The following is a 56,387-nucleotide window of genomic DNA, read 5'->3' as shown; positions in this document are numbered from 1 at the left end:
GAGGACGCCGGTACGGGCGCGAGCCCCACCCCCGCCGACCCCGCCCCCGCGAGCGCGCCCGCCCCCGAGGACGTACCGGCCGGGGCCGGGCCCGAAAGCCCGGGTGCGGAGGGGCAGTTGCCCGCTCCCCGGGCGCGGGCCGACGAGGTCATCGCGGTCCGCAGGGGGATGTTCGGCGGCTCGCCGGGCGGGGACACGAGCGGCTACGGCGGGCTCGTGCGGACCGTACGGATGCCGGGAGCTTCGAACCGCCCGTACGGCGGCTGGTTCGACGAGGTCGCCGACGAGCTGGAAGGGGCCCTGGAGGAACAGGGCCTCGTCCCCGAGCACGCGCTGTGGAAGACCGTCGTCGACCGCGGCGAGCTGACCTTCCACGTCGAGCGCGAGCACCTCGTACAGGTCGCGCGGACGCTGCGCGACGACCCGGCGCTGCGCTTCGAGCTGTGCACGGGCGTGAGCGGGGTGCACTACCCGGGCGACAAGGGGCGGGAGCTGCACGCCGTCTACCACCTGCGGTCGATCACCCACAACCGGCTGATCCGGATCGAGGTGAGCGTCCCCGACGCCGACCGGCACCTGCCCTCGCTCGTCGCGCTCTACCCGACCAACGACTGGCACGAGCGCGAGACCTACGACTTCTTCGGGCTGATCTTCGACGGCCACCCGGCCCTCACGCGGATCATGATGCCCGACGACTGGCAGGGCTTCCCGCAGCGCAAGGACTACCCCCTGGGCGGCATCCCCGTGGAGTACAAGGGCGCCCAGATCCCGGCTCCCGACCAGCGGAGGTCGTACACATGAGCAGCACCACCACGCCGGGGTCCCGCAGGACCACCGAGGGCACGGTCTACACCGTCACCGGCGGCGACTGGGACGAGGTCGTCGAGGCCGCGGCCAAGGCCGACGACGAGCGCATCATCGTCAACATGGGCCCGCAACACCCGTCCACGCACGGGGTGTTGCGGCTCATCCTGGAGATCGACGGTGAGACGGTCACCGAGGCCCGCTGCGGCATCGGCTACCTGCACACGGGCATCGAGAAGAACCTGGAGTTCCGCACCTGGACCCAGGGCACGACGTTCGTGACGCGGATGGACTACCTCACGCCGTTCTTCAACGAGACCGCGTACTGCCTCGGCGTCGAGCGCCTGCTCGGCATCGAGGAGGACGTGCCGGAGCGCGCCAGCATCGTCCGCGTCCTGCTCATGGAGCTCAACCGCATCTCCTCGCACCTCGTCGCCATTGCGACGGGCGGCATGGAACTGGGCTCCACGACGATCATGATCTACGGCTTCCGTGACCGCGAACTGTGCCTCGACCTCTTCGAGTTGTTCACCGGTCTCCGCATGAACCACGCGTTCATCAGGCCCGGCGGCCTCGCGCAGGACCTCCCGCCCGGCTCGCTCGACGCACTCGCCGAGTTCGTCAAGACGATGCGGCACAACCTCACCGAGTACGACAAGCTCGCCACCGGGAACCCGATCTTCCGCGCCCGCATGAAGGACGTCGGCCACCTCGACCTCACCGGCTGCATGGCCCTCGGCGCGACCGGGCCCATCCTGCGCTCGGCCGGGCTCCCGCACGACCTGCGCAAGGCGCAGCCGTACTGCGGCTACGAGACGTACGACTTCGACATCCCGACCGACGACGGCTGCGACTCCTACGGGCGCTTCCTCGTCCGCATGGCCGAGATGCGCGAGTCGCTGCGCGTCATCGAGCAGTGCGCGGAGCGCCTGCGGCAGCCGGGCCCGGTCATGGTCGCGGACAAGAAGATCGCCTGGCCCGCCCAACTCGCCCAGGGGCCCGACGGGATCGGCAACTCGCTCGACCACATCAGGGAGATCATGGGCACCTCGATGGAGGCCCTGATCCACCACTTCAAGCTCGTCACCGAGGGCTTCAGGGTCCCGCCAGGCCAGGCGTACGCGGCGGTCGAGTCCGCGAAGGGCGAACTCGGCGCGCACGTCGTCTCGGACGGCGGCACCCGCCCCTTCCGGGTCCACTTCCGCGACCCGTCCTTCACCAACCTTCAGGCCATGGCCGCGATGTGCGAGGGCGGCCAGGTCGCCGACGTCATCGTGGCCGTCGCCTCCATCGACCCCGTGATGGGAGGAGTCGACCGGTGACCGACGTCAGTCTGGGGATGCCGCAACTCCCCGCGCCCGACTACCCGCCCGAGGTCCGCGCGCGCCTGGAGGCGGACGCGGCCGAGATCATCTCCCGCTACCCGGGGGCCCGTTCGGCGCTCCTTCCGCTGCTGCACCTCGTGCAGTCCGAGGAAGGGCACGTCACCCGGACCGGAATGGCCTTCTGCGCACAGCAGTTGGGGCTCACCACCGCCGAGGTGAACGCGGTCGCGACCTTCTACACGATGTACCGGCGCAAGCCCTCAGGCGATTACCAGGTCGGGGTCTGCACCAACACGCTGTGCGCGGTGATGGGCGGGGACGCGATCTTCGAGACGCTCCAGGAGCACCTGGCCCTCGGCAACGACGAGACGACCGAGGACGGCAAGGTCACGCTGGAGCACATCGAGTGCAACGCGGCCTGCGACTTCGCGCCCGTCGTGATGGTGAACTGGGAGTTCTTCGACAACCAGACGCCGGAGTCCGCGATCCGGCTCGTCGACGACCTGCGCGCCGGGCGCGAGGTCGAGCCGACCCGGGGCGCGCCGCTGTGCACCTTCAAGGAGACCGCGCGCATCCTCGCCGGCTTCCCCGACCAGCGCGAGGGCGCGGTCGCCGCGAGCGGCGGCGCGGGAGCCGCCTCGCTCGTCGGGCTGCGGTACGCGAAGGGCGAGAACCCCCAGCCGCGCGTCGTCCACCCGCGCCCGGTGAGCGCGCAGCCGCAGGACGCGGAGCCGCGCACGGCGGACGAGGCCGCGCCTCGTACCCCCGGCGAGCAGCCGCCGAGCACCCACCCCAGTTCGCACGACGCGCCGCAGGAGACCTCGGCGTCCGATCCCGCCCACCCGGCGGGACCCACCGCAGAGGAGGGGGAGTGATGACCGTGGCAGCCGAAGACGCGGACAACGCGGGCGACGCGGGGAGCAAGGGGAGCGCCCCGGGCGACTTCCTCGCCCCCGTCCTCTCCGCCTCCTGGGACCAGCCCGAGTCCTGGACGCTCGACACGTACCGCCGTTGCGACGACGGCTACGAGGGCCTCAAGAAGGCGCTCGCCATGAGCCCCGACGACCTCATCGCCTACGTCAAGGACGCGGGGCTGCGGGGCAGGGGCGGTGCCGGGTTCCCGACCGGGATGAAGTGGCAGTTCATCCCGCAGGGCGACGGCAAGCCGCACTACCTCGTCGTCAACGCGGACGAGTCGGAGCCCGGGACGTGCAAGGACATCCCGCTCCTCTTCGCCAATCCGCACGCCCTCATCGAGGGCATCGTCATCGCCTGCTACGCCATCCGCTCCTCGCACGCCTTCATCTACCTCCGCGGTGAGGTCGTCCCCGTGCTGCGGCGCCTGCACGAGGCCGTGCGCGAGGCGTACGCCGCCGGGTACCTCGGCGAGAACATCCTCGGCAGCGGCATCGACCTGGAGCTGACCGTGCACGCGGGCGCGGGCGCGTACATCTGCGGCGAGGAGACCGCGCTGCTCGACTCCCTCGAAGGCAGGCGCGGCCAGCCCCGGCTGCGGCCGCCCTTCCCGGCCGTCGAGGGCCTGTACGCCTGCCCCACTGTCGTGAACAACGTCGAGTCCATCGCCTCGGTTCCCGCGATCCTGAACCGGGGCAAGGAGTGGTTCCGCTCGATGGGCAGCGAGAAGTCCCCGGGCTTCACGCTGTACTCGCTCAGCGGGCACGTCGCGAGCCCGGGCCAGTACGAGGCCCCGCTCGGCATCACGCTGCGCCAGCTCCTCGACCTCAGTGGCGGGATGCGCCCCGGGCACCGGCTCAAGTTCTGGACCCCGGGCGGCAGTTCGACGCCGATGTTCACCGAGGAGCACCTCGACGTCCCCCTCGACTACGAGGGGGTCGGCGCCGCCGGGTCCATGCTCGGCACCAAGGCGCTCCAGTGCTTCGACGAGACGACCTGCGTCGTGCGCGCCGTGACGCGCTGGACCGAGTTCTACGCGCACGAGTCCTGCGGCAAGTGCACACCGTGTCGCGAAGGCACCTACTGGCTCGTGCAGTTGCTCCGCGACATCGAGGCGGGCAAGGGTCGCGCCGACGACCTCGACAAGCTCCTCGACATCGCCGACAACATCAACGGCAAGTCCTTCTGCGCCCTCGGCGACGGCGCCGCCTCGCCCATCGCGTCCTCGCTCAAGTACTTCCGCGAGGAGTACGAGGCGCACCTCGACGGCAAGGGCTGCCCCTTCGACCCCGCCAAGTCCACGCTCTGGGCGGACAAGCGCGACACACACCTGGAGGTGACCGCATGACCGTGACGACAGGCGCGCCCGCTTCGGGTGCCCCCGCCGCGCCCCCGCCCGAGGACCTGGTCACCCTGACCATCGACGGCGCCGAGATCTCCGTGCCCAAGGGCACCCTCGTCATCCGCGCCGCCGAGGAACTCGGCATCGAGATCCCCCGCTTCTGCGACCACCCGCTGCTCGACCCCGCCGGGGCCTGCCGCCAGTGCATCGTCGAAGTGGAGGGCCAGCGCAAGCCGATGGCCTCGTGCACCATCACGTGCACCGAGGGCATGGTCGTCAAGACGCAGCTCACCTCGCCCGTCGCCACCAAGGCGCAGCACGGCGTGATGGAACTGCTCCTGATCAACCACCCCCTCGACTGCCCCGTGTGCGACAAGGGCGGCGAGTGCCCGCTCCAGAACCAGGCGCTCTCGCACGGCAACGCGGAATCCCGTTTCGAGGGCAAGAAGCGCACGTACGAGAAGCCCGTGCCCATCTCCGCGCAGGTCCTCCTGGACCGCGAGCGGTGCGTGCTGTGCGCGCGGTGCACACGGTTCTCGAACCAGATCGCCGGGGACCCGATGATCGAGCTGATCGAGCGCGGCGCGCTCCAGCAGGTCGGCACCGGTGAGGGCGACCCCTTCGAGTCGTACTTCTCGGGCAACACCATCCAGATCTGCCCCGTCGGCGCGCTCACCTCGGCCGCCTACCGCTTCCGCTCCCGGCCCTTCGACCTCACCTCCAGCCCGAGCGTGTGCGAGCACTGCGCGGGCGGCTGCGCGACCCGTACCGACCACCGGCGCGGCAAGGTCATGCGCCGCCTCGCCGCGAACGACCCCGAGGTCAACGAGGAGTGGCTGTGCGACAAGGGCCGCTTCGGCTTCCGCTACGCGCAGCAGACCGACCGCCTCACCAACCCGCTCGTGCGCGACCCGGAATCGGGTGAACTGCGCGTCGTCTCCTGGCCGGAGGCCCTCGAAGCCGCCGCCGCCGGGCTCGCGGGCGCGCGCGGGCGGGCCGGGGTCCTCACCGGGGGCCGGCTCACCGTCGAGGACGCGTACGCCTACAGCAAGTTCGCGCGCGTCGCGCTCGGCACCAACGACATCGACTTCCGCGCCCGCGCGCACAGCGCGGAAGAGGCCGACTTCCTCGCCGCGCACGTCGCGGGGCGCGGCGCCGACCTCGACGGCACGGGCGTCACGTACCGCCTCCTCGAAGAGGCGCCCGCCGTGCTGCTCGCCGGGATCGAGGCCGAGGAGGAGGCCGCCGGGGTCTTCCTGCGGCTCCGCAAAGCCTGGCGCAAGCACGGCCAGCGCGTCTTCTCGCTCGCCACGCACGCCACGCGCGGGCTCACCAAGGCGGGCGGCACCCTCCTGCCCGCCGCGCCCGGCACCGAGACCGAGTGGCTCGACGCGCTCGCGGGCGGCGTCGGCCTCGAGGACCTCGGCCGCGAAGCGCTCGACGCGCTGCGCGCCGAAGGCTCCGTGATCATCGTCGGCGAACGCCTCGCGACCGTCCCCGGCGCGCTGACCGCCGCCGTACGGACCGCCGCGGCGACCGGCGCCGACCTCGTGTGGATTCCGCGCAGGGCCGGGGAGCGCGGCGCCCTGGAGGCCGGGGCGCTGCCCTCGCTCCTTCCCGGCGGCCGCCCCGCGACCGACCCGCGCGCCCGCTCCGAAGTCGCGCGCGTCTGGGGGCTCGCCGAACTGCCCTCGCGGTACGGGCGCGACACCGCGCAGATCCTGCGCGCGGCCAGGGACGGCGAACTCGGCGCCCTGCTCGTCGCGGGCGTCGAACCCGGCGACCTGCCCGAGCCCCTGCTGGCCCAGGAGGCCCTGGACCGCGTCGGTTTCGTCGTGAGCCTGGAGCAGCGCCCCAGCGACGTGACGCGCCGCGCCGATGTGGTGCTCCCCGTCGCCGCCGTCGCGGAGAAAGCGGGCACCTTCCTCAACTGGGAGGGCCGGGCGCGGAAGTTCGAGGCCGCGCTCAAGCCCGACCAGATGACCAGACGGCTCGCCCCGAGCGACGCGCGCGTCCTCCAGATGGTCGCGGACGTCATGGACGTCCACCTCGGCCTGCCCGACCTCGCCGCCGCGCGCCGCGAACTCGACGCGCTCGGCGCCGCCGAGATCCCGGCCAGGGCCCGCTTCGACGCCCGGCCCACCGGCACCCCCGTACCCCAGCCGCGCCCCGCCGCCGGGGAGGCCGTGCTCGCCGGGCACCGGCTCCTCCTGGACCGGGGGCGGCTCCAGGAGGGCGATCAGGCGCTCGCCGCGACGCGGCACGCCGCCGTCGCCCGGCTCTCGGCCGCGACCGCGATCGAGGCGGGCGTCGCCGACGGCGAGGTCCTGGAGGTCACGGGGCCCGAGGGGACGACCGCGCTGCCGCTCGTCGTGACCGCCGAGATGCCCGACCGGGTGGTGTGGCTGCCGCTCAACTCGGTGGGCGAGGGCGTGGCGGCCGACACGGGCGCCCAGGTCGGCTCGCTCGTACGGATCGGGCCCGCACGGCGCGTACCCGCGACGGAAGCGGAGGCCGCTTCGTGAACTGTCAGCACACCGGAGGTGCGCGCGTGAGTCAGGTGCCCGTGGTACCGCGACCCGAGTCCGGAGCGGGGGTGAGCGCATGAGCGCCGCACTCGGGGCGGCGGGCTCCGTACCGCTCACCCCGCTCGCCGCCGAGGACCTCAGCCTCTTCGGGACCGATCCGTGGTGGCTCGTGGTCGTCAAGGCGGTGTTCTGCTTCGCCTTCCTGATGATCTCGGTGCTCTTCGCGATCGTCTGGGAGCGGAAGGTCGTCGGCTGGATGCAGTTGCGCATCGGCCCGAACCGCACGGGTCCCTGGGGCATGCTCCAGTCCCTCGCGGACGGCGTGAAGCTCATGCTGAAGGAGGACCTGCTCGTCAAGCGGGCCGACAAGGCGGTCTACATCCTCGCCCCCGTCGTCGCCGCGATCCCCGCCTTCATGGCGATCGCGGTCATCCCCTTCGGCCCCGCGGGCAACGAGATCTCCGTCTTCGGCCACCGCACCGCGATGCAGCTCACCGACCTCCCGATCGCGATGCTCTACATCCTCGCGACGGCCTCGGTCGGCATCTACGGCATCGTGCTGGCGGGCTGGTCGTCCGGCTCCACGTACCCGCTCCTCGGCGGGCTGCGCTCCTGCGCGCAGATGATCTCCTACGAGATCGCCATGGGCGCCGCCTTCGCCTCGGTGTTCCTCTACTCCGGCTCGATGTCGACGTCCGCGATCGTGGACGCGCAGAACGGCCGCTGGTACATCGTGCTGCTGCCCGTCTCGTTCCTCCTCTACATCGTGACGATGGTCGGCGAGACGAACCGCGCGCCCTTCGACATGCCGGAGTCCGAGGGCGACCTCGTCGGCGGCTTCAACACCGAGTACTCCTCGATCAAGTTCGCGATGTTCATGCTCGCCGAGTACGTCAACATGGTGACGGTCTCCTCGGTCGCCGCGACGCTCTTCCTCGGCGGCTGGCGGGCCCCCTGGCCCATCAGCACCTTCTGGGAGGGCGCCAACCACGGCTGGTGGCCGCTCCTGTGGCTCGTCGTGAAGGTGCAACTCCTGTTGTTCTTCTTCATCTGGCTGCGCGGCTCGCTGCCCCGCGTCAGGTACGACCAGCTGATGAAGCTCGGCTGGAAGGTGCTCATCCCCGTCTCGGTCGTGTGGCTCATGCTCGTCGCCACCGTGCGGGTGCTGCGCAACGAGAACTACGACTACGCGCAGATCCTGCTGTGGGTCGTCGCCGCCGTCGTGGTGATCCTGCTCGTGACCTTCCTCGTGGACATGTACCGGGACCGAGGCGCGCCACCCCCCGAGCCCGAGCCGGCCGAGCCCGACGGGGCCGCCTTCGACCCGATGGCCGGCGGCTACCCCGTACCCCCGCTGCCGGGGCAGACCCTGCCCCCGGTGCCGCGCCGCAGGCCGCGCGGGGAACGGGAGCTGGTCGGCAGTGGTGGACAGCGGACGGACAGCTCGCAGACCGCAGGAAAGGAGGAGTCCGATGGCTGAGCGCAAGAAGCGGCTCGGACGCGACAAGCGCGGCGGGGACGGCGAACTCGCCGCCCGCGCGGGCGCGGAGCCCGCACGTACACAAGCACCGGAAGGCGGCGAGCACCCGGTCGCCCCGGGCTTCCAGAACCCGGTGGCCGGCTTCGGCGTGACCTTCAAGGCCATGTTCAAGAAGCGGCTCACCGAGCAGTACCCGGAGCAGCCCAAGGTCACCGCCCCCCGGTTCCACGGCCGACACCAGCTCAACCGGCACCCGGACGGCCTGGAGAAGTGCGTCGGCTGCGAGCTGTGCGCCTGGGCCTGTCCCGCCGACGCGATCTACGTCGAGGGCGCGGACAACACGGAGGAGGAGCGGTACTCGCCGGGTGAGCGCTACGGCCGCGTCTACCAGATCAACTACGCGCGCTGCATCCTGTGCGGGCTGTGCATCGAGGCGTGCCCGACCAGGGCGCTCACGATGACGAGCGAGTTCGAACTCGCCGACTCCACACGCGAGAGCCTCATCTACACGAAGGACCAGCTCCTCGCCGGGCTCACCGAGGACATGGTCGACTCGCCGCACGCGATCTTCCCGGGCATGGACGAGGGCGACTACTACCGGGGGCTCGTCACCGAGGCCGCGCCCGGGACCGTACGGCAGGTCGCCACGTCCAAGGGCGAGAAGACCGACGAGGAGCCGGTCACCGTCGAGCACACGGCGGCGGCCGTCTCCTCGGGCGCCCCGCACGAGGAGACCCCGATGGACCGGGGGGCGGCGTCATGACCGGCCTCAACACGGTTGTCGCGAACGGCCAGTTGGACACGCTCGCCGCGTACCACACCTCCACGGGCGAGGCCGTCCAGTTCTGGATCCTCGGCGTCGTCGCCGTCATCGGCGCCCTGTGCACGGTGCTCATGCCGAAGGCCGTGCACAGCGCGCTGTGCCTCGCGGGCACGATGATCGTCCTCGCGGTCTTCTACCTCGCCAACGGCGCGTACTTCCTCGGCATCGTGCAGATCGTCGTCTACACCGGCGCCGTCATGATGCTCTTCCTCTTCGTCGTGATGCTCGTCGGCGTCACCGCGGCCGACTCGCTCAAGGAGACGATCAAGGGACAGCGCTGGCTCGCCGTGCTGTGCTTCCTCGGCTTCGGCGCGCTCCTCGTCGGCGGCATCGGCAATGCCTCGGTCAGCCAGTTCCAGGGCACCGGGCGCGCCAACGCGGGCGGGAACGTGCAGGGGCTCGCGCGCGAGATCTTCACGACGTACGTCTTCGCCTTCGAGATCACCGGCGCTCTGCTCATCACCGCGACGGTCGGCGCGATGGTGCTCACGCACCGCGAGCGCACCGAACGCGCTCTGAACCAGCGCGAGATGGCCGAGAAGCGGGTCCGCGAGGGCAAGCACCTCCCGCCGCTGCCCGCCCCCGGCGTCTACGCCCGGCACAACGCGGTGGACGTCCCCGGGCTGCTCCCGGACGGCACCCCGTCCGAGCTGACGGTGAACCCGACGCTGCGGCAGCGGGGACAGATCAGGGACGTGTCGAGCGAGGCGCTGGCCGACCTGAAGGCGCTGGAACAGCGCTCGACGGAGCGGCTGGGGCGCGGGGGCGAGGCGGGCGACCCGGGGACGGGCGGCTCGTCCCGTACGGGTGGCTCCTCCCGTCCGGGTGGCGGCTCCGGTACCGGCGGCGCGGCCCGCATCGGTACGCGTGAGGAGGAGAGGACGAAGTGAACCCGGTCTACTACCTGTATCTCGCGGCGATCCTCTTCACCATCGGCGCGACCGGCGTGCTCGTCCGCCGCAACGCGATCGTCGTGTTCATGTGCGTCGAGCTCATGCTCAACGCGTGCAACCTGGCGTTCGTCGTCTTCTCCCGCATGCACGGCAACCTCGACGGGCAGATCATCGCGTTCTTCACGATGGTCGTCGCCGCCGCCGAGGTCGTGGTGGGGCTCGCGATCATCGTGTCGGTCTTCCGGGCCCGGCACTCCGCCTCGGTCGACGACGCCGACCTGATGAAGCTCTGAGGGGTCGTTGACAGTGAACAACCTGATCGCGCTGCTCATCGCGGCGCCCTTGCTCGGAGCGGTCGTGCTGCTGTGCGGCGGCCGTCTCCTCGACCGGGCCGGGCACCTGCTCGGCACGGCCCTGGCCCTCGCCTCGTTCGTCATCGGCGCCGTCCTCTTCGTCGACATGCTCGGCAAGAGTGCCGACGAACGGGGCCTGCACCAGCACCTGTTCACGTGGGTGCCGGTGGAGAGGTTCCAGGCGGACGTGGCCTTCGGTCTCGACCAGCTGTCGATGACCTTCGTGCTCCTGATCACCGGCGTGGGCACGCTCATCCACGTCTACTCGATCGGCTACATGGCGCACGACCCGCGCCGCCGCCGCTTCTTCGGCTACCTCAACCTGTTCCTCGCGGCGATGCTCCTGCTCGTCCTCGCGGACAACTACCTCCTGCTGTACGCCGGTTGGGAGGGCGTGGGGCTCGCCTCGTACCTGCTCATCGGCTTCTGGCAGGACCGGCCGAGCGCGGCGACGGCGGCGAAGAAGGCCTTCCTCGTCAACCGCGTCGGTGACGTCGGCCTCTCGATCGCCATCATGCTGATGTTCACGACCTTCGGCGGCTTCGGCTTCGGCGAGGTCTTCTCGAAGGCCGGCGACTCCGGCGTCAGCCAGGGCACGCTCAACGGGATCGCGCTCATGCTGCTCCTCGCGGCCTGTGGCAAGTCGGCCCAGGTGCCGCTCCAGTCCTGGCTGGGCGACGCGATGGAGGGCCCGACCCCGGTCTCCGCGCTCATCCACGCCGCGACGATGGTCACCGCCGGTGTGTACCTCATCGTGCGCTCCGCGAACATCTTCGACGCGGCACCGGACGCGCAACTCGTCGTCGTCATCGTCGGTGCCGTCACGCTCCTGTTCGGGGCGATCGTCGGTTGCGCGAAGGACGACATCAAGAAGGCCCTCGCGGGCTCGACGATGTCGCAGATCGGGTACATGGTCCTCGCCGCCGGGCTCGGCCCGATCGGCTACGTCTTCGCGATCATGCACCTCGTGACGCACGGCTTCTTCAAGGCCGGGCTCTTCCTCGGCGCCGGTTCGGTCATGCACGGCATGAACGACGAGGTCAACATGCGCCACTACGGGGGCCTTTGGCGGAAGATGCCGGTCACCTTCGTGACCTTCGGCCTCGGCTACCTCGCGATCATCGGCTTCCCGGGCCTGTCGGGCTTCTTCTCGAAGGACAAGATCATCGAGGCGGCGTTCGCGAAGGGCGGCACCGAGGGCTGGATTCTCGGCGCGGTGACCCTGCTCGGCGCCGCGATCACCGCGTACTACATGACGCGCGTGATGCTCATGACCTTCTTCGGCGAGAAGCGCTGGAAGCCGGACGCGCAGGGCAACGAGCCGCACCCCCACGAGTCCCCGAAGTCCATGACGATCCCCATGATCGTCCTCGCCTTCGGCTCGGTCTTCGCGGGCGGCGTCTTCGGTGTCGGAGACCGCTTCCTGCACTGGCTCGAACCGGTCACGCACCACAGCCACGGCGACTCGCCCGTCTCCGCGACCACCGTCACGGCGGCCACGATCGTGCTGCTCCTCGTCGGCGTCGGCATCGCCTGGCTCCAGTACGGCAGGCGCCCGGTCCCCGCCGCCGTGCCGCGCGGCTCGCTCCTCACCCGCGCGGCCCGCCGCGACCTGCTCCAGGACGACTTCAACCACGTCGTCCTCGTCTCGGGCGGCGAGCACCTCACCCGCTCGCTCGTCTACGTCGACCACTCCCTCGTGGACGGTGTCGTCAACGGCACCGCCGCCGCCTTCGGCGGGTTCTCGGGCAGGCTGCGCCGGGTGCAGAACGGCAAGGTCCGCAGTTACGCGTTGTCGATGTTCGGAGGTACGGCGGTGCTGATCGCCGCGACCCTACTCATGAGGGCGGTGTGACATGTCCTTCCCCCTGCTGACCGTGACGGCCGCCGTCCCCGCGGTGGGCGCCGTGCTCACCGCCGCGGTCCCGGCCGCCCGGCGCACGGCGGCGAAGTGGCTCGCGCTGCTCTTCTCGCTCGCCACGCTGGCGCTCGCGATCGCCGTGCTCGTCCGCTTCGACCCGGACGGCGGCCGGTACCAACTCACCGAGTCCCACAGCTGGATCGCCGACTTCGGGGTCCGCTACGAACTCGGCGTCGACGGCATCGGCACGGTCCTGCTCGCGCTCACCGCGCTGCTCATCCCGTTCGTCATGCTCGCCGGCTGGCACGAGCCGGACGGCCTGGAGACCAACAGCCGCCGCTGGCGCCCCACCCAGGGCTTCTTCGCGCTGATCCTCCTCGTCGAGGCGATGGTGGTGCTCTCCTTCGAGGCCACCGACGTCTTCCTCTTCTACCTCTTCTTCGAAGCGATGCTCATCCCGATGTACTTCCTCATCGGGGGGTTCGGGGACCGCGCGAGCGGCCGCGACGCACAGGAGGAGGCCACCCAACGCTCCTACGCGGCGGTGAAGTTCCTCCTGTACAACCTCGCGGGCGGACTCGTCATGCTCGCCGCGGTGATCGGCCTCTACACCGTCACGCACACGTTCTCGCTCACCGAGATCCTGAACGCCCGTGCGGACGGCTCCCTTTCGATGGCCACGTCCACCGAACGCTGGCTGTTCCTGGGCTTCTTCTTCGCCTTCGCGGTCAAGGCCCCGCTGTGGCCCGTCCACACGTGGCTGCCGAACGCGATGGGCGAGGCCTCCACGCCGGTCGCCGTGCTCATCACGGCGGTCGTCGACAAGGTCGGCACCTTCGCGATGCTTCGCTTCTGCCTCCAGCTCTTCCCCGAGGCGAGCAAGTGGGCGACGCCCGTGATCCTCGTCCTGGCGGTCATCAGCATCCTGTACGGGGCGCTGCTCGCGGTCGGTCAGCGCGACATCAAGCGCCTCATCGCGTACGCCTCGTTGTCGCACTTCGGCTTCATCATCCTGGGCATCTTCGCGATGACCTCGCAGGGCCAGTCCGGCGCGACGCTCTACATGGTCAACCACGGTATTTCCACCGCCGCGTTGATGCTCGTCGCCGGGTTCCTCATCTCCCGGCGCGGCTCGCGGCTCATCTCCGACTACGGGGGGGTGCAGAAGGTCGCCCCGGTCCTCGCCGGGACGTTCCTCGTCGGGGGCCTGGCGACGCTCTCGCTGCCCGGACTCGCCCCGTTCGTCAGTGAGTTCCTCGTCCTCGTCGGCACCTTCGAACGCCACAAGGCGCTCGGCATCATCGCGACGGTCGGCATCGTCCTCGCCGCGCTGTACGTCCTCGTGCTCTACCAGCGCACGATGACGGGCCCGGTCAAGCCCGAGGTCTCCGCGATGGGCGACCTGCGCGCGCGTGAACTCGTCGTCGCCGTACCGCTGATCGTGCTGCTCGTCGTCCTCGGCGTCTACCCGAAGCCGGTCACCGACGTGATCAACCCGGCGGTCAAGCAGACGATGTCCGACGTACACGAGAAGGACCCGCAACCGCACGTGGAGGCAGGGAAATGACAGCCACGGCCGTCCACAGCCTGTGGACATCCGGAGCGTGGACGAGCGCGGCGGGGCCGATCGACAAGATCAGCACGCCGCACATCGAGTACGCGCAGATCTCGCCCGTGCTCGTCGTGCTCGGCGCGGCGATCCTCGGCATCCTCGTCGAGGCCTTCGTCCCGCGCCGCGCCCGGCGCACGACCCAACTCCTGCTCTCCGTCGTCGCGTTGGCGGGGGCCTTCGCCGCTGTCGTGGTCCTCGCGGCGCAGGGGTACGGGACGACCAAGGCGCACATCGCGGCGATGGGCGCGCTCGCCGTCGACGGACCGGCGCTCTTCCTCCAGGGCACGATCCTGCTCGTCGGGCTCGTCGCCGTCTTCACCTTCGCCGAGCACAAGCTCGACCCTCAGACGCACGGCAAGCCCGTCGACTCCTTCGCCGCCCAGCCCGCCGCCGTACCGGGCTCGGAGTCCGAACAGGCGGCGGTGAAGGCCGGGTTCACGACGACGGAGGTCTTCCCGCTCTCCCTCTTCGCGCTCGCCGGGATGCTCGTCTTCCCGGCCGCGAACGACCTCCTGACGCTCTTCGTGGCCCTGGAGGTCCTGTCGCTGCCGCTCTACCTGCTGTGCGCCCTCGCGCGCCGCAAGCGGCTGCTCTCGCAGGAGGCGGCGGTCAAGTACTTCCTCCTCGGCGCCTTCTCCTCCGCGTTCCTCCTCTTCGGCATCGCTCTCTTGTACGGGTACGCGGGCTCGATGTCGTACGGGGTCATCGCGCGCGTCGTCGAGGGCGACCTCACCTCCATCAACCCGGCGCTCGCCGACACGATGGGCAATGACGCGCTGCTCCTCATCGGCGGCGCGCTGATCGTGATGGGCCTGCTCTTCAAGGTCGGCGCCGTCCCCTTCCACATGTGGACCCCGGACGTCTACCAGGGCGCCCCCACCCCGGTCACCGGCTTCATGGCGGCGGCGACGAAGGTCGCGGCCTTCGGGGCGCTGCTCCGGCTCCTGTACGTGGTCCTGCCGGGGCTGCGCTGGGACTGGCGCCCGGTGATGTGGGGTGTGGCGATCGTCACGATGCTGGGCGGCGCGATCATCGCGATCACGCAGACGGACATCAAGCGACTGCTCGCGTACTCCTCCGTCGCCCATGCCGGGTTCATCCTCGCGGGTGTCATCGCGACGAACCCCGACGGCGTCTCCTCCGTCCTCTTCTACCTGGGCGGCTACTCCTTCGTGACGATCGGCGCCTTCGCGGTGGTCACGCTGGTACGCGACGCGGGGGGCGAGGCCACACACCTGTCGAAGTGGGCGGGCCTCGGCCGCAGGTCCCCGCTCGTGGCCGCGGTCTTCGGGATCTTTCTCCTCGCCTTCGCCGGCATCCCGCTGACCAGCGGTTTCGCGGGCAAGTTCGCGGTGTTCAAGGCGGCGGCCGAGGGTGGCGCGATCCCGCTGGTGATCGTCGGCGTGCTCTCCTCGGCGATCGCGGCGTTCTTCTACATCCGCGTCATCGTCCTGATGTTCTTCAGCGAGCCGAAGCCGGACGGCCCGGCGGTCGCGGTGCCCTCGGTGCTGACGACGACGGCGATCGCGCTGGGGGTCGTGGTGACGGTGGTGCTCGGTGTGGCGCCGCAGTACTTCCTGGATCTGGCGGGGTCGGCGGGCGTATTTGTACGGTGACACCAGATGTAGCCCCTCCGGCGATTGAGGAGGGGGGTGTGGGGCGGAGCCCCGCAAAGCGGGTCCGGGGCGCAGCCCCGGGCCCGTTCGTCATACCGCGGAGGGTGACCTGTGGATAACTTTCCGCACCATGTCGGCCGATCTGCCTATGGTTGCTGGGACAGGTACGGACGGCACGACGGGGACACGAGCGATGGACGAGGCGAACGGTGTGGCCGAGCAGGACGACGCCTTGACGGAGGACTCCGACCTCTGGGGCGGCTGGGACACCGTCCCGGAGAGCTTCGAAGAGGACGCGCCCCCGGTGGCGGCGCCCGCCGCCACCGCCGCCCGCCCCCCGCAGGGCGACCCCGCCGAGATCCTCAAGCGCGTCTTCGGCTACGACTCCTTCCGCGGCGAGCAGAAGGCGATCATCGAGCAGGTCGTCTCCGGCGGCGACGCGGTCGTCCTCATGCCGACCGGCGGCGGCAAGTCGCTGTGCTACCAGATCCCCGCCCTCGCCCGCCCCGGCACGGGCGTCGTGATCTCCCCGCTCATCGCGCTCATGCAGGACCAGGTGGACGCCCTGCGCGCGCTCGGCGTCCGCGCGGGTTTCATCAACTCGACGCTCGACCTCGACGAGCGCCGTACCGTCGAGGCGGAGTTCCTCGCGGGCGAGCTGGACCTCCTCTACCTCGCCCCCGAGCGCCTCCGCGTCCAGGCGACCGCCGATCTCCTCGCGCGCGGCACGGTCTCGCTCTTCGCCATCGACGAGGCGCACTGCGTCGCCCAGTGGGGCCACGACTTCCGCCCCGACTACCTCAACCTGTCGGTGCTCGGCGAGCGCTGGCCCGACGTCCCGCGCATCGCGCTGACGGCGACGGCGACGCGGGCGACGCACAAGGAGATCACCGAGCGCCTCGGGATGCGGGACGCCAAGCACTTCGAGGCGAGCTTCGACCGCCCGAACATCCAGTACCGGATCGTGGCGAAGGACAGCCCGAACCGCCAGCTGCTCCGCTTCCTCACCGAGGAGCACCCGGGGGACGCGGGCATCGTGTACTGCCTCTCGCGCAACAGCGTCGAGCGCGTCGCGGCCTTCCTCAACGACAACGGCGTCAAGGCCGTCCCGTACCACGCGGGTCTCGACGGCCGTACGCGTGCGCTGCACCAGTCCAGGTTCCTGCGCGAGGACGGGCTCGTCGTCGTCGCGACGATCGCCTTCGGCATGGGCATCGACAAGCCCGACGTGCGCTTCGTGGCCCACCTGGACCTGCCGAAGTCGGTGGAGGGCTACTACCAGGAGACGGGCCGCGCGGGCCGTGACGGGCAGCCGTCCACGGCGTGGCTCGCGTACGGCATCCAGGACGTCGTGCAGCAGCGCAAGATGCTCCAGGGCGGCGAGGGCGACGAGGCGTTCCGCCGCCGCGCGGGCGCGCACCTCGACGCGATGCTCGCGCTCTGCGAGACGGTGAACTGCCGGCGCGCCCAGCTCCTCGCCTACTTCGGGCAGGAGCAGACCGGCGAGAAGTGCGGGAACTGCGACAACTGCCTGCACGGCAGCCCCGACGCCTTCGACGGCACCGTGCCAGCGCAGAAGGCCCTGTCCACCGTGATCCGCCTGCGCCGCGAGCGCGGGCAGAGCTTCGGCACGGGCCAGATCATCGACATCCTGCTCGGCAGGCGCACCGCGAAGGTCATCCGCTTCGACCACGACCAGCTCTCGGTCTTCGGGGTCGGCGAGGACCTGAGCGAGACCGAATGGCGGGGCATCATCCGGCAGTTGCTCGCCCAGCGACTCCTGGAGGTGGGCGGCGAGTACAACACGCTGTCCGTCACGGAGGAGGCGGGCGCGGTGCTGCGCGGCGAGCGGCAGGTGATGCTGCGCAAGGAGCCGAAGAAGGCGCCGCGCGCCTCCGGCGGCTCGGGCTCCTCGGGACGCGGTGGCGCCAAGAAGCCACCCGTGGACCTGCCCGAGGCCGACGTCCCGCTCTTCGAGGCGCTGCGCGCCTGGCGCGCCGAACAGGCCCGCGAACAGGCCGTCCCCGCCTACATCGTCTTCACCGACGCGACGCTGCGCGCCATCGTCGCGGCCCGCCCCGACTCGGTGGAGGGCCTGACCGGGGTGAGCGGCGTGGGCGAGAAGAAGCGGGCGACGTACGGGGAAGGGGTGGTGGCGGCGCTGAAGGCGGCGAGGGAGGGGTGAGGGGCGTGGGGGCGCCTGGCGGGCGCCCCCAGGGGGCACTGGGGGAGTGTCAGTGCCCCGGCCTTCGGCTGATCACCGTGAGGTCCAGGTCCATGTCGAAGGGCGCGGTCACCTTCATCCGCTCATGGAAGATGCCGGTACTGACGTAGGCGCCCGTCGCGGGTTCCAGCTCGAAGGCGTAGACGACGGCGTGGTTCCCCGTGTCCTCCACCCGCCAGTAGTGCGGAATGCCCGCGCGGGCGTACTTGAGCGGCTTGGTCTCCCGGTCCCGGGTCACCGATTCCCCGGAGACGACCTCGACCGCGAGGACGACGGCCGATGCGGGCAACCGGGTCGGCCCGGCCTCCTCGGCGTCCGCCACGCGGAAGACGATCACGTCCGGCTCAGGACGGTTGTGCGGATCGATGTCGATTGTGAACTCCCGTGCTGGACGCAGCCCTTCGGGCGCGCGGTCGCGGAAGTGCCCGTAAAGAAGGTCCACCGAGTCCATGTGAAACCAGGTTTGCGGGGTCATGAAGACAAGGCTCGCGTCGATCAGCTCCGTGTGCGGAGGCAGGTCCGGGAGTGTGTCGAGGTCGTCGGCGGTCCACCCGCCGCGCGGAGGCACCGGCCACGCGTTTCGCGCCGCCGGGGGCTCGATCGGGTCGATGCTCATCAGGGCTCCCATGGGCCGAAGTCTGGACGACTTTCGCCAGCGTATCGGCCGGATGCCCGGAAAGCGCTTATGAACGAGTGAACGGGGCGGTACGGGATTGACCTGCCGTGACGTTTCGCCGGTACGGGACCCGGTGGTGGGGGAGGGGCCGGGCGCCGCGTCATCGCGGGATGCGTGAAGTGAGGCTGACGGACGGAACCGTGACGTTGTCGCCCCTGCGGCCGGAGGACGTGGCGGCCCACCTCGCGGGCGAGGACGAAGCGCTCGTGCGGTGGCTCAACGGTGGGCCGGGGACGCGGGAGGGCGTCGCGGCGTACTTCCGGCATTGCCTCCGCGCGTTCGGTGTCCGGGTGGGCGGAGTGCTCGCGGGGACGGTCGATGCGCGGTTCGCCGGGGACGGGCTGGGAGCGGGGCAGGTGAACGTCGCCTACGGCCTCTATCCCGGCCTGGCGGGGGCGCGGCCTCGCCACCCGGGCGGTGCGGATCGTGTGCGGGTACGCGGCGGGGGAGGGCGGAGCGGAGGCGGTGATCCAGGTGGAGCCGGAGAACCGCGCCTCCGCGGCGGTCGCGCGCCGGGCCGGTTTCGCCCCCCGGGGGGCGGGCACCCGGCCGGGACGGCGTCTCCGTCGAGCGGTACGTCCGGGACCTCCGCCGGGGAAGCCACTGAGGCCCGGCACCTTGACGGAGGCGTACCGGAGGCGGGGGCGACGTCCGAGGCGGAGGGCGTCGCAGGAGCGGGGGCCGACCCCCGTCCGACCACCGCCCAGGCGAACCCCACGCCCCGCCTACAACCCGCCCCCGCCCTCAGCCCCCCGCCTCCGCCGTCCTCAGCCCGCCGTGTCCGCCGCCTGCGCCAGGACGCGGGCCAGCGCGGCCGGCTGGGTGAACATCGGCCAGTGGCCCGAGTCGAGGTCGGCGTAGTCGAGGTGCTTGGCGAGGGGGAGTTCGGGGATCTCCCCGGCCGCGAGCCACTCGCGGGCCTGGGCGGGAGAGAACTCGGGACAGACGAGGAGCACGGGGACGTCGTAGCGGCGGGTGTCCGTGAGGCGGACCGTGCCGCGCGCCACGCCCTCGGGCACGGGGACCGCGGCGGCGGCGAAGGCGCGGCGACCCTCCTCGCCGAGGTCGTCGGAGTCCGGCCCGGCGAAGGGCTCCCAGCCCGGGAAGGGCATCGCCCCGTCCCGTACCTCGAAGAAGGCCGCGTACGGCTTCCCGTCGGCGACCGGCGCGCCGCCGACCAGCGCGAGTTTCGCGACCTTCTCGGGCCGTCGGTCGGCGGCGAGCCAGGCGAGCCCGCACGCGGCGGAGTGCCCCACGACGAGCACCCGCCCCGCCGCCGCGTCCACGGCGGCGAGCACGGCGTCGAGCTGGTCGTCGAGGGTGGCCGCGCCGTTCCCGTCCCCCTGCCCCGGCAGCGTCACCGGTACGGCCCGGTGCCCGAGCGCCGCCAGCTCGGGCACCACCCGGTCCCACGCCCTACCGTCGAGCCACAGCCCACCGAGAAGCACCACGTCCATGCCGTTCCCCTTCGAGTAACCGACCCGGGCGACCGATCCGCTCGACCGCCCCGGGCGACCGACCCGGGCGCCGATGCGCGCGACCGAGAGCCCCCACCGTAGGCGCGGACCCGGACGATTTCGTGCCGCGATTTCCCGCCCCGCGAAACCGCCCGCCCGCCGCGTCCCCGCCCGCCCCACGACGGTCCCCGCACCCGGCTCCCCGCCCCACAGGCCCTAGCCTCCCCTCATGCCCCCCGACCTCACCCCCACCGCCCGCGCCCTGCGCACGCTCGACCTCCTGTGGGAGCGGCCCGGGATCGGGGCCGGGGAACTGGCGGGGCGGCTCGGGGTGACGGAGCGGGCGGTGCGCCGGTACGTGGGGATGCTGCGCGAGGCGGGCGTGCCCGTCGAGTCCGTGCCGGGGCCGGGCGGCGGGTACCGGCTCGGGCGGGGCGCGCGGCTCCCGCCCGTGCGGTTCACGCAGGAGGAGGCGCTCGGGCTCGTGATGGCGGTGCTCGGCGGGCGGCCCGAGCTGGTCGCGACCGCGCTCGGGAAGGTCGTGCGGGCGCTCCCGGCGGAGGTCGGGCGCCAGGCCGCGCTGCTCGGCGCCTACGCGGCGGCCGTGCCCGATCCGTACGCGACCCGCCCCGATCCCGTTCTCACCGCCGAACTCGCCGGGGCCGTCGCGGCCCGCCGCCGCGTCGCGCTCGGCTACCGCGACGACGCGGAGGTCGAGGTCGACCCCTGGGCGCTCGTCGTGCGCCAGGGCCGCTGGTACCTCCTGTGCCACTCGCACCGCGCCGCCGCCGTCCGCACGTACCGCGTCGACCGCATCCGCGCGGTCCGCGGGACGAGCGGGCGCTTCACGCCGCCCCAGGACCTCGATCCTGTCGCCGCTCTGGAGGAACACCTCGGCCTGGGCTGGGAGTTCGCCACCCGCGTCGTCTTCCGCGCGCCGCTCGCCGACGTCGCGCCCTGGCTCCGGCCGCACATGGGCCGGCTCGAAGCGCTCGACGAGCGCTCCTGCGTCCTCGTCGGGAGCACGCGCAACCCCGCCATGTACGCGGGCGAATGGCTCGCCCGGGTGCCGTTCGGCTTCCGGGTCGAGGGCGGCGAGGAATTGCGCGCGGAGGTCGCGGCCCTCGCCGAACGGTTCGCGAGGGCGGTCGAAGTACCGGGCGGGACAGCGCACTCGGGCCCCGCGAGGGACGACTGAGCGCGGGCGCGACGCCTGCTGCACATGTCGGGAGGTACGGGCCGTCGAGGCCGTCACCCGGAAGGACGAAGAACTCGCCGCGGGGACGAGGGGCCCGGACGGCCGTACGGAGGAGGCCCGTCGCCGCTCGCGTGCGCGCGGCGACGGGCTACCGCGTGGACGCCGGGGCCCTCGGGGGGCTCCTTCACCGGGCTCCCGGCGGCGGCCTCGTACGGCCCCGGCACGCGCTTCGTCCGCGGCACCGCGTACGTCCCCGTGGCCGGCCACCCACTCGCACGCCGCGCACCGGTGAGCGGCCCCACCCGGCCCGTCCGGGGCGGAGCCTCCCCGGGCCCATGCCGGTGAGCACGAGGGCCCATGCCCCCGTCACATTCGGCACGCCCCTCCCGCCACCCCCTTCCCCTCCTTATCCTTTGCCGCATGGCCGCAGCGTCCCCGTACTCCCTCGTCGCCACCGATCTGGACGGCACCCTCCTGCGGGACCAGCGGGACACGGTCACCGTGCGCACGAAAGCCGCGCTCGCGCGGGCCGGGCGCGCGGGCGCGCGGCACATCGTCGTGACGGGCCGCCCCGCCCCCCAGACCCGCACCCTCCTGCACGCGATCGGCTACCGGGGGCTCGCCGTGTGCGCCCAGGGCGCGCAGGTCTACGACGCGGACTCGGGGCGCCTCGTGCACTCCGTCCGCATGGAGCGCGAGCTGGCCGAGACGGCGCTCGGCAAGATCGAGGCGGAGCTGGGGCAGGTGTACGCGGGCGTCAACCAGGACGGCAGCGACGGCCTCATGCTCATGGAGCCCGGTTTCGTCACCCCGCCGCCGACCCTGCCCTCCGTACGGGTGCGGCGGCGCGCCGAGTTGTGGTCCCGGCCGATCTGCAAGGTGCTGCTGATGGCGGACGGCCGCACCGAGGACGCGCTCGCCGGGGTCGCGCGGGCGGTCGTCGGGGACCTCGTGAACGTCGTGATGGCGGGCCCGGGCGCCGTCGAGCTCCAGCCGCGGGGGCTCTCGAAGGCGTACGGCCTCGAACGGGCCGCCGAGCTGCTCGGCCTCACCGGCGCCGACACGATCGCCTTCGGCGACATGCCGAACGACATCCCCATGTTCGGCTGGGCGCGGCACGGCGTCGCGATGGCGAACGCGCACGCGGAGCTGCTCGCGGTCGCCGACGAGGTGACGTGCGCCAACACGGAGGACGGCGTCGCCGTGGTCCTTGAGCGCCTGTACGGGCCGTGACGCGGGGTGGGCGCGGCGAGCCCGCGCGGACGGGGGTGGGGGACCCGTACGGGGGTACGGAGGGGATGGGCCCCGGGGCGGATAGGGTCGACAGCTGTCCCTGCGCGCGGGTCCGGGCGATCCGCGTAGGCCCGCGCGGGTTTGGAACGCTTTCAGCTCATATGAGTTGATCACGAACATACCGGTGTCGGTCGCATACCGCCTGTGCTGGTCGGGCAGGCGCTCTCTGTGATCGAAAGGGGACCGGATACGCTGCCTTGAGAGGCAGCAGCGACACATCGACACACCGTGTGATCGTCAGCAGACAGGAGAACCCTTCGTGACCGTCGTCGGGCCGTTCGGGCTGAGCGTGCGGGACCAGGCTCTCGAAGCCGATGTCCAGGCCGGGTTGACGGCTGTCGAGGAAGGCTTGCTGGACGCGACCAAGAGCGGGGTGCCGTTCATCACCGAGGCGGCCCAGCACCTCGTGCTCGCCGGGGGCAAGCGGTTCCGGCCGCTCCTGGTGATGCTCGCGGCCCAGTTCGGCGACCCGGAGGCCCCGGGCATCGTCCCCTCGGCGGTCGTCGTGGAGCTGACCCATCTCGCGACGCTCTACCACGACGACGTGATGGACGAGGCGACGGTGCGGCGCGGCGTGGAGAGCGCCAACGCACGCTGGGACAACTCCGTCGCCGTCCTCACGGGCGACTTCCTCTTCTCGCGGGCCTCGCAGATCCTCGCGGGTCTCGGTCCCGAGGCGGTACGCATCCAGGCCGAGGCGTTCGAGCGGCTCGTCACCGGCCAGATCCTGGAGACCGCCGGGCCGCGGGACGGCCGCGACCCGGTCGACCACTACCTCGACGTGCTCAGCGGCAAGACCGGCTCGCTCGTCGCCGTCGCGACGCGGTACGGCGCGATGATGTCCGGCGCGGGCGAGGAGGTCGTGGAGGTCCTCGCGCAGTACGGGGAGCGCCTCGGCGTAGCCTTCCAGCTCGCCGACGACGTGCTCGACATCGCCTCGGACAGCTACGAGTCCGGCAAGACGCCCGGCACCGACCTGCGCGAGGGCATCGCGACGCTGCCCGTGCTGCGGTTGCGGGAACGGATCGCGCGGCTCGGCCTCGCGGAGGACGTCGCACTCGACACGCTGCTGCGCGGCGACCTCTCCGACGACGCGAGACTCGCGGACGCGGTGGCCCGCATGCGCGTCCACCCGGCGCTGGCGCAGGCCCGCGAGGACACGGCCCGCTACGCCCACGACGCCCGCGCCACCCTCCAGGCCCTCCCCGACACCCCGGCCCGCACCTCGCTGGCCGACCTGTGCGACGCGGTGGTCCACCGGGTGGGCTGAGCCCGCCCCGGCCCACCCCCGTCCACCCCGGCCCGCTCCGGTCCGCCTCACGTCGTACGGGACATCCCTGACGCCGTCATCCCACAGGGGTACGTCACTTTGGCCCCCCAGGCTGACGCTTTGTCGCCCCCGCTCTGGTCGGATAGGTACTGACCGCTCCTGCGGGAACCCCTACAGGGGGAGAATGGCGACGGAGGTGGCACGGATGACGGCACAGGCGGAAGAGAACCTGCCGGAGGGCAACCGGCCGGAGGACACCCGGTACCGGGCGGTACGCCGCAAGGCGGCCCGGTACGCGGTCCCGGCGGCGGTCGTGGGAGTCACCGCACTCACGGTGGGCCTCGTCCCGGCCCTCGCGGACAGCGGCGACCCCGACCTGCCCGAGCTGACGGCGCACCAGCTCGTGGCGAAGCTCGCGGGAGCCCACGAGGAGCACTTCTCCGGCACGGTACGCGTCAGCACGGACCTGGGCCTGCCCGGCCTCGACGGTGCGGCCCTCGGCGCCCTGGGCGGAGCCCGCAGGGGCGGCGGCGACGCCGACCCGCAGGCCAGGCTGACCGAGCTGGCGAGCGGCACGCACACGCTGCGCCTCGCGGCGGACGGCCCCGAGCGCCAGCGCCTCTCGATCCTGGAGGACGCGGCCGAGTACAGCATCATCCGCGACGGCGCCCGCGCCTGGGCCTACGACAGCGCGAGCGACAAGGCCGTCCGCCTGGACGTACCGGAGCGGCAGCAGCACGAGAAGCGGTCCCCCTACACCGCCCTCACCCCGCAGGAGCTGGCCGACCAGGCCCTCAAGGCGGTCGACGCGCACACCACGGTCCGCGTGGACGGCACCGCGCGCGTCGCGGGCCGCGACGCCTACCAGCTCCTCGTCGAGCCGAAGCAGTCCGGCTCCACGGTCAAGGCGGTCCGCATCCTCGTCGACGCGAAGACGGGCACCCCGCTGCGGGCGGCGCTCACCGCGCGCGACGGCGGCGAACCGGTCGTGGAGGCGGGCTTCACGAAGGTGAGCTTCACCGCCCCGGAGGCGAAGGCGTTCTCGTTCACGCCACCCAAGGGCACGGAGGTCACCGAGCCGAAGAAGCAGGCACCCACAAGCCGTTCGGCCGCGCCCGACACCGGCGCGCTCAAGGCCTTGCTCGGCGGCTCCCGTACCTACGGCGAGGGCTGGACGACCGTCGCGCGCCTGGACCTGCCGGCCGAGGCGGCCGCGGGCCTGTCCTCCGGGGACGCGGGGCAGGCCGGGAAGCTCATGGATGGCCTGGCCAAGGAGGTCAAGGGCTCCTTCGGCACCGGCCGCCTCTTCTCCACGCGCCTCGTCAACGTCCTCCTCACCGAGGACGGCCACGCCTACGCGGGCGTGGTGACGAAGGACACGCTCGTGAAGGCGGCCGAGTCCCGGAAGTGAGCGCACGACCCACCAGAGCGGGAGGGGCCGCCGTCACCCCGACGGCGGCCCTGGCCCCGGGCAAGCCCCTCGGCCCCCTAGGCCCCCTCGTCATCGAGACCGAGGGCCTGACGAAGCGGTACCCCGGCGACCGGCTCGCCGTCGACGGGCTCGGCCTGCGTGTGCCCGAAGGCAGCGTGTTCGGCTTCCTCGGGCCCAACGGCTCGGGCAAGACGACGACGATCCGGATGCTGCTCGGACTCATCGCGCCGAGCGCGGGCCGCGCGCGCGTGCTCGGCGGCGAGATGCCCGGCGCGGGACGCCGCGTGCTGCCGCACGTCGGCGCGCTCATCGAGGGCCCCGCGCTCTACGGCTTCCTCTCGGGCCGCGACAACCTGCGCCGTCTCGACGCCGCCGACCCCACCGCGTCCCGAGCCGACCGCGAGCGGCGCGTCACCGAGGCCCTGGAGCGCGTCGGGCTCGCCCCCGCCGCGCACCGCAGGGCCCGCACGTACTCGCTCGGCATGAAACAGCGCCTCGGCCTGGCCGCCGCGCTGCTCCGCCCCCGCCGCCTCCTCGTCCTCGACGAGCCGACCAACGGACTCGACCCGCAGGGCATGCGCGAGATCCGCGCGCTCGTGCGGTCCCTGGCCGCCGAGGGCACGACCGTCTTCCTCTCCTCGCACCTGCTCGACGAGATCGAGCAGGTCTGCGACCACGTCGCGGTCATGGCGGCGGGCCGCCTGCGCGCCCAGGGCCCGGTCGCCGAGCTGCTCGCGGCGCGCGCGGCCCGCGTGAGCGTGACGACGGAGGACACCGAGGAGGCGGCAAGGGTCCTCGCGGCGCACGGCGTCGCGGACGTACGCCCCGACGGCCCCGACCGGCTCAGCGGTGAGCCACCCGCCGGACTCGACCCGGCCGCGCTCAACGCGGCGCTGGTCGGCGCGGGGGTACGGGTGCGGGCCTTCGGAACAGAGGCGATCACCTTGGAGGAGAGGTTCGTGGAACTGACGGGCGAGGGCTTCGATGGCGGACGCTGAACGCGCGGGGACGAGGACGGGGACGGACGCGGCACGCGAGGGCGTCGAGCCTCCGGTGGCCGGGGGCGGGGCCGCCGGGCGCGAAGCCGCTGGGGGCGGGGCCGCTGGGGACGCGGGCGTGCCCCGTACCCGTACCTTCCCCTCCCTTCCCGGCTCCGGGCTCCTCGCCAGCGAGCTGCGCACGACCTTCCGCCGGGGCCGCACCCTCGCCCTGCTCGGAGTGCTCGCCGCGATCCCCGTGCTCATCGGGATCGCCGTGCGGATCGAGACGGGCGGCGGGGGCGGCGGTGCCGACGCGCACGGCGGCGGACCGGCGTTCGCCTCGCAGATCACCCACAACGGCCTCTTCCTCGTCTTCACCGCGCTCGCCGCGACGCTCCCCGTCTTCCTGCCGATGGCGGTCGGGGTCGTCGCGGGCGACGCGGTCGCGGGCGAGGCGAGCGCGGGAACGCTGCGGTACCTGCTCGTCGCGCCCGCCGGACGGACGAGACTCCTCCTGACGAAGTACGGGGCCGTCGCGGTGTTCTGCGCGGCGGCCACAGGCGTCGTGACCCTCGCCGCCCTCCTCACCGGGCTCGCGCTCTTCCCGGCCGGGGACCTCACGACGATCTCCGGCACGCGCATCGGCTTCGGCGAAGGGCTCTGGCGGGCGCTGCTCATCGCGCTCGTCGTGGCGGCCTCGCTGCTCGGTGTCGCCGCGCTCGGCCTCTTCGTCTCGACGCTGACGAACAGCGGCATCGCGGCGATGGCGACGACGGTCGGGCTCGTCATCACCGTCCAGATCCTCGACGTGATCCCACAACTCTCCGCGCTCCAGCCGTACTTCTTCTCGCACCACTGGCTCGCCTTCGCCGACCTCGTCCGCGACCCCCTCCTGTGGGACGACATCGTGCGGAACCTGGGACTCCAGGCGGTCTACGTGGCGCTCTTCGGCTCGCTGGCGTGGGCGCGGCTGGGCACGAAGGACATCACGACCTGAGCGAACCCCCTGCCGGACACTGTAAGTTCACCCGTCGCCCGGTTTCTCCTCACTGGGCGCTCCACAGCCACCGAAAAGGTTTCTCCCTCGGTGGCCGCACCCTGCCGCCACCCCGTGCCGCAGGAGACCCTCGCGATGACGAGCGCCCCGCCGAGACACGCCAAACCCGCCGACCCGGCGAACCCCGACCCGGCGAACCCCGAGCCGGCGACCCCCGGCCCCGTACCGGCCCCTCCCGCCGCCAAGGCCCGCGACCCCTGGTACGACAACACGCGCTTCGTCGCCGCGACGCTCATCGTGGTCCTGCACACGATCGGCAGCATCATGAGCAGCCATGGCGTGCTGCACGCCTTCAACGTGGCCGCCTGGGCGTTCCGCGTCCCCGCCTTCGTCGTGCTCGCCGGGGTCTTCAGCAGTCCGGGCCCGCTCGACCCCCGCCGCCTGCGCAACCTCCTGCGCACCATCGCGCTGCCCGCACTCGTCTTCAGCCTGCTGTTCTCGCTGGAGTCGTACGCGCTCGGCAAGCCCTTCACGCTCCACATCGCGCAGCTCCCGTGGACCCTGTGGTTCCTCATGTCGCTGTTCTGCTGGCGGCTGCTGCTGCCGCTCGTCGTGCAGTTGCGGTATCCACTGCTCATGACGACGGCGGTGTCCCTCGCACTCGGCTACTTCGACGAGTTCGGCATGATGTTCTCCGCGAGCCGCACCCTCGTCTACCTGCCGCTCTTCTACTTCGGCTGGCGGCTCGGCCAGGGCCTGGGACGAGGGTGGCTGGAGAGCCGCTGGAGCCTGCCGCTCGCGGTCGCGGGGATGCTCGGCGCGGGCCTCGCGGCGTGGCGCTGGCACCGCGACATCCCGGGCACGTGGCTGTCGATGCGGCACCCGTACACGGCGGACACGTGGCTCGGCATGGAGGGCGCCTGGCTCGTACGGCTCGCGGTCCTGGTGGTGGCGGCCTTCCTCGTCCTGTGCCTCATGCGCCTGATCCCGAAGCGCCGCCTCCCGCTGATCTCCGCGATGGGAGCGGGCGGCTTCACGGTCTACCTCCTGCACCCGCTGGTCATCATGCCGCTGCGCGAGAAGGGGCTCATCGAGCGGGCCGACACGACGGTCGAGCTGATCGCCCTCCTCCTGGCGGGCGTCGCGCTGACCACCGTCCTGGCCTCGCCCCCGGTCCGCCGCCTGGTCCGCCCCCTGACCAGCCCTTCGGCGCGGTGGCTCCTGGCGCCGGAGGGCGGCGGCCGACGGAGCCTCCAGGAGTGAGGCAGCGGATGCTGGGGCGCCCCTGAGGGGCCGTCGGGCAGATCGCCCGGTGGTCGGTGGTCCACGGGCTCACCAGGTGGGGCGGATCGGTCCCTGGGGTGTGATCCGGGCCAGGTCGGCGACGAGTTCACCGAAGCGCGCCTCGCCCAGCGCCTGCCGCCATGGTGCGATGGCAGCCCGAGCCGCCTCGTCGGCGGCACGGGTGGCGGCCCAGCCGGCCTCGGTCAGTCCCAGGAGACGTGCGCGGGCGTCGTGCGGATGCGGATGGCGTACCACGTACCCCCTGTGGACGAGCTCCTTGACCAGCTGGGCCGCCGCCTGCTTGGTCACCCCCAGGTGCTCGGCCAGGGAGGCCGTCGTGGCGTCGCCCAGGGAGATGCGGGCAAAGGCGAAGCCGTGCGCGGGCCGCAGGTCCTCGAATCCCTGCTGGGTCACGCGAGCGTGCATCTCCTGCACCAAGTGACCCGAAAGCCCCAGTACGAGTGCCGAGAGGGCCAGAGCGTCATCCATGGGCTTGACTATAACTGGCCAAGCTGCTTGTCTTCATTGGCAAGCAGCTTGTCTTTGAGGAGTTGGTATGCCCTTCGTTCGCAGTGAAGAGGTCGTCGTTCACGAGGTCCATGGCGCCCGATTCGTCTCCTACCTCCGGCCGGGCACGGGCGCCCGGGATCTCGCCGCATGGCGATGCGAGATCCCGGCGGGAACGGTGGCTCCGACCCACACGATCAGCCATGAGGAAACGTTCTACGTACTGTCCGGGCGCCTCCGGCTCACCATCGGCGGCGAAAGCGCTGAGCTCGGCGTCGGTGACGCGGCGGTGGCTCCGGCGGGCTCCGAGCTGGCTGTCGCCAACTCCGCCGACCAGACCGCGCACATGTGGGTCACTACCCGGGCAGGGCTCAGCGCCGAGCTGACCGACGGCAGCACCATCAACCCGCCGTGGAGCCACTGACCCCGCAGCCGGGGGCGGTGGCGGGGTCACGGATGAGCGCCGCCCTGGCCGGAACCGCGCCGCCCACCACCGCGCCGTCCGCCGGCTTCCGGAGACCGCTCGCCAGCTTCCGGAGACCGCTCGCCAGCTTCCGGAGGTGAAAGCCCTCAGCGCCTCGGGGGGTCGAGGGTGCTCGTCGTATTCCCGAAAGCGAGGACGAGCGCCGTGGCGGCCGGGGTGAGGAGTGGAGCGTGGCGGCGGTGCAGGAAGGAGCACGGCCGCTACGAGGGCGACGAGCGCCGCCGCGACCGCGTGGACCGCGTGGTAGGTCGCGAAGTCGCCGATCATGAAGGCGAGTACGGGGGAGCGCGCGCCGCTCGGGTCGGCGGCGAGGCGCTCGCCGACCTGGGCGAGCGTGGCGTTGTCCGCGCCGGGCATCGTCAGCAGCGAAGAGAGGGGAGCCGCCGCGCCCTGCACGTTCGCCATGAGCGCGAAGAGGCCGAGCGCCCCCGTACCTGTCGTCGCCTTCTTCGCCGCCCCCAATGCCTTCGCAATGCCTTCGCGCGCGGCACGGTGCACTTGAGCAACGTCCCGCCCACCTTCCGGAGCGGTTTCGTCGCGCACTGGAACGTCGGCGACGCGGAGCAACCGGCCGGGCTGCGCGGCACAGTGGACTTCTGGTTCCGCATCCACGTCGTCAAGGCGGGGTCCCGGCGCTGCTGCTCGCGGCGGCCGTGGCGCTCGGTGTGCTGCTGTGGTGACAGTTTAGGGCCCGGGGCGGCACTCATGCTGTCCGGTGAGCGCGGCGAGGACGCCGGGGCGGCGCGGCGCGGAGAGGGCGCGGGAGCGCGTGAGCGGACTTACGGCAGGACGGGTGGCGGGCCGCTCCAGCCAAGCGGAGCATCCCGTGCCGGGCGATGAGGCTGCCCGACGGGCCAGGGCGGGGAGAACCCCCGCGGGGACCGGGCCTACTCGATCGGGTAGATGTCCCCGCTGCGCATGTCGCTCTCCTGCTCGCTCAGCGACTCCAGGCGGCGTGCCTTCTGCGCCAGTCGCTCCCGCTCCTTCGGATCGCTCTCGTGCTCCGCGCTGTCGCTCAGCTCGCGCGCCTTCTGCCGCATCGCGTCGAGCCGCTCGCGGGTCTCGTCGGGTTCGCCCATGGCAAGGCTCCTTCCCTGAGGGCCGGGGGTCTGTGCGCCCGGGTACCCCCTTCCCAGGGGAGCACGCGCGACCAAACGCGGCATCCGGAACGAACACGCGCGGCCGGATCGGGCCCCCGGCCGGGAGCGGGCGGAGTAGCGTGCGCCCGTCACCCGTGTCGCTCCGCCCCCGGGGGCACCCGCCCCTGCGCGCCTGCCCCCTGCGCGTCCGCTCCTGAGCCAGGGCTCACCCCCGCCAGCCGCCCTCCCGCCACCACCCGCCGAGGACATGACCGCGACCCCCGTCTCCCCGCTCCGCCTCGCCCCCTTCCGCCGGTTCCTCCTCGCGAATCTCGTCTCCGCCACCGGGTCCGCGATGGCGCCGCTCGCGCTCGCCTACGCCGTCATCGGGCAGGGCGGCGGGGCCGGGTCGCTCGGCGTCGTGCTGGCGACGAATACCGTGCCGACCGTCGTGTTCGTGGTCCTCGGCGGGGTGCTCGCCGACCGGATGTCCCGCAGTCGGCTGCTCTTCGCGGGGAACGCGCTCGCCGCCGTCGCGCAGGGCGTGCTCGCCGCCCTCGTGGGCGCGGGGTACGCCAGTACGGCGACGGTCGCGGTGTGCGGGCTCGTCTCCGGCACCGCCGCGGCGCTCCGCATCCCCGCGGCCCAAGGGGCCATTCCCCAGCTCGTGCCGCTGGAGCACGCGCAGCGCGCCAACACACTGCTGCGCCTGCCCACCAACGCCGTCCGGTTCACCGGCCCCGTCGCCGCCGGGCTGCTCGTCGCGGCGAGCGGGCCCGCCTGGGCGCTCGCCTGGGACGCGGCGAGTTTCGCCGTGGCCGCCGTCCTGCTGCGCGGGCTCCACCTCCCCGCGCCGCTCGCGGTGGGCCGGCCGCTCGCCGAGCTGCGCACGGGCTGGCGGGCCTTCCTGGGCCGTACGTGGCTGTGGACGTACACGCTCTCCGGGACGGTCGTCGTCGCGGCCTGGCTCGCGGGATTCCAGCTCCTCGGGCCCCTCGTCGCCGCCGCGCGCTACGGCGGGGCGAGGGACTGGGGGCTCGTGCAGTCGGCACTCGCGGGCGGGCTGCTCGCGGGGACGCTCGTGTGCCTGCGTTGGCGGCCCCGGCGGCTGCTCGTCGTCGCGATCCTCACGAGCGCGGGGCTCGCTCTCCCGCTCGCCGCGCTCGCCGCCGGACTCCCGCTCGGATACGTCCTCGGCGCCACGGTGCTCGCGGGAGTGCTGCTCGACGTCTCCGTCGTGACCTGGACGACGGCCTTCCAGAGCCACGTGCCCGAGGGCGAACTCGGCCGCATGTCCGCCTTCAACGGCATCGGCGAACGCCTCGCCATCCCCTTCGGCTACCTCCTCGTCGCGCTCGCCGCCCACCTGTGGAGCGACGGCGCCGTCCTGTGCGTGTGCGCGGCCCTGATCCTGCTCGCGACGCTGCTCAACCTCTGCGTACGGGACGCCTACCGCATCACGCGACTCGCCCCCTCGCGCGTCCCCGGCTCCCGGGCCGCGACGACCGTGGAGGCAGGCTCGGGCGGGTAGAAGCGCTTGGCCCAGCGGCGGAAGGGGCCGATCGGGCCGTCGCCCTGGCCGAGCCTGGGCGGCTGCACGTACTTCTTCGTGTCCCAGATCGGGAAGTCCGCCGCCGTGAACTCGATGTTCGACCTGAAGAGCAGGCCCTCGAAGAGGCGCGCCGCCGTGCGGCTCACCGCCTTCGCCACCGGGGCCGGAAGGCCGGCGGGCTCGGAGAAGGCGATCCGGTTGCGCTGGCGGAACTGCATGCGGTTCGGGCCGATCGCCGTCGGCAGGATCATCGTGCACATGCGCATGCCCACGCGAGGCGTGTACATATCGGCGTGCAGGCAGGCGAGGCCGTACCCGTGCACGTCCACGTCGACGGTGAAGTCACCGATGAGCGGGGCGGACTCGGTCGCGCGCATCGTGAGGTGAAAGGTGTCCCCGTCGTACGTCAGGGGCTCCAGGACCTCGGCCTTCTTCCAGCCGTGGAGCGTCGCGAAGTGCCCGTAGTCCACCGAGTTCTCGATGACCTCCTGGGCGTGCCCCGAGAACTCGAAGGCGGCGTGCCGGGCGGGGCGGTGGCCGATCTCGTGCCAGGCGGGGATCGTCCAGTACGGCTCTCGGTCCTCGTGGTGGCGCCAGACGAAGACCGCGCCGTTCGCCTCCAGGACGTGAAGGCGGCTGAGCGGGGAGCGGGGTGGCGGCGTGTCGTATCCCGTACGGACGCAGGTGCCGTCCGGGCCGAAGGCGAAGGCGTGGAAGGGGCACACGAGGTCGTCGCCTTCGAGCTTCGCGAGCCCGAGATGCGCGCCGAGGTGCGGGCAGTACGGGCGGATCGCGCGCAACTCGCCCGAGCGCAGGCGGTAGAGGACGACGTCCTCGCCCGCGAGGGGCCGCGTGAGGACCTTGCCGACCGGAAGGTCCTCCGAGAAGGCGAGCGCCGCCCAGCCGCTCGGGTACGGCAGGGGTGGCGCTTCGGCCGATGCGGAGGCGGGTGTGGGGCCCTCGGTGAGGGGGCCTCCGTACGCGCGTGACAGTCCCACGGGGTCCCTTCGGGTGGTGTCGGAGAGCCATCGATCGGCTACGGACAGTGCTAACTGGACAATGCCCGGCAGCCCGCTTTTTGCTCCCGATGGACGAGTCTTCACCCGAAGGGGGTTTTGCGGGCAGGGGTGTTGACGGCGCTCCGGTCCGGCCGGGTCGGGGTGGGACGGTCTCCGGCTGGGTGGGGTTGGGGGCGGAGGCGGAGGCCGGGGGCGCCGTGTGCCGGGCGGTGCCGTAGGCCGGGGGCGTATGCCGGGCGGTCCCGCATGCGGGGCGGCGCCGTATGCCGGACGGTGGCGTATGCCGGGCGGTGGCGTATGCCGGGCGGCCTACGGTGCCGTATGCCGGGCGGTGCCCGTATGCCGGGCCCCTGGCTCAGGGCAGCCCCCGCCCTCCCAGGGGGGCGACCCCGATACCAGTCTTTCAAAGCCGTCCCCGCTCTCCGCCCCGTCCCGCCACATCTGTGGACAACTCCGGGAAACCCGCGCAACGCCTCACTCCTCCGAGTGAGAGCCGTCCCTGCGAACCGTCGGTTGTCCACAACCCCCGAACCGACAATCACCACGCAACACCGTCCGCACATGCCGGACCCCTGCGCACATGCCGGGCCCCCGCCTCCCTCCCCACCCCCCTCAGCCCAGCCGCTCCCCCCACCCATGCCCCGGGTGCACCCGCTCCAGCCAGCCTCGCAGCCGCTCCCGCCGCTCCGTGCCGAGCAGCGGCAGCACCCCCGCGAAGTCCGCCTCGTCCTTGGGCCGGGCCGCCTTCGCCTTGAAGAGCAGCACTACTTCCGGCATCAGGTACGGGATGCCGTCCGCCGTGTGCGCGATGATCTCCGCGTACGGGAGACGGATCGCCGGGTCCCTGCGGCAGATCCACGTGCCGCCGTCGTGCGGCTCACGGAAGACGTCGAGGAGCCAGCGGTCCGTCGCGGGGTCGCGCAGCCACGTCTGGTGCGAGCCGGGGAGCGGGCCCGAGCCGGGGTACACCCGCCAGTCCCCGACGCCGTCCCACACGTACTCGGGAAAGCGCGCCGCCACTTCGGCGAACCCCGCCTCTGAAACGGCGAGTTCGAGATCCCCGTGGGGCCGCGAGGGTGCGCCGCCCCGGAACAGGTCGAGCGCCCACCCGGCCGCGACGCACCACGGCGCCGCGACGCCCCGCAGCCGCTCCGCCGCCTGCTCCGGACGCCACGCCCCGGCCCAGCCCGTGTCGAGCCGCGCCTCGTCCACCTCCACGCCGCCGGGCGGCGGTTGCTCGCTCACGGTCGCCACACGTACCGCATGTCCGGCTCCTTCTCCTCGTTCCGCGTTCCGTCCGTCTCCTCGGCCACCACGAAGCCGTGCCGCTCGTAGAAACGGCGCGCGGGCGCGTTGGCCTGGAAGGTCCACAGGTCGAGCCCGGCCGGCCGCCGCTCCTTGGCAAGCGCCACGAACCGGTCACCGAGCCCCTGCCCGCGCACCTCGGGGGAGAGGTAGAGCTGTTCCAACTCCTCCTCCGAAAGCGCCAGTACGCCTACGAGGTCACCGCCATCCGTCTCCGCGACCCATGTCTCCAGCTCGGGCACCACGACGTACGCGAACCACGCCCGCACCTCGTCATCCGAGTGCGCCCGCCGCACCCCCGGCAGCGCGGCGGCGAACGACCGCAACCACACCTCCGCCGCCCCTCGCGCGTCGGATTCCCCGGCCCTGCGCAGCATGATCACGTCATCGTCCACCGGGGGAACCTCTCAGCGGAGCGGGCCGCGTGCAAGGGGTTTTCCGCCTGTGCCGGGCGTGTTCTCCTCGACCCGGTGCACCCGCTCGACACCGGCTCCGCGGGCGTGGCGGAGGCCGTACCGCTGGACTGCGTGGTACCGGAGTGGTCGCCCCCGAGGGCGCGGCGTGGCTCGCCGAGGTCCTGATCGACCCCCTCCGCGCTTGTGGGGTCCGTGCGCCCGTCGAGATCGTCCTCCGCCGCGCGGAAGGGGCTTTCGTCAGACGAGGGGCAGGAGATCGGTGAGGGAAGCGATCGACGGCACGTCGCCGGACGTTCCCGCGCGGTTTAGAAACCGCCCGGCGTAGCCCAGCTCTGTCGCCGCCGTGACCAACTCGGGGGTGTCATCGACGAAAAGGCACTGCGCGGGCTCCAGGCCAAGGGCTTCGCTCGCGTGGTGGTACATGCGTGGGTCGGGCTTCTCGCAGCCGAGCACCGCCGAGATCGCGTACACCTCGAAGTAGCCCCGGATGCCCAGCCCTTCGTGCAGATCGGGCAGGTTCGGCCACGCGTCCGACACCACGGCGAGGCGCACCCCGCGCCGCTTCAGCTCCGCGAGCGTCGGCAGCACGTCCGAATACAGCTCAAGCACCTTCATCGCAGGCACCTCCCGCCGCAGCTCCGCGAGCAGAACAGTGCTCGGGGGTACGCCCAACTCCCGCAGCAGTACGCGGTGGTAGTCGTCATGATCCGGTGTCCCCGCCGCCTCCGCGAGAAATCCCTCACCCACCGCTATCGCCTCGGCGAAGCGCTCGCGCGTGACCGAGGACGCGTGCCGCGAACGGTCTCCTCGAAGTCGGCGCGCGGATTCCACCGCCCCCCGATGGGCCGCGTGAGCACCCACCCGAGTCGAACAACACGGCTCGAACGTCGATCGCTTGGGCCGCTGAGTCGGTCATTCCGCGCAGGCTAGACGGTCGGCCGGGGCTGCGTCACTCCTGCGTAGTCCGCCACAGATGTCGTTCCTCCAGGGACCCGAACCGTATTTCCCCGCTTCCAAGGTCGACGAGGATGGGCCAGCAGCCGAGCAACTGTTCTCTCGGCTTGCGCGAGGCGAGGTAGCGCACGGAGTTGTAGGGCGCGATCAAGAGCCCATTGCCTACTCGGACCTGCTCTGTGTCGATGGCGAGAGGTGGCTCGTCCCGGCGCTGGTCGCGCGCCAGAAACGCCCTCGCGAGCCGCAAGGCCTCGTCCGCGTCCACCCTCTGCCCCTCTCCCCGTCGTCCGGGGAGAGCAGCGTATTCGGGCCGGAGTCCGGCCGGTACGGGGTTGTGTATCGGGAGCGGCTTCTTCGGCCGTGCTGGGGGCAGCGCTGTGGACGCGGTGGCAGAGTCGGGTACCGTCGGCGGGCTTGTGGACACGGCGGAGGGCGCGGGAACCCGCCGGGCGCGTGGGGGGAGTCCGTCGATCGTACGGCCGCGCTGGAGGCGGTGGCCGCCTCGGCCCTGTACGGGCGGATCGCGCACGACCGAGTGCCGGAGACGGTGCTCGCCGGGGTCCGGCGCGGCCTCGCTGTCCCCGACCGTGCGCGCGAACTAGCGCTGAGCGAGCGGCACTTGCGGCGCCGCTGCCTGGACGCCTTCGGCTACGGCCCGAAGACCCTCGCCCGCATCCTGCGCCTCGGGCACGCGCTCCAGCGCGCCCGCGCCGGTCTCCCTTTCACCCAGGTCGCTCACCGCACGAGCTACGCCGACCAGACTCATTTCGCCCGTGTAGTACGCGTGTTGGGTGGCGCTCCCTCTCTGGTCGGCGTCCTACGGCTCCGCGGTGCACGCCCACGGGCCGCCTCCCGCCGGGCGCGTAGGGACGGGCCCGCCCTCCCGGGGACCGCGACTCGATGCCGGTCTCGAACGCAACGGGTCTGCCGAGCCTCCCGGGGCAGCGGGGGCTCAGGCCGCCCCGAACTCCTCGCGCTGCACGCTTGTCACGAAGGTGGTGAAGGCGGTGGGGGTGAGGCGGAGGTGGGGTCCCGCGGGGTTCTTGGAGTCGCGGACGGGGATCGCGTGGGGGGTGTTGGTGGCGACCTCCACACACTGGCCGCCGTTGTTGCTGTACGAGGACGTACGCCAGTCCGCCACCGCTTCCACGCAGCTCCCACCGTTGTCGCTGTACGTGGACTTGCGCCACTCCGCCATCCCGGCCTCCCGCTCGTCGAGTTGAGCCCTGCCGGGAGGTATGCCCCGCCCCGCACCGCGCGAAGCCCCGTCCTGCGCGGGGCGACGGGGCTTCGGGACGCGGAAGGTTGGCTCAGACGTCGAAGTCGCCACGCTTCACACCGGAGACGAACCCGGTGAACGCGGACGTGTGAAGGGCGAGGGAGGGGCCGCCGGGGTTCTTGGAGTCACGGACCGGGATGATGCCGTGGGCGGGGGCGAGGTTGGTGGCGACCTCGATGCAGGTTCCGCCGTTGTTGCTGTAGGAGGACTTGAACCAGCGGGGCGCGTTACTCACGGGTGTTCCCTTTCAGCCTGTTCGATCAAGGCCACAGTCTCCGCTTGGGAAAGCGATACGGCCTGCGCCTGATGGTAGGCGGTCATGAGCGTGGCAACAGACGTGATTTCGCGGTCCAGGTGCCCCTGCGTCTGGGACTCCGCATACGAGACGATGCTGCGATCCAGGAGAGTCAGCAGATTGGTGGGCAGGTCAAGCGGTCGCCTCTCCCCGACGGAGAAGGGAATGACCTGAAGCACCGTGTTGGGGAAGGCCGCGAAGTCCACCAGGTGACGTAGCTGAGCTTTCATGGCTTCCGGGCCGCCGATAGTGCGGCGGATGCAGCTCTCGTCCAACACCGCGAAGATCATGGGTGGACGCTCGCCCTGTACTGCCTGCTGGCGTTCGGTGAGCGCACGGAGACGTTGTTCCGCCAGTTCCGCAGTGATCGCACCGCGCTGAACTGCGGCTTCTGCCAGTGCTCTGGCGTATTCAGGAGTCTGGAGCAGCCCCGGGACTATGCCGGTTTCGAAAGCTCGGACCTCCACCGCCCGCCCTTCGAGCTTCAGGTACTCGGGGAACCCCTCCAGCAAGGCCCCGAACGTGATGTTCCGCCACTCGCGCTCGAAGGACCGCTCGGTGTTCGTGAGCCCCAGTGCGGTGTCAAGCGCCACCGAGAAATTGAGTGTTGGTTTCTTCGCGGCGATTTCCACGCCGGACATGTGCGACTCGGCGTAGCCCACCCGCTTTGCCACGTCCTTCTGTCGCAGCCCCAACTCCTGCCGTACCTTGCGCAAACGCGCTCCGTAGGCCGCGTAGGGCCCCGCGTCCGGGTTCAACTTCTTGATGTTCAAGGGGCGTTCCTCCCCGCCTTCCACCCGTTGGCACAACGTTGAGTAGTTCTCCAAGCTAGGTCACCGTGTACCTCCCCGGTAGCCAAACCGCCACGGAGAGGAACCGTCATGACCCTGCGCCTCGTCCATGAACGCCCGCCCGAGTCCCCCGAATCCGACCTCCCCTGCCGACTCTGCGACCGCCTCCGTGCCGAGGAGCGGGCGGCCATCGCCGCCGGTGACCACTCCCGCGCCGTCGACTGCCGCGTCCTCATCGCGCGGCACCCGCACGGGTTCACGCGGCGGTGATCCGCGCAGGTCAGCGGACCTATCGGGGAAGGGGGAGGCCGCTCCGTGCCCGTACCGCCGCCGGGACGTCGGCCGCCTGCGGACCGTACCGCCGTTGCCTTCCGCGCGGCTGCCGCGCGGGGGTGTCCCGCAGCGTTCACCTCCCCGGTCCCGTCGCCCCGCCCCCGTACATCCGTGTCCCCGGTGAGCCGCCGGGCTCCGCGTCAACGCGCGGCGGGGTGGGTGGTTCCTCGGCGGTGCCGTGCCCCGGAAGCCCTTTCCGGCGTTTGACTCACATCCCCCACGGGTGCTCTTCAGCCAGAGACAGAGGTGCCGTCATGCCCCTACCACCGGTCCGTCGCCACGCCGCGCACGCGTACCCGTACGAGCGTACGGAGGTCGGGCGGACGTGGTGACGAGCGAGCGGGGCAGTGTGGAACGGGACGCGAGGCTGCGGCTCGGGCGGCGGATGAGCGCGACGGGGGTGCTCGCGCCGGACTGGCGGGCGGCGTACGAGGAGGTGCCGCGTGCGGCCTTCCTGCCGCCCCTGATGTGGCCGTGGGACGCCGAACAGCGGGCGCACGTACCGGTGTCGCGCAGCAGGGACCCTGCCACGTGGTACGGGTACGCGGACAGCGATGCGCCGATCGTCACCCAGTGGGATGACGGCGAGCACACGGGGCTGACGCCGGGGCGTCTCGCGACGTCGACCGCGCTCGGGCCCTCCGTCGTCTTCGGGCTGCTCGCCGATCTCCGCCTCGGCGAGGGCGTCGGAAGGGTCCTGGAAGTCGGGACGGGCACGGGGTGGACGACCGCGCTGCTCGCGCACCGGCTCGGCGTGCCCGCCGTGACGAGCTTCGAGATCGACGAGTCCGTGGCCGCGCTCGCGCGCCAGCGGCTGCGGCGCTTCGGGCTCACCCCGGAGGTGCGGGTCGGTGACGGCCTCTCGGGGCACGGCGCGCAGGCCCCGTACGACAGGATCGTCTCCTGCTGCGGGCTGCGCGAGGTCCCGTACGCGTGGATCGAGCAGAGCGCGCCCGGGGCGCTGATCGTGCTGCCGTGGGGGACGAACTTCTGCTCGGCCGACGTCCTCGTGGCGCTGCGCGTGAGCCAGGACGGGCGCTCGGCGAGCGGACGCTTCCTGCGGCCCGTCGAGTGCACGCGGGCGCGGGGCCAGCGCTGGCGCGACGGCGCGCGGGCCGAGTACCTGCGCGAGACGAGCGCCAAGGCGCACCGTTCCTCGGCGTGGATCGGCACGGACATCCTCGATTCCGACCTGCTCGGCAGCGCGCGCTTCGCGCTCGGCCTGCGCGTGCCGCGCTGCGCCACGGCGGTCGCGCCGACGGTGCAGCTCGACGGCAGCCGGCCGGTGTGGTTCCACGACACGGGCGGCACGGGCTCGTGGGCGTGCCTGCTGCTGCGGCCCGACGCGGAATCGACGGTGCTTCAGTACGGGGAGCGGAAGCTGTGGCACGAGGTGGAGGCCGCCTATCGGTGGTGGCAGGCGGCGGGGCGGCCGGGGTACGGGGAGTTCGGGCTCACGGTGGGGGCGGAGGGGGCGCGGGCGTGGCTGGGGGATGAGGAGCGGGGGTGGGGGGTGGGGGTGCTGCCGGGGGTGGGCTGAGGACAGACCCCCACCCACCCGGGGGGCGCCCCTGAAACCATTCTTTCGCGGGTCGGGCCGCTCGCCTCACCAACTCCGCGCATCTGTGGATAACTTCGGGAAATCCGCGACGCGCCTCACTCGAACGAGTGAGAGGCGCCTGTGGAAAGAAGCTTGTAGCGAACGGTAATTCGCTGAGGGCCGAAAGCGTGGGGGAGAGGTGAGTGAGTACACACTCACTCAGGAGAGGTCTTCCGGCGGCGGTCCCGTCCGCCAGACGGTTGCGGAGCCCGCGCAGGGGCCGGAGGCCGGACCCGCGCGAGGCAGGAGCCGCGCGAGGCAGGAGCCCGCCGGAGGCGGTGCGGCATGGTCGGGCGCCGTCCCCGCCGCCGCCCGGGTCCTTACCCCAGCAGCCGGTCCGCCAGATCCGTCAGGTCCCTCGCCACGAAGTCGAAGCGGTCCTCCGGCCTCGGCGCCTCGCGCTCCTCGCGGTGCACGTACGCCGTACGCATCCCCAGGCTCTGCGCGCCGCGCAGGTCCCAGGCGTGCGCCGCGACCATCAGCACGCGCTCCGGCGGGCGGCCCGCCGCCGCGAGCGCGAGTTCGTAGGCGGGCGGGTCCGGTTTGAAGGTGCGCGCCTCCTCCGTGGACAGCGCCAGGTGCCAGCGCAGCCCCGCCCGCACCGTGATCCCGAGCAGTTGCGCACGGCCCGCGTTGGAGAGCGCGATGAGCGGGAAGTGGCGGGCGAGCCGGTCGAGGCCCGCGACGCTGTCGGGGAACGGATCGAGTGCGTGCGCCGCGTGCGCGAGCGCCGCCACCGCCGCCACGTCGTCGTCCAGCCCGGCCGCCGCCGCGACCACTCCCGCCGTCTCCACGTCGAGCGCGTCCGCCGGAAGGTAGGGCCGCTGCCCGGCCATCATGCGGCGCTGCTCCGTGTCCGTGTGCTCCTGCCACAGCGCGAACAGCCGCTCCGCCTGTGCCGCGTCCGTCGTCAACTCGCCGATACCGGCGCGGATTCCCGCCACGTCGTCCACGAGTGTGCCGAGGACGTCGAAGACGAGGGCGTCGATGCCCTGAGCCGCCTCGATGTCCTGAGCCGCCTCGAAGTTCCGAGCCGCCTCGATGTCGTGATCAGCCATGGCGTCGAGTCTTCCCGGCTTCCGGCCCTTCATCCCGCGCCGCGCCGCTTCACACCTCCCGTACGGGCGCCTCCGCGCCTGCCGCGCCCGCCGCCCCTGCCGCGCCCGCCGCGCCCTCCACGTCAGCCGCCCGCGCCTCCGCGCCCGCCGGGTCCCGTACCGCCTCCGCCTCACGCACCGCCGTCCGCAGCCGCTCCGCCGTGCGGCGGTTGGCGCGCGCCGTGCGCAGCGCGTCCCACGTGAGCAGGACCAGCGCGATCCACACGAGCCCGAAGCCCGCCCAGCGCGCGGCCGGCATCTCCTCGTGGAAGTACAGGATGCCCAGGCCGAACTGGAAGACAGGGGCCAGGTACTGGAGCAGGCCGAGCGTCGAGAGCGGCACGCGGATCGCCGCCGCGCCGAAGAAGACGAGCGGCACCGCCGTGACGATCCCGGTCGACGCGAGGAGCACCGCGTGGCCCGCGCCCTCACCCGTGAACGTCGCCTCGCCCCGGGCGCCGAGCCAGATCAGGAAGCCCAGCGCGGGCAGGAACTGGAGCGCGGTCTCCGCCGCGAGCGATTCGATCCCGCCCAGGTTGACCTTCTTCTTCGCCAGCCCGTACGCGCCGAACGAGAACGCGAGCACCAGCGAGATCCACGGCGGCTTCCCGTAGCCGATCGCGAGGACGAGCACCGAGGCCACGCCCGTCGCGACCGCGACCCACTGCGCGGGCCGGAGCCGTTCGCCGAGGAGCAGCACGCCGAGCGCGATGCTCACGAGCGGGTTGATGAAGTAGCCGAGCGACGCCTCCACGACGTGGCCCGCGTTGACCGCCCAGATGTAGACGCCCCAGTTGACCGTGATCACGGCCGCGGCGACGGTGACGAGACCGAGGCGGCGCGGGTCGCGCAGCAATTCGCCCGCCCAGGCCCAGCGGCGTATGCACAGCAGCAGGATCGCGACGACGCCGAGCGACCACACCATGCGGTGCGCCAGGATCTCTCCCGCCCCGGCCGGCTTGAGCAGCGGCCAGAAGAGCGGGACCAGGCCCCAGATGCCGTAGGCGCCGAATCCGTAGGAGAGCCCGGCACGTGAGGTGCCCTCCACGGCTGGAGTGGTGTCCTGTGCTGCGGCCATCGCGATCCCCCGTCCGGTCACGGGCCGACGCCGTGCCGCCCCGTCGGGAAGGTAACGGGGGTGGCTCGCCTTGTCATTCCCGTATCGCCGTACGGTCATGACGACACGGCCCGCACCCGCCGGGGTACGGGCCGTGCGGAACCGGGCTCGCTCAGCCCTCCAGCGCCTTCAGCCCCGCCGCGATCGAGTCGGCGATCGGCGTGGTCCGGTGGCCGATGAGGCGGGAGAGGTCGTCGGTGGTACCGGCGAGCGAGCCGCGCTCGATGGCGCTCTCGACGTCCACCAGGATGTCCGCCATCGGCTCGGGCAGGCCCGCGCCGAGCAGCACCTGCTTGTACTGCTCGGGGGCGACGTTCGTGAACACGACCGGCTTGCCCCACTGGCGCGCGATCTCGGCCGCGAACTCGCTCATCGTCCAGGCGACGTCGCCGCTCAGCTCGTACGCCTTGTCGAGGTGGCCCTCGCCCGTGAGCACCGCCACGGCCGCCTCGGCGTAGTCCTCGCGCGGGGCGGGCGCGATCCGGCCCTCGCCGGAGCTGCCGAGGACGGCGCCGTTCGCGAGGTACACCGGGAGCTGCGCCACGTACATGTCGTCGTACCAGCCGTTGCGCAGGAACGTGTACGGGACGCCCGAGTCGAGGATCGCCTGCTCGGTGATCTTGTGCTCGTCGGCGAGCGCGAAATCGGCGTCCGGGCCGCCGAGCACGCCCGTGTACGCGAGCTGGGCGACGCCCGCCGCCTTGGCGGCCTCGACGACGGCGGTGTGCTGCGCGGCGCGCTTGCCGACCTCGCTGCCGGAGATGAAGAGCACCCGGTCGCCCGCGTGGAAGGCGTCCTTGAGCGTCTCGGGCTTGTCGTAGTCGGCGATCCGCAGCTCGATGCCCTTCGCCGCGAACTCCGCGCCCTTCTCCTCGCTGCGGACGACGGCGGCGAGCTCGCTCGCGGGGACCTTCTCCAGGAGGCCCGCGAGGACGAGCCGGCCGAGATGCCCGGTGGCGCCGGTGACGACGATGCTCATGAAATGTGCCCTTCGTGCTGGTCTGTGCTTTCCCTCTACTCTAAGCTGCGCACTAACTAAACGAAAGTACCCACTTTCGAGTAAGGTACTGGTATGACAGTGAGCGCGGAGATGGCGGTACTGCTCGGCGGGACGCCCGCCGGCGAAGAAGGCCCCCCGGACGTCAACCGGGCGATGTGCCCCTCGCGGGGAATCCTGGAGCACGTGACCTCGCGCTGGGGCGTGCTCGTGCTCGCCGCGCTGCTCGCGCGGACGTACCGCTTCAGCGAGCTGCGGCGCACGGTGGGGGGCGTGAGCGAGAAGATGCTCGCGCAGACGCTCCAGACGCTGGAGCGGGACGGCTTCGTGCTGCGGGAGGCGAAGGCGGTCGTGCCGCCGCACGTGGAGTACTCGCTCACCGCGCGGGGGCGGCAGGCGGCTCAGCAGGTCTTCGACCTGGCGCGGTGGAGTGAGCGGCAGGTGTCCGGGGTGGAGGAGGCGAGGCGGGCGTACGACGAACGCCGGAGAGGCCAATGATCAGCCCCTCTGGGGGTACCTCCCGGCCGAAGGCTGGGGGAGTTTGAGGAGCGGGGTCCGGGGCGGCGCCCGGACCCCGCTCGAACGGAAGTCAGCCCACCACGGTCCAGGTGTCCTTCCCCGCGAGGAGCGCGGAGAGGTCGCCCTTGCCCTGCTCGGAGACCGCCGCGTCGAGCTGCTCCGCCATCAGCGTGTCGTAGACGGGCCGCTCGACGTCGCGGAAGATCCCGATCGGGGTCTGGTGCAGCGTCGTCGGGTCCGCGAGGCGCGAGAGCGCGTAGGCGGTCGTGGCTGTCTCGCGGTGGGCGTCGTGGACCAGGACGTCCGCCTCGTTCTCGGGCGTCACGTCGACCACGCGCAGGTCGCCGGACTCGTGGTCCCGCACGACGCCCTTCTCGCTGGAGTTCCCGAAGCGGATCGGCTGCCCGTGCTCCAGCCGGATCACCGCCTGGGCCGCCTGCTCCTTGTCCTTGAGGATTTCGAAGGCGCCGTCGTTGAAGATGTTGCAGTTCTGGTAGATCTCCACGAGCGCCGTGCCCGGGTGCTCCGCCGCCGCCTTCAGGACGCTCGTCAGGTGCTGGCGGTCGGAGTCGACCGTGCGCGCGACGAAGGTCGCCTCGGCGCCGAGGGCGAGCGAGACGGGGTTGAAGGGGTTGTCGAGCGAGCCCATCGGCGTGGACTTGGTGATCTTGCCGATCTCGGAGGTCGGCGAGTACTGGCCCTTGGTGAGCCCGTAGATCCGGTTGTTGAAGAGCAGGATCTTCAGGTTCACGTTGCGGCGCAGCGCGTGGATGAGGTGGTTGCCGCCGATGGAGAGGGCGTCGCCGTCACCGGTGACGACCCACACGCTCAGGTCCTGACGCGAGGAGGCGAGCCCGGTCGCGATGGCCGGGGCGCGGCCGTGGATCGAGTGCATGCCGTAGGTGTTCATGTAGTACGGGAAGCGGCTGGAGCAGCCGATCCCGGACACGAACACGATGTTCTCCTTCGCGAGCCCGAGCGAGGGCATGAAGCCCTGCACGGCCGCGAGCACCGCGTAGTCCCCGCAGCCGGGGCACCAACGGACCTCCTGGTCCGACTTGAAGTCCTTCATGGACTGCTTCGCCTCGGCCTTGGGCACGAGCGAGAGCGAGACGGGACCGGCCGGCGCCTGCGTGGTCTCAGTCATCGATGACCTCCTTGAGCGCCGTCGCGAGCTGTTCCGCCTTGAACGGCATTCCGTTGACCTGGTTGTAGGACCGCGCGTCCACGAGGTACTTGGCGCGCAGGAGGGTCGCGAGCTGCCCGAGGTTCATCTCGGGGACGACGACCTTCTCGTACGACTTCAGGACCTCGCCGAGGTTCGCGGGGAAGGGGTTGAGGTGGCGCAGGTGGGCCTGCGCGATGCTCTCGCCCGCGACGCGCAGGCGCCGTACCGCCGCCGTGATCGGCCCGTACGTGGAGCCCCAGCCGAGCACGAGCGTGCGCGCCTCGTCGCCCGGGTCGTCCACCTCGATGTCGGGGACGCGCACGCCGTCGATCTTCGCCTGACGCGTGCGGACCATGAAGTCGTGGTTGGCGGGGTCGTACGAGATGTTGCCGGTGCCGTCCTGCTTCTCGATGCCGCCGATGCGGTGTTCGAGGCCGGGGGTGCCCGGCACGGCCCACGGGCGCGCGAGCGTCTCCGGGTCGCGCTTGTAGGGCCAGAACACCTCGGTGCCGTCCGCGAGTTCGTGGTTGAACCCGGTCGCGAACGGTGTCGTGAGGTCGGGCAGCTCGTCCGCCTCGGGGATGCGCCAGGGCTCGGAGCCGTTGGCGAGGTAGCCGTCGGAGAGGAGGAAGACGGGCGTGCGGTACGTGAGCGCGATGCGCGCCGCGTCGATCGCCGCCTCGAAGCAGTCGGCGGGGGTACGGGGCGCGACGATCGGCACCGGGGCCTCGCCGTTGCGCCCGTACATCGCCTGGAGCAGGTCGGCCTGCTCGGTCTTCGTCGGCAGGCCCGTCGAGGGGCCGCCGCGCTGGATGTCGACGATGAGGAGCGGGAGTTCGAGCGAGACGGCGAGACCGATCGTCTCCGACTTCAGCGCCACACCCGGGCCCGAGGTCGTCGTGACCGCGAGGCTGCCGCCGAAGGCCGCGCCGAGCGCGGCGCCGATCCCGGCGATCTCGTCCTCGGCCTGGAAGCTGCGCACGCCGAAGTTCTTGTGCTTGCTCAGCTCGTGCAGGATGTCCGAGGCCGGCGTGATCGGGTACGAGCCCAGGTACAGCGGCAGCTCGGCCTGCCGCGAGGCCGCGATGAGCCCGTACGCGAGCGCCAGGTTCCCCGAGATGTTGCGGTACGTGCCGGTGGGGAACGCGGTCGTGGCGGGGGCGACCTCGTAGGAGACCGCGAAGTCCTCCGTCGTCTCGCCGAAGTTCCAGCCCGCGCGGAAGGCCGTGAGGTTCGCCTCGGCGATCTCCGGGCGCTTGGCGAACTTGGCGCGCAGGAACTTCTCCGTGCCCTCGGTGGGGCGGTGGTACATCCAGCTCAGCAGGCCCAGCGCGAACATGTTCTTGCTGCGGCCCGCGTCCTTGCGGGACAGGTCGTATTCCTTGAGCGCCTCGACCGTCAGCGTCGTGAGCGGCACGGGGTGGACGCTGTAGCCGTCGAGGGTGCCGTCGTCGAGCGGGGACGCGTCCCAGCCGACCTTCTGCATCGCGCGCTTGGTGAACTCGTCCGTGTTGACGATGATCTCCGCGCCGCGCGGCACGTCCGAGAGGTTCGCCTTGAGCGCGGCCGGGTTCATCGCGACCAGGACATCGGGGGCGTCGCCGGGCGTGAGGATGTCGTGGTCGGCGAAGTGGAGCTGGAAGGACGAGACGCCGGGCAGGGTGCCTGCGGGGGCGCGGATCTCGGCCGGGAAGTTCGGCAGGGTCGAGAGGTCGTTGCCGAAGGAGGCGGTCTCGGAGGTGAACCGGTCGCCCGTGAGCTGCATGCCGTCCCCGGAGTCACCCGCGAAGCGGATGATCACCCGGTCCAGCTTGCGGACCTCCTTCGCGCCGGACTGCGCGGGCGCCGCCAGACGATCGGTGTCGGGCTCGGGGCCTTCGAGCACGTCCGTCACGGGGGCGGGGGCCTGCGGCGCGTCCGTGCTGGTGGCGGCTGCGGGGGCCTGCGGCGCGTCCGTGGGGCGCGGCTCGCCGACGACCGCACCGTCGGACGGCCCGGCTGGGCTGCTGACCTGGCTGGTCACTGGAAGTGGACCTCCCGTCGAGGCGGTGGCGGCTCCCGCCGGGGCCCGGCGGGGGCGTTTCGTGGCCGTTGCTTCTGTGCCTTGCTTCTGTGCCTTGTCTCCTGCGGAACAGCCTACGTCGGTAAGGGTCCCCTTCCCGGGACGGGTCATATCGCGAACACTCCCCGAGGGCGGGGGAGCGCCCGCCGGGGCCCTCTTCCGATCACGGCACGGCCAAATCTGCCCGCTTTGTGGCAATTTTCCGGGGTTCCGCTCCCCGCGAAGGACGCGAGGCGGAAATGTCTGGTTCTTTTGGCCTAGGCAACAGCCCTGAGCCCCGGCCGGCCGGCCGGCACCTCCGGCACCTCCCCGGCCGCCCCGACACCTCCCCGGCCGCCCCGGCACCTCTCCGGCCGCCCCGGCACCTCTCCGGCCGCCCCGGCACCTCTCCGGCCGCCCCGGCCTACGACCGCAGGTACGTGAGCACCGCGAGCACCCTGCGGTGGTCCCCCACGCTCGGCGAGAGCCCCAGCTTCATGAAGATGTTGCTCACGTGCTTCTCCACCGCCCCGTCACTCACCACGAGCGCCTGCGCGACCGCCGAGTTCGTCCGCCCCTCCGCCATCAGCGCCAGCACCTCCCGCTCGCGGGGCGTCAGGTTCGCGAGCACGTCCTGCTTGCGGGAGCGGCCGAGGAGCTGGGCGACGACCTCCGGATCGAGCGCGGTGCCGCCGCTCGCGACCCGGTCCACGGCGTCCACGAACTCCCGTACGTCCGCGACGCGGTCCTTCAGCAGGTAGCCGACCCCCCGGCTCGACCCGGCGAGCAACTCGGTCGCGTACTGCTCCTCGACGTACTGCGAGAGCACGAGCACCCCGAGCGCCGGGTAGGCCTTGCGGAGCGCGACGGCGGCGCGCACGCCCTCGTCGGTGTGCGTCGGGGGCATCCGTACGTCCGCGACGACGACGTCCGGGAGCTGGGACTGCTCCGCGAGGTCCCGCACGGTCTTCACGAGCGCCTCGCCGTCCCCGACCCCCGCCACGACCTCGTGCCGGGCGTCGGTCAGGAGCCGGGTCAGCCCCTCCCGCAGGAGGACGGAGTCCTCCGCGATGACGACCCGCACCTTCGCCGCTTCCGCCGCCTGCTCTGCCATGTCCGCCACTTCTGCCACGTTCCCCCGCAGTCGGAATGCCTACGGGGACAGCATTTCAGGAAGCGGCGCTCCTGTGGGCCCCGCCGGCCGTCCCGTTGCCCGCCCGGGAGCGCGTGCCCGTCCCCGTCCCCGTCCCCGCGGCCCTCGTGCCGGTCCTGGACGCCCACGGCACTTCGGCGGTGATCGTCGTCGGCCCCCCGGGCGGCGAGTCGACGAGGAGGACCCCGTCGACCGCGTCGAGCCGGTCCGAGAGCCCGGCGAGGCCCGTACCGCCGTGGAGCGAGGCACCGCCCGTACCGTCGTCGCGCACCTGCACGAGCAGCCGCCCCTCCGCGCGCCACACCTCGACGGCGGCCACGCGGGCGCCGCTGTGCTTGCTGACGTTCTGGAGCAGCTCGGAGACGGTGAAGTACGCGATGCCCTCGATCGCCTCGGCGGGCCGCTCCCCGAGGTCCACCTCGACGGAGACCGGGACCGTGCAGCGCGCGGCGACCGCCGAGAGCGCCGCGTCCAGGCCCCGGTCGGTCAGGACGGCGGGGTGGATGCCGCGCGCGAGGTCGCGCAGCTCCTGGAGCGCCGTCTTCACCTCGCCGTGCGCCGAGGCGACGAGCCGCGCCCCCGCCTCCGGGTCTTCGAGCAGCTTCTCCTTCGCGATCCCGAGGTCCATCGCGAGCGCCACGAGCCGCGCCTGCGCCCCGTCGTGCAGGTCCCGCTCGATGCGGCGCAGGTCGGCCGCCGCCGTGTCGACCACGACGCCCCGGTCCGACTCCAGCTCGTCGACCCGGCTCGCCAGGCGCGAGGGCCCGAGCAGCCCCCGCACGAGCATCGAGTCGACGGCCGTCAGTCCGCGTACGAGCCAGGGCACGAGCAGCGTCAGCAGGAGGCCGGTCGCGCAGGTCAGCGCGATCTCCCAGGGGGCTTCGAGGTAGTCGGTGCGGTGGGTGTCGCCGTAGATCTGGATGCCGTTGCGGCCCACTTCGCTCGGCACGAACCACAACCACAGCGGGTACGTGAGCATGATCAGGCCGCTGCCCCACAGCGCGAGCGCGAGCGTCGTGGCGAAGACCGTCCACGGGAAGTGCAGGAAGGAGAAGAGGAGATTGCGCCAGGACTCGCCGCTCTTGAGCAACGCGCCCATCCACGCGAACGGCGAGTGCCGCTTGTGCGGTACGGGCCGTGCCTGCGGCACCCGCGTCCCGAGCAGCCCCCGCGCGAGCCCCCGCTCCATGTGGGCGAGCCCGCGCGCCGAGGCGAGCAGCAGCGCGAGCACCGGCACCCCGACGAACGTCACGAGCAGCCCGGCGCCGAGCCAGAACATCACCATGGCCCAGCAGAAGGCGACGATCGACAGCGGCAGGCTCACGACGAGGTACAGCAGCTCCCGCCAGAACCGCGGGCTCACGGGGGCGAACAGGGCCCGCGCGAGCGGCGAGCGGTCGCCGGGAGCGTGCCCGCGCGGCCCGGGCGGCGGCACGAGGGGCCAGCCGTCGCGGTCGTACGGGCCCGAGCCGCGCGCGCCGGCGTCGCCGCCGTCCGCGTAGGTGCCGGAACCGCGGGTGTACGTGCCGGAGCCGCGTTCCTCGCGGCCGCCCGGCGCGTCCTTCTCGTACCACGTCCCTGCCGTCATCCGGACGCCTCCTCTCGCTTCCCTTCCAGGATGGCGAGCGGCGGCGCCGGGGGACATGTGGGGGATCGGTCTCTCGGGAGGGGGGTTATCCCCACCCCTGATCCGCCGCTGGTCCGCCGCCCAGCAGGTCACGGCTCGCGAGCACCGTGCCGAGCGCGAGCCCGAAGACCGGCAGCAGGACGGTCAGCGCCACCCACAACGGCGCGCGGCGCCCCCGGCGGCCGCAAGCACCGCAGAGGCGCCGCGCCCGCTCGCGCCCGCCCTCGGCGGCCCGAACCGGCCGCCCCGCCCCCCGCACCCCCGCTCGCGCGCCTACCGCTTCCGCTCGCCCCCCTTGCCCGTCACCCGTCGTTCCGCCCGGTCCTCCCCCCGTTCCCGCCAGGGGAGTTCGGCCGTGATCGTCGTGGGGCCGCCCTGTGGGGAGTCGATGACGAAGAGGCCGTCGACCGCGCCGAGGCGTTCGGCGAGGCCCGCCATGCCCGTACCGCCGTCGAGCGAGGCGCCCCCGTGCCCGTCGTCGTGCACCTGGAGCAGCAGCCGGTCGCCCGCGCGCCACACCTCCGCCGCCGCTGTCCGCGCCCCGCTGTGCTTGCTCACGTTCTGGAGCAGCTCGGAGACGGTGAAGTACGCGATGCCCTCGATCGCCTCGGCGGGCCGCTGCCGCAAATCCACCTCGACCCGTACCGGCACCGTGCAGCGCGCCGCGACCGCCGAGAGCGCGGCGTCGAGCCCCCGGTCGGTCAGGACGGCTGGGTGGATGCCACGCGCGAGGTCGCGCAGCTCCTGAAGCGCGAGCTTCACCTCGCCGTGCGCCTCCTCGACCATGAGCGCCGCCGCCTCCGGGTCCTCGATCACCTTCTCCTTCGCGAGCCCGAGCCCCATCGCGAGCGCCACGAGCCGCGCCTGCGCCCCGTCGTGCAGATCGCGTTCGATGCGCCGCAGGTCGGCCGCCGCCGTATCGACCACGACCCCGCGCCCCGACTCCAGTTCGGCGATGCGGCGCTCCAGCTCGTCCGAGGGCGAGAGCAGCCCCCGGACCATCGCCCGGTCCACGTTCGCCATGCCCCGCAGGAGATAACCGAGCACGGGCCACAGCGCGAAGAACGACACCAGCGACACCGCGAACGTCACGACGCCCCACGGCAGCCGGATCACCGAGTACAGCGCGGTGCGCCACCCCACCGGGTCCTTCACGCCCTCCCACAGCCGCCCCAGCACCCCGCCGTCGCCGTCGCCGCGCGGGATCGGGCTCGGCTCGTCGATCCGCACCCCGAGCAACCGCCGCGCCCGCCCCCGCTCCGCCCGCCCCACGAGCCGCGCCCCGCGCAGCCCGAGTACGAGCACGGGCAGACCGATGACCGTCACGGCGAGCCCGACACCGAGCGAGACGAACAGGACGCTGTAGACGAAGCCGAGAAGGGTGGCCGGGAGGTTGGCCAGCAGGTGGGCGAACTCCTTCCACGTCGCCCCCGGATAGGCGAGGCCCACGCGGGGCGGAGCGCCGGGGTCGCGCTGGTCTGGAGAGTTCACCGAAGCGGTCATGGGCCCAGCCTGCCCGCTCGGCGCGGCGGACGCCATGAGGTCGCCCTGACCGGAGGGAGGGGGGAAATCCCCACCGCCCCCGGCGCCCGCGCGGTTCCGCCCCGGACCTCACTGCTTACCGTTTCTTTAGCAGGCTCTAGACTCCCGTGGGTGCCCGTGCGGGCACGGCCGGGGACCGTACGTGACACGCGGGCCGGGCCGAGGACAGGGCGCGAGCGGGCCGGACGGCGAGCAGCGGCGGAGCGGAACGGAGGAGGACGGACGTGGCGGAACCCTGGAGAGCGCCCGTACCCCCGCACCTTCCCGGCAGCGCCGAACCCCTCACCTCCCTCGCCGCCCCCGGCTACTTCCACGCCTACACCCTCGTCGGCGTCATCACCGCGGCCGGCGTCCTCTTCGTGGCCTTCGCCTTCGCGGCCGGGCGCCTGCTGCGGCCCGTCGTGCCGACGCGCGAGAAGTTCCTGACGTACGAGTGCGGGGTCGACCCGGTCGGCGAGGGCTGGGCGCACACCCAGGTCCGCTACTACGTGTACGCGTTCCTCTACGTGATCTTCGCCGTGGACTCGATCTTCCTCTTCCCCTGGGCCACGGTCTTCGCCGCGCCCGGCTACGGGGCGACGACGCTCGTCGAGATGTTCGTCTTCCTCGGCTTCCTCGCCATCGGACTCCTCTACGCCTGGAAGAAGGGAGTTCTGGAATGGACGTGACCCCCGTGCACACCGCAGCGGGCGACCCCGTGCCCGCCACCCCCGCCACCGCCGCTCCGGCGCCCGTGGACCTCCCCGACCCCACCGCGCCGCCCGCCGGTACGACCGGCGTGCTCTCGCGCCTCGCCCCGCAGCCCATGAAGGTCGTCCTCAACTGGGGCCGCCGCTACAGCCTGTGGGTCTTCAACTTCGGGCTCGCCTGCTGCGCCATCGAGTTCATCGCCGCGTCGATGTCCCGCCACGACTTCATCCGCCTCGGCGTCATCCCCTTCGCCCCGGGCCCCCGGCAGGCCGACCTGATGGTCGTCTCGGGCACGGTGACGGACAAGATGGCTCCCGCCGTCAAGCGCCTGTACGAGCAGATGCCCGAGCCGAAGTACGTGATCTCCTTCGGCGCCTGCTCCAACTGCGGCGGCCCGTACTGGGATTCGTACTCCGTCACCAAGGGCGTCGACCAGATCATCCCCGTCGACGTGTACGTGCCGGGCTGCCCGCCGCGCCCCGAGGCGCTGCTCCAGGGCATCCTCAAGCTCCAGGAGAAGATCGCGCACGAGTCGCCCGCCGAGCGCTACGGGCGCCGAGCCCCGGTGGCCGCGCTCCGCAGCGGGCTCGTCAAGCCGCCGGAGGGGGAGCGGTGACCGGCTGGCTTCCCTCGCCCGCCGAGGAGGTCTTCGGTACGGGCGCGAGCGCCGAGGATGCCTACGGGCTGCTCACCGTGGACGTCCCGGCGCAGACGTGGACGAGCGCGCTCGACACGGCCCGCCGCGTCCTCGGCTGCACGTACTTCGACTGGCTCTCGGCCGTCGACGAGCCCGGCACGGGCTTCCGCGTGTGCGCGCACGTCGTCGCGCTCGCGCCCGTACGGCGCCTGCTGCTCCGTACGACCGTGCCCCACGCATCGCCCCTCCTCGCCTCCGCCGTCGAGGTCTACGCGGGCGCCGCCTGGCACGAGCGCGAGACGCACGAGATGTTCGGCCTGCGCTTCGAGGGTCACCCGAACCTGACCCCGCTCCTTCTCCCGGAGACCTTCGAGGGGCACCCGCTGCGCAAGGACTTCGTCCTCGCGGCCCGCGTCGCGAAGGCGTGGCCGGGCGCGAAGGAACCGGGCGAATCGGGCCACGGCACCCCGAAACGCCGCCAGATGCTTCCCCCGGGCGTCCCCGACCCCAACGAGTGGGGCCCCCTGAAGGGCCAGCTCCCCGAAGCCCCGGCCCGCCCGGCGCGCCGCGCGCGGACGGCGGGGGGAGCGGGGGCCGGTGCGGGTGCCGCGGAAGGTGCCCCGGCCCGGCGGGCCCGCTCGGCTTCGGCCGGCTCGGCATCGCAGCGCGAGGAGCAGGGCGCCGCCCCGGCCCGCCGCACCCGTACCGCCTCGGAGGGCTCGGCGACGCAGCGTACGGAGCCGGGCGCCGCCCCGGCGCGCCGCTCCCGTACCGCCTCCGAGGGTTCCGCGACGCAGCGCCGCGAGACCCCCGACGGCGGCGCGGCCCCGGCGGGCAGCGCGGACGCCCCCTGGCACCACGCCCGCCCGGCCTTCGAGGACACGCGGCCGAGCGGGGAGCAGAGGGGGGAGGGCGAGAAACCGGCGGTTGAGGGCGAGAAACCTCGTACGGAGAAGCCCGGAACCGAGGGCGCGCGTCCCGAAGACCCCCAGGGCATGGGTCCCGAGGGCTCCCAGGGCCCGCGTCCCGGGGATGCCCCGACCGAAGACCCCCGTCCTGAGAACCCCCGTCCCGAAGCCCCCCGTCCCGAAGACCCCGCCGGAGGCGAGCCCGCGTGAACGACGTCCTCGGTGACGCCCTGCGACTCGTCCTCGTCTTCGCCGGGTTCCTCGTGCTGCCGCTCGCCGTCGGGCAGGCCGAGCACAAGGTCATGGCGCACATGCAGGGGCGGCTCGGGCCCATGTTCGCGGGCGGGTTCCACGGCTGGGCCCAGCTCATGGCCGACGGCGTGAAGTTCGCGCAGAAGGAGGACATCGTCCCGGCCGACGCCGACCGGCGGATCTTCCGGCTCGCGCCCGCCGTCGCGCTGCTCCCGTACCTCCTCGTCCTGCTCGTGGTCCCGGTCGGGCCGGGGGACAGCGCGGTCGGCACCGTCGTCGACGCGGGGATCTTCTTCGCGCTCGCCGTCATGGGCGTCGGCGTGCTCGGCTCGCTCATGGCCGGCTGGGCCTCGGCGAACAAGTTCTCCCTGCTCGGCGGCCTCCGCACCGCCGCGCAACTCCTCTCCTACGAACTCCCGATGCTTCTGGCCGCCGCGTCGGTCGCGATGGCGGCGGGCACGGTCTCGCTGCCCGGCATCCTCGGTGAGTTCCACTGGTGGTGGGTGCCGTGGCAGCTCGTCGGCGCCTTCGTCTTCTTCGTCGCCGGGCTCGCGGAGCTGCAACGGCCGCCGTTCGACATGCCGGTCGCCGACTCGGAGATCATCTTCGGCGCGTACACCGAGTACACGGGCCTGCGCTTCGCGCTCTTCCTGCTCGCCGAGTACGCGGGGATCGTCATCCTGTGCGGCCTCACCACCGTCCTCTTCCTCGGCGGCTGGCACGGCCCCTTCGGCGGCGACGGGCTCGGCTGGCTGTGGACGCTCCTGAAGACGGCGCTGCTCGCCTTCGTCGTCATCTGGCTCCGCGTCAGCTACCCCCGTCTCCGCGAGGACCAGCTCCAGAAGCTCTCCTGGACGCTGCTCGTCCCGCTCGCCCTCGCCCAGATCGCCCTCACCGGCGTCGTCAAAGTGGTGATCTCCTAGATGCCCCCGATTCCCGGCACGGGTCTGGCCAAGGGCCTCGCCGTCACCCTCCGCACGATGACGCGCAAGTCCGTCACCGCGCAGTACCCCGACACGCTCCCGCCGCTGCCCCCGCGCAGCCGGGGCGTCATCGGGCTCTTCGAGGAGAACTGCACGGTCTGCATGCTGTGCGCGCGCGAGTGCCCCGACTGGTGCATCTACATCGACTCGCACAAGGAGACGGTGCCGCCCGCCGCGCCCGGCGGGCGCGAGCGCAGCCGCAACGTCCTCGACCGCTTCGCCATCGACTTCTCGCTCTGCATGTACTGCGGGATCTGCATCGAGGTCTGCCCCTTCGACGCGCTGTTCTGGTCCCCCGAGTTCGAGTACGCGGAGACGGACATCCACGACCTCACGCATGAGCGCGACAAGCTCCGCGAGTGGATGTGGACCGTCCCCGAGCCCCCCGCCGTGGACCCGGCGGCGGAGGAGCCGAAGGAACTGGCGGCGGCGCGCAAGGCCGCCGAGAAGGCGGAGTCCGCGGCGGCGGTACGGGGCGAGGGCGAGCAGCCCGCGCCGGGCCCCGCGCGCCCCGCGCGCCCCGCGCCGGGCTCCGCGCGCCCCGCGCGCCCCGCGCCGGGCTCCGCGCGTCCCACGACGGGTGAGGAGCCGCGCCCGTGATCACGCTCCTGGCCACCGCCCCCGCGACGGGCACCGCCCCGCAGGGCTTCCTCTCCCCGACCGGCGTCGAGATCGCCTTCGTCCTCTTCGGCCTGCTGACCTTCGGCGCCGCGCTCGTCACGGTCACGACGAAGCAACTCGTGCACGCCGCGCTGTGGCTCGTCGTGACGCTCGGCGGCCTCGCGGTCGAGTACCTGCTGCTCACGGCGGAGTTCATCGCCTGGGTCCAGGTCCTCATCTACGTGGGCTCGGTCGTCGTCCTGCTCCTCTTCGGCCTCATGCTCACGCGCGCCCCGATCGGCCGCTCCGAGGACGCCGACTCCCGCAACCGCCCCCTCGCCGCGGCGGTCGCGGTCCTGGCCGCGGCGGGCCTCGTCTGGGTCGTCACGGACGCCTTCCGCACGACGTACATCCACCTCGACGGCGCGCACCCGCAGGGCACGACGGCCGTCACGGGAGCTTTCCTCTTCCGCCACTGGGTCCTGCCCTTCGAGGCCCTCTCGGTCCTCCTCCTCGCCGCCCTGGTCGGCGCGATCGTCCTCTCCCGCAAGCGGAGCGAGGGCGACGCCCCCCGGCGCAAGCCGAAGCCGCGACCGCGCACGTCGCCGGGCGGCCGTGCGGGGGCGGGTGCGCGGGGCCGCGCTCCGGCGGGCGGCAGGGAGCGCGGCCCGGTACGCACCCCCGCGGAGACGGCCGGGACCCGCCGTGACGCGGCACTGGGGCGGGGAGCGCCCGGGCAGGAGACCTCCGCGCGGGACACCCACGCGTCACCGGCCGCGCGGGCCGCTTCCGAGCGGGCCACCCCCGCGTCACCGTCCCCGGCCGCGCACGAGCCCGCCCAGGCCCTCGGGTCTTCTCACTCGCAGGCAGCCCCTGAGCCGGGCGCCTCCGACCGGGGCTCCGCCCCTGCGCCTTCTCACTCGCAGGCGGTCCCCGAGCCCGGCGCCCCCGGCCCGGCCCCAGCCTCCGAGCCCTCGGCCACAGCCCGGTCCGCGAGCCCGGCCAGCCCGCAGGCTTCGGACCCGGCCAGCCCGCAGCCTTCGGACCCGGCCGTCCCCCAGGCCTCCGACCCGACCACC

Annotated in this window: 50 protein-coding genes and 2 pseudogenes (1 of these 52 only partly in view); 33 read left to right on the top strand and 19 right to left on the bottom strand. The window is 72.4% G+C overall.

The window, feature by feature from the left end; all coding sequences use genetic code 11:
- The 13 genes from ACIP4O_RS28550 to recQ all read left to right on the top strand — a co-directional run.
- Positions 1-801 carry the 3' portion of an NADH-quinone oxidoreductase subunit C gene (locus tag ACIP4O_RS28550; RefSeq protein WP_401578824.1) on the top strand. The gene continues 78 nt to the left of window position 1, outside the view, so 801 of the gene's 879 nt are visible here — the last part of the coding sequence; the start codon falls outside the window, past its left edge; it ends in the stop codon at positions 799-801.
- On the top strand, positions 798-2,126 hold the full coding sequence (locus ACIP4O_RS28545) for an NADH-quinone oxidoreductase subunit D (protein ID WP_401578822.1): 1,329 nt from the start codon (positions 798-800) through the stop codon (positions 2,124-2,126). Before ACIP4O_RS28550 ends, ACIP4O_RS28545 begins: the two co-directional genes overlap by 4 nt.
- Positions 2,123-3,004: an NADH-quinone oxidoreductase subunit NuoE gene (gene nuoE, locus ACIP4O_RS28540; protein WP_401578820.1), complete on the top strand. Its 882-nt coding sequence runs from the start codon at positions 2,123-2,125 to the stop codon at positions 3,002-3,004. The genes ACIP4O_RS28545 and nuoE overlap by 4 nt, the downstream gene beginning before the upstream one ends.
- Positions 3,004-4,392: an NADH-quinone oxidoreductase subunit NuoF gene (nuoF, locus tag ACIP4O_RS28535; protein ID WP_401578819.1), complete on the top strand. Its 1,389-nt coding sequence runs from the start codon at positions 3,004-3,006 to the stop codon at positions 4,390-4,392. Before nuoE ends, nuoF begins: the two co-directional genes overlap by 1 nt.
- Positions 4,389-6,911 carry an NADH-quinone oxidoreductase subunit G gene (locus ACIP4O_RS28530; protein WP_401578817.1) on the top strand — a complete coding sequence of 841 codons (2,523 nt, stop codon included), beginning with the start codon at positions 4,389-4,391 and terminating at the stop codon, positions 6,909-6,911. Before nuoF ends, ACIP4O_RS28530 begins: the two co-directional genes overlap by 4 nt.
- A gap of 79 nt (positions 6,912-6,990) precedes the next feature.
- On the top strand, positions 6,991-8,394 hold the full coding sequence (nuoH, locus tag ACIP4O_RS28525; protein ID WP_361329080.1) for an NADH-quinone oxidoreductase subunit NuoH: 1,404 nt from the start codon (positions 6,991-6,993) through the stop codon (positions 8,392-8,394).
- Positions 8,387-9,157, top strand: a complete 771-nt coding sequence (gene nuoI, locus ACIP4O_RS28520; protein ID WP_401578815.1) for an NADH-quinone oxidoreductase subunit NuoI — start codon at positions 8,387-8,389, stop codon at positions 9,155-9,157. Before nuoH ends, nuoI begins: the two co-directional genes overlap by 8 nt.
- Positions 9,154-10,107, top strand: coding sequence for an NADH-quinone oxidoreductase subunit J (locus ACIP4O_RS28515; protein ID WP_401578813.1), 954 nt, complete (start codon positions 9,154-9,156; stop codon positions 10,105-10,107). Before nuoI ends, ACIP4O_RS28515 begins: the two co-directional genes overlap by 4 nt.
- Positions 10,104-10,403 (top strand): NADH-quinone oxidoreductase subunit NuoK, encoded by a 300-nt coding sequence (gene nuoK, locus ACIP4O_RS28510; RefSeq protein WP_008746219.1) that lies wholly within the window; start codon positions 10,104-10,106, stop codon positions 10,401-10,403. Before ACIP4O_RS28515 ends, nuoK begins: the two co-directional genes overlap by 4 nt.
- Before the next feature lie 13 nt (positions 10,404-10,416).
- Positions 10,417-12,318: an NADH-quinone oxidoreductase subunit L gene (gene nuoL, locus ACIP4O_RS28505; protein WP_401578810.1), complete on the top strand. Its 1,902-nt coding sequence runs from the start codon at positions 10,417-10,419 to the stop codon at positions 12,316-12,318.
- Position 12,319: 1 nt separating this feature from the next.
- Positions 12,320-13,891: an NADH-quinone oxidoreductase subunit M gene (locus ACIP4O_RS28500; protein ID WP_401578808.1), complete on the top strand. Its 1,572-nt coding sequence runs from the start codon at positions 12,320-12,322 to the stop codon at positions 13,889-13,891.
- The gene (gene nuoN / locus ACIP4O_RS28495; protein WP_401578806.1) at positions 13,888-15,552 is read left to right on the top strand and encodes an NADH-quinone oxidoreductase subunit NuoN; all 1,665 of its coding nucleotides are present in this window, start codon (positions 13,888-13,890) and stop codon (positions 15,550-15,552) included. Before ACIP4O_RS28500 ends, nuoN begins: the two co-directional genes overlap by 4 nt.
- 193 nt (positions 15,553-15,745) lie before the next feature.
- Positions 15,746-17,737, top strand: coding sequence for a DNA helicase RecQ (gene recQ / locus ACIP4O_RS28490; protein WP_401578838.1), 1,992 nt, complete (start codon positions 15,746-15,748; stop codon positions 17,735-17,737).
- A 49-nt stretch (positions 17,738-17,786) separates the two neighbouring features.
- On the opposite strand, the gene ACIP4O_RS28485 is transcribed toward recQ, so the two are convergent.
- Positions 17,787-18,404 carry a Uma2 family endonuclease gene (locus tag ACIP4O_RS28485; RefSeq protein WP_401578804.1) on the bottom strand — a complete coding sequence of 206 codons (618 nt, stop codon included), beginning with the start codon at positions 18,402-18,404 and terminating at the stop codon, positions 17,787-17,789.
- Positions 18,405-18,869: 465 nt separating this feature from the next.
- Here ACIP4O_RS28485 and ACIP4O_RS28480 point away from each other — a divergent pair, with 465 nt between their 5' ends.
- Entirely contained in the window at positions 18,870-19,313 is a 444-nt protein-coding gene (locus ACIP4O_RS28480; protein ID WP_401578802.1) for a hypothetical protein, read from the top strand.
- Here the strand turns inward: ACIP4O_RS28480 and ACIP4O_RS28475 are convergent.
- Positions 19,220-19,909 (bottom strand): alpha/beta fold hydrolase, encoded by a 690-nt coding sequence (locus ACIP4O_RS28475; RefSeq protein ID WP_401578800.1) that lies wholly within the window; start codon positions 19,907-19,909, stop codon positions 19,220-19,222. The genes ACIP4O_RS28480 and ACIP4O_RS28475 overlap by 94 nt on opposite strands.
- 229 nt (positions 19,910-20,138) lie before the next feature.
- Between ACIP4O_RS28475 and ACIP4O_RS28470 the strand changes: the two genes are divergently transcribed.
- From ACIP4O_RS28470 to ACIP4O_RS28440, 7 genes are all read left to right on the top strand, one after another.
- A complete protein-coding gene (locus tag ACIP4O_RS28470; RefSeq protein ID WP_401578798.1) occupies positions 20,139-21,107 on the top strand; it encodes a helix-turn-helix transcriptional regulator in 969 nt (322 codons plus the stop codon).
- Between the two features lie 420 nt (positions 21,108-21,527).
- Positions 21,528-22,340 (top strand): HAD family hydrolase, encoded by an 813-nt coding sequence (locus ACIP4O_RS28465; RefSeq protein WP_401578796.1) that lies wholly within the window; start codon positions 21,528-21,530, stop codon positions 22,338-22,340.
- Between the two features lie 319 nt (positions 22,341-22,659).
- Complete coding sequence (locus ACIP4O_RS28460) at positions 22,660-23,670, top strand: polyprenyl synthetase family protein (protein ID WP_401578794.1); 1,011 nt, start codon at positions 22,660-22,662, stop codon at positions 23,668-23,670.
- 184 nt (positions 23,671-23,854) lie between these two features.
- Positions 23,855-25,081 (top strand): outer membrane lipoprotein carrier protein LolA, encoded by a 1,227-nt coding sequence (locus tag ACIP4O_RS28455; RefSeq protein ID WP_401578792.1) that lies wholly within the window; start codon positions 23,855-23,857, stop codon positions 25,079-25,081.
- Positions 25,078-26,100 carry an ABC transporter ATP-binding protein gene (locus ACIP4O_RS28450; RefSeq protein ID WP_401578790.1) on the top strand — a complete coding sequence of 341 codons (1,023 nt, stop codon included), beginning with the start codon at positions 25,078-25,080 and terminating at the stop codon, positions 26,098-26,100. Before ACIP4O_RS28455 ends, ACIP4O_RS28450 begins: the two co-directional genes overlap by 4 nt.
- Entirely contained in the window at positions 26,087-27,079 is a 993-nt protein-coding gene (locus ACIP4O_RS28445; protein ID WP_401578788.1) for an ABC transporter permease, read from the top strand. The genes ACIP4O_RS28450 and ACIP4O_RS28445 overlap by 14 nt, the downstream gene beginning before the upstream one ends.
- Before the next feature lie 90 nt (positions 27,080-27,169).
- Positions 27,170-28,342: an acyltransferase family protein gene (locus tag ACIP4O_RS28440; RefSeq protein ID WP_401578786.1), complete on the top strand. Its 1,173-nt coding sequence runs from the start codon at positions 27,170-27,172 to the stop codon at positions 28,340-28,342.
- Between the two features lie 69 nt (positions 28,343-28,411).
- Here ACIP4O_RS28440 and ACIP4O_RS28435 read toward each other — a convergent pair whose 3' ends face one another.
- Positions 28,412-28,852 carry a MarR family winged helix-turn-helix transcriptional regulator gene (locus ACIP4O_RS28435; RefSeq protein WP_401578784.1) on the bottom strand — a complete coding sequence of 147 codons (441 nt, stop codon included), beginning with the start codon at positions 28,850-28,852 and terminating at the stop codon, positions 28,412-28,414.
- Positions 28,853-28,919: 67 nt separating this feature from the next.
- Between ACIP4O_RS28435 and ACIP4O_RS28430 the strand changes: the two genes are divergently transcribed.
- Positions 28,920-29,294, top strand: a complete 375-nt coding sequence (locus tag ACIP4O_RS28430; RefSeq protein WP_401578782.1) for a cupin domain-containing protein — start codon at positions 28,920-28,922, stop codon at positions 29,292-29,294.
- Positions 29,295-30,241: 947 nt separating this feature from the next.
- Here the strand turns inward: ACIP4O_RS28430 and ACIP4O_RS28425 are convergent.
- Positions 30,242-30,433 carry a DUF6381 family protein gene (locus ACIP4O_RS28425; RefSeq protein WP_401578780.1) on the bottom strand — a complete coding sequence of 64 codons (192 nt, stop codon included), beginning with the start codon at positions 30,431-30,433 and terminating at the stop codon, positions 30,242-30,244.
- A 268-nt stretch (positions 30,434-30,701) separates the two neighbouring features.
- Between ACIP4O_RS28425 and ACIP4O_RS28420 the strand changes: the two genes are divergently transcribed.
- A complete protein-coding gene (locus tag ACIP4O_RS28420; RefSeq protein WP_401578779.1) occupies positions 30,702-31,964 on the top strand; it encodes an MFS transporter in 1,263 nt (420 codons plus the stop codon).
- On the opposite strand, the gene ACIP4O_RS28415 is transcribed toward ACIP4O_RS28420, so the two are convergent.
- The 4 genes from ACIP4O_RS28415 to ACIP4O_RS28400 form a co-directional block, all read right to left on the bottom strand.
- The gene (locus tag ACIP4O_RS28415; protein WP_401578777.1) at positions 31,883-32,983 is read right to left on the bottom strand and encodes a Rieske 2Fe-2S domain-containing protein; all 1,101 of its coding nucleotides are present in this window, start codon (positions 32,981-32,983) and stop codon (positions 31,883-31,885) included. The genes ACIP4O_RS28420 and ACIP4O_RS28415 overlap by 82 nt on opposite strands.
- 633 nt (positions 32,984-33,616) lie before the next feature.
- Positions 33,617-34,258: a hypothetical protein gene (locus ACIP4O_RS28410; protein ID WP_401578775.1), complete on the bottom strand. Its 642-nt coding sequence runs from the start codon at positions 34,256-34,258 to the stop codon at positions 33,617-33,619.
- Positions 34,246-34,704: a GNAT family N-acetyltransferase gene (locus ACIP4O_RS28405; RefSeq protein ID WP_401578773.1), complete on the bottom strand. Its 459-nt coding sequence runs from the start codon at positions 34,702-34,704 to the stop codon at positions 34,246-34,248. The genes ACIP4O_RS28410 and ACIP4O_RS28405 overlap by 13 nt, the downstream gene beginning before the upstream one ends.
- A gap of 258 nt (positions 34,705-34,962) precedes the next feature.
- The gene (locus ACIP4O_RS28400; protein WP_401578771.1) at positions 34,963-35,472 is read right to left on the bottom strand and encodes an HAD family hydrolase; all 510 of its coding nucleotides are present in this window, start codon (positions 35,470-35,472) and stop codon (positions 34,963-34,965) included.
- Positions 35,473-35,698: 226 nt separating this feature from the next.
- On the opposite strand from ACIP4O_RS28400, the pseudogene ACIP4O_RS28395 reads away from it, so the two are divergent.
- Positions 35,699-36,403: pseudogene (locus ACIP4O_RS28395) on the top strand (hypothetical protein); the annotation flags it as partial.
- A 228-nt stretch (positions 36,404-36,631) separates the two neighbouring features.
- Here ACIP4O_RS28395 and ACIP4O_RS28390 read toward each other — a convergent pair.
- The 3 genes from ACIP4O_RS28390 to ACIP4O_RS28380 form a co-directional block, all read right to left on the bottom strand.
- The gene (locus ACIP4O_RS28390) at positions 36,632-36,877 is read right to left on the bottom strand and encodes a DUF397 domain-containing protein (RefSeq protein ID WP_401578769.1); all 246 of its coding nucleotides are present in this window, start codon (positions 36,875-36,877) and stop codon (positions 36,632-36,634) included.
- Between the two features lie 112 nt (positions 36,878-36,989).
- Positions 36,990-37,193 (bottom strand): DUF397 domain-containing protein, encoded by a 204-nt coding sequence (locus tag ACIP4O_RS28385; protein ID WP_093814204.1) that lies wholly within the window; start codon positions 37,191-37,193, stop codon positions 36,990-36,992.
- Positions 37,190-38,026 carry a helix-turn-helix transcriptional regulator gene (locus ACIP4O_RS28380; protein WP_093814203.1) on the bottom strand — a complete coding sequence of 279 codons (837 nt, stop codon included), beginning with the start codon at positions 38,024-38,026 and terminating at the stop codon, positions 37,190-37,192. Before ACIP4O_RS28380 ends, ACIP4O_RS28385 begins: the two co-directional genes overlap by 4 nt.
- A 108-nt stretch (positions 38,027-38,134) precedes the next feature.
- Here ACIP4O_RS28380 and ACIP4O_RS28375 point away from each other — a divergent pair, with 108 nt between their 5' ends.
- Positions 38,135-38,314, top strand: coding sequence for a hypothetical protein (locus ACIP4O_RS28375; protein WP_401578767.1), 180 nt, complete (start codon positions 38,135-38,137; stop codon positions 38,312-38,314).
- A 388-nt stretch (positions 38,315-38,702) separates the two neighbouring features.
- Positions 38,703-39,917, top strand: coding sequence for a methyltransferase domain-containing protein (locus tag ACIP4O_RS28370; protein ID WP_401578765.1), 1,215 nt, complete (start codon positions 38,703-38,705; stop codon positions 39,915-39,917).
- A 380-nt stretch (positions 39,918-40,297) separates the two neighbouring features.
- Here ACIP4O_RS28370 and ACIP4O_RS28365 read toward each other — a convergent pair whose 3' ends face one another.
- The 3 genes from ACIP4O_RS28365 to ACIP4O_RS28355 form a co-directional block, all read right to left on the bottom strand.
- A complete protein-coding gene (locus tag ACIP4O_RS28365) occupies positions 40,298-41,068 on the bottom strand; it encodes a haloacid dehalogenase type II (protein WP_401578764.1) in 771 nt (256 codons plus the stop codon).
- 16 nt (positions 41,069-41,084) lie between these two features.
- Positions 41,085-42,152, bottom strand: a complete 1,068-nt coding sequence (rarD, locus tag ACIP4O_RS28360; protein WP_401578762.1) for an EamA family transporter RarD — start codon at positions 42,150-42,152, stop codon at positions 41,085-41,087.
- A gap of 151 nt (positions 42,153-42,303) precedes the next feature.
- Positions 42,304-43,170, bottom strand: coding sequence for an SDR family oxidoreductase (locus tag ACIP4O_RS28355; protein ID WP_401578760.1), 867 nt, complete (start codon positions 43,168-43,170; stop codon positions 42,304-42,306).
- Positions 43,171-43,263: 93 nt separating this feature from the next.
- Here ACIP4O_RS28355 and ACIP4O_RS28350 point away from each other — a divergent pair, with 93 nt between their 5' ends.
- Positions 43,264-43,686: a winged helix-turn-helix transcriptional regulator gene (locus tag ACIP4O_RS28350; RefSeq protein ID WP_401578758.1), complete on the top strand. Its 423-nt coding sequence runs from the start codon at positions 43,264-43,266 to the stop codon at positions 43,684-43,686.
- A gap of 91 nt (positions 43,687-43,777) precedes the next feature.
- Here ACIP4O_RS28350 and ACIP4O_RS28345 read toward each other — a convergent pair whose 3' ends face one another.
- From ACIP4O_RS28345 to ACIP4O_RS28325, 5 genes are all read right to left on the bottom strand, one after another.
- Complete coding sequence (locus ACIP4O_RS28345; protein WP_401578756.1) at positions 43,778-44,854, bottom strand: 2-oxoacid:ferredoxin oxidoreductase subunit beta; 1,077 nt, start codon at positions 44,852-44,854, stop codon at positions 43,778-43,780.
- A complete protein-coding gene (locus ACIP4O_RS28340) occupies positions 44,847-46,898 on the bottom strand; it encodes a 2-oxoacid:acceptor oxidoreductase subunit alpha (RefSeq protein WP_401578754.1) in 2,052 nt (683 codons plus the stop codon). The genes ACIP4O_RS28345 and ACIP4O_RS28340 overlap by 8 nt, the downstream gene beginning before the upstream one ends.
- A 442-nt stretch (positions 46,899-47,340) precedes the next feature.
- On the bottom strand, positions 47,341-48,000 hold the full coding sequence (locus tag ACIP4O_RS28335; protein ID WP_361329234.1) for a response regulator transcription factor: 660 nt from the start codon (positions 47,998-48,000) through the stop codon (positions 47,341-47,343).
- Positions 48,001-48,085: 85 nt separating this feature from the next.
- Complete coding sequence (locus tag ACIP4O_RS28330; RefSeq protein WP_401578752.1) at positions 48,086-49,657, bottom strand: sensor histidine kinase; 1,572 nt, start codon at positions 49,655-49,657, stop codon at positions 48,086-48,088.
- Positions 49,658-49,969: 312 nt separating this feature from the next.
- Entirely contained in the window at positions 49,970-51,199 is a 1,230-nt protein-coding gene (locus ACIP4O_RS28325) for a sensor histidine kinase (protein ID WP_401578750.1), read from the bottom strand.
- A gap of 263 nt (positions 51,200-51,462) precedes the next feature.
- Between ACIP4O_RS28325 and ACIP4O_RS28320 the strand changes: the two genes are divergently transcribed.
- From ACIP4O_RS28320 to ACIP4O_RS28295, 6 genes and pseudogenes are all read left to right on the top strand, one after another.
- Positions 51,463-51,906, top strand: a complete 444-nt coding sequence (locus ACIP4O_RS28320) for an NADH-quinone oxidoreductase subunit A (protein ID WP_401578749.1) — start codon at positions 51,463-51,465, stop codon at positions 51,904-51,906.
- Positions 51,897-52,544, top strand: coding sequence for an NADH-quinone oxidoreductase subunit B (locus ACIP4O_RS28315; protein WP_401578747.1), 648 nt, complete (start codon positions 51,897-51,899; stop codon positions 52,542-52,544). The genes ACIP4O_RS28320 and ACIP4O_RS28315 overlap by 10 nt, the downstream gene beginning before the upstream one ends.
- Entirely contained in the window at positions 52,541-53,683 is a 1,143-nt protein-coding gene (locus ACIP4O_RS28310) for an NADH-quinone oxidoreductase subunit C (RefSeq protein ID WP_401578744.1), read from the top strand. Before ACIP4O_RS28315 ends, ACIP4O_RS28310 begins: the two co-directional genes overlap by 4 nt.
- Positions 53,680-54,648 carry a complex I subunit 1 family protein gene (locus tag ACIP4O_RS28305; protein ID WP_164282156.1) on the top strand — a complete coding sequence of 323 codons (969 nt, stop codon included), beginning with the start codon at positions 53,680-53,682 and terminating at the stop codon, positions 54,646-54,648. The genes ACIP4O_RS28310 and ACIP4O_RS28305 overlap by 4 nt, the downstream gene beginning before the upstream one ends.
- Positions 54,649-55,308 (top strand): 4Fe-4S binding protein, encoded by a 660-nt coding sequence (locus ACIP4O_RS28300; protein ID WP_401578740.1) that lies wholly within the window; start codon positions 54,649-54,651, stop codon positions 55,306-55,308.
- An 8-nt stretch (positions 55,309-55,316) separates the two neighbouring features.
- A pseudogene (locus tag ACIP4O_RS28295) lies at positions 55,317-55,863 on the top strand (NADH-quinone oxidoreductase subunit J); the annotation flags it as partial.
- Positions 55,864-56,387 lie beyond the last annotated feature (524 nt).

The sequence above is a fragment of the Streptomyces sp. NPDC088923 genome, from assembly GCF_044749745.1.
Classification (GTDB): domain Bacteria; phylum Actinomycetota; class Actinomycetes; order Streptomycetales; family Streptomycetaceae; genus Streptomyces.
The sequence above is the reverse complement of the archived record's forward strand: the minus strand, read 5'-3'. Positions and strand labels throughout refer to the sequence as shown.

What these genes read in the sequence shown, in the direction of transcription:
- ACIP4O_RS28545 (WP_401578822.1), top strand. Translation starts at nt 798, where the DNA reads ATGAGCAGCACCACCACGCCGGGGTCCCGCAGGACCACCGAGGGCACG.
- nuoF (WP_401578819.1), top strand. Translation starts at nt 3,004, where the DNA reads ATGACCGTGGCAGCCGAAGACGCGGACAACGCGGGCGACGCGGGGAGC.
- ACIP4O_RS28530 (WP_401578817.1), top strand. Translation starts at nt 4,389, where the DNA reads ATGACCGTGACGACAGGCGCGCCCGCTTCGGGTGCCCCCGCCGCGCCC.
- nuoH (WP_361329080.1), top strand. Translation starts at nt 6,991, where the DNA reads ATGAGCGCCGCACTCGGGGCGGCGGGCTCCGTACCGCTCACCCCGCTC.
- nuoI (WP_401578815.1), top strand. Translation starts at nt 8,387, where the DNA reads ATGGCTGAGCGCAAGAAGCGGCTCGGACGCGACAAGCGCGGCGGGGAC.
- ACIP4O_RS28515 (WP_401578813.1), top strand. Translation starts at nt 9,154, where the DNA reads ATGACCGGCCTCAACACGGTTGTCGCGAACGGCCAGTTGGACACGCTC.
- ACIP4O_RS28500 (WP_401578808.1), top strand. Translation starts at nt 12,320, where the DNA reads ATGTCCTTCCCCCTGCTGACCGTGACGGCCGCCGTCCCCGCGGTGGGC.
- nuoN (WP_401578806.1), top strand. Translation starts at nt 13,888, where the DNA reads ATGACAGCCACGGCCGTCCACAGCCTGTGGACATCCGGAGCGTGGACG.
- recQ (WP_401578838.1), top strand. Translation starts at nt 15,746, where the DNA reads ATGGACGAGGCGAACGGTGTGGCCGAGCAGGACGACGCCTTGACGGAG.
- ACIP4O_RS28485 (WP_401578804.1), bottom strand. Translation starts at nt 18,404, where the DNA reads ATGGGAGCCCTGATGAGCATCGACCCGATCGAGCCCCCGGCGGCGCGA.
- ACIP4O_RS28475 (WP_401578800.1), bottom strand. Translation starts at nt 19,909, where the DNA reads ATGGACGTGGTGCTTCTCGGTGGGCTGTGGCTCGACGGTAGGGCGTGG.
- ACIP4O_RS28470 (WP_401578798.1), top strand. Translation starts at nt 20,139, where the DNA reads ATGCCCCCCGACCTCACCCCCACCGCCCGCGCCCTGCGCACGCTCGAC.
- ACIP4O_RS28465 (WP_401578796.1), top strand. Translation starts at nt 21,528, where the DNA reads ATGGCCGCAGCGTCCCCGTACTCCCTCGTCGCCACCGATCTGGACGGC.
- ACIP4O_RS28455 (WP_401578792.1), top strand. Translation starts at nt 23,855, where the DNA reads ATGGCGACGGAGGTGGCACGGATGACGGCACAGGCGGAAGAGAACCTG.
- ACIP4O_RS28445 (WP_401578788.1), top strand. Translation starts at nt 26,087, where the DNA reads ATGGCGGACGCTGAACGCGCGGGGACGAGGACGGGGACGGACGCGGCA.
- ACIP4O_RS28435 (WP_401578784.1), bottom strand. Translation starts at nt 28,852, where the DNA reads ATGGATGACGCTCTGGCCCTCTCGGCACTCGTACTGGGGCTTTCGGGT.
- ACIP4O_RS28430 (WP_401578782.1), top strand. Translation starts at nt 28,920, where the DNA reads ATGCCCTTCGTTCGCAGTGAAGAGGTCGTCGTTCACGAGGTCCATGGC.
- ACIP4O_RS28425 (WP_401578780.1), bottom strand. Translation starts at nt 30,433, where the DNA reads ATGGGCGAACCCGACGAGACCCGCGAGCGGCTCGACGCGATGCGGCAG.
- ACIP4O_RS28420 (WP_401578779.1), top strand. Translation starts at nt 30,702, where the DNA reads ATGACCGCGACCCCCGTCTCCCCGCTCCGCCTCGCCCCCTTCCGCCGG.
- ACIP4O_RS28390 (WP_401578769.1), bottom strand. Translation starts at nt 36,877, where the DNA reads ATGGCGGAGTGGCGCAAGTCCACGTACAGCGACAACGGTGGGAGCTGC.
- ACIP4O_RS28375 (WP_401578767.1), top strand. Translation starts at nt 38,135, where the DNA reads ATGACCCTGCGCCTCGTCCATGAACGCCCGCCCGAGTCCCCCGAATCC.
- ACIP4O_RS28365 (WP_401578764.1), bottom strand. Translation starts at nt 41,068, where the DNA reads ATGAAGGGCCGGAAGCCGGGAAGACTCGACGCCATGGCTGATCACGAC.
- rarD (WP_401578762.1), bottom strand. Translation starts at nt 42,152, where the DNA reads ATGGCCGCAGCACAGGACACCACTCCAGCCGTGGAGGGCACCTCACGT.
- ACIP4O_RS28355 (WP_401578760.1), bottom strand. Translation starts at nt 43,170, where the DNA reads ATGAGCATCGTCGTCACCGGCGCCACCGGGCATCTCGGCCGGCTCGTC.
- ACIP4O_RS28350 (WP_401578758.1), top strand. Translation starts at nt 43,264, where the DNA reads ATGACAGTGAGCGCGGAGATGGCGGTACTGCTCGGCGGGACGCCCGCC.
- ACIP4O_RS28345 (WP_401578756.1), bottom strand. Translation starts at nt 44,854, where the DNA reads ATGACTGAGACCACGCAGGCGCCGGCCGGTCCCGTCTCGCTCTCGCTC.
- ACIP4O_RS28330 (WP_401578752.1), bottom strand. Translation starts at nt 49,657, where the DNA reads ATGACGGCAGGGACGTGGTACGAGAAGGACGCGCCGGGCGGCCGCGAG.
- ACIP4O_RS28325 (WP_401578750.1), bottom strand. Translation starts at nt 51,199, where the DNA reads ATGACCGCTTCGGTGAACTCTCCAGACCAGCGCGACCCCGGCGCTCCG.
- ACIP4O_RS28315 (WP_401578747.1), top strand. Translation starts at nt 51,897, where the DNA reads ATGGACGTGACCCCCGTGCACACCGCAGCGGGCGACCCCGTGCCCGCC.
- ACIP4O_RS28300 (WP_401578740.1), top strand. Translation starts at nt 54,649, where the DNA reads ATGCCCCCGATTCCCGGCACGGGTCTGGCCAAGGGCCTCGCCGTCACC.